We start from the raw sequence: 56130 nt of genomic DNA, 5'->3' as shown, positions 1-56130 counted from the left end.
TCGCTTCCCACCACTGGGCAAGGGCTGCCAGATGGTGCGGCGTCAGGGCTCCGGTCACGGTATAACTGCCGGCCCGAGCTTCGGAAACCTCGACGCCGGCGGGCAGCACCGCGGCCACGTCCAGGCCCGCGGGGGCTTCGAACACCAGCGTCCGGACATGCTCGGCGTCCTGGTCTTCCACCGGGCGGTGCTGCAGGAGCTCCTGGACCGTACCTTCGGCCACGTTGCGGCCGGCGTCGATGATGTAGACGTAATCGGCAAGGCGCTGGGCGTCGTCCATCAGGTGGGTCGTGAGGATGATGCCCATGCCGCTGTCGCGGAGTTCGGTAATCAGGTCGAACACCAACTGGCGGGACTGCGGGTCCAGGCCGGCGCTTGGCTCGTCCAGGAACAGTACTTCGGGCCGGCCGATCAGTGCGGCGGCGAGGGCCAGGCGCTGCTTTTGGCCGCCGGAGAGCCTCCGGACGCTGGTCCGGCTGAACGTATCGATGCCCAGCCTGCCCACCAGGTCCTCCAGCGGCCAGGGGTTGGCGTAGAGGCCGGCGATATGCCGCAGCAGCGGCAGGGGCCGTGCCGACGGCGGGAGCCCGCCGTCCTGGAGCATGACGCCAACGCGGGCACGGAGGCCGGCGCCGGCCTCCGCCGGGTCCTCGCCCAGCAGCGAGATGCTGCCGCCATTGCGCTTTTGCAGGCCCTGCGCGCATTCGAGGGTGGTTGTCTTGCCGGCACCGTTGGCGCCCAGCAACGCGGTCACTTCTCCCCGCTCGGCGATGAGTGAAACGCCGCTCACCACCCGGAGCATCTTTCCGTCCAGGCTGGACAGGGGGCCTACGTCCTTGATGAGCCCATTTATGGACAGGACAGGGGACTTGGGGGATCGCACCAAAGTATTCTACGGGATGTAGTATTCGGTGCCGTCCCGGCCGGAGGTCCGGTGGCGGGATGACACCGGGCGTGGACGGCCAGCGGTCACATTCCGCCGGGACCTCAGGTCAGCCTGCCCTTACTGGAGTCGCGGAGTAAATTACGACATGATTGTGTTGTGTATTCCATGACCAACGCTGCTGCTGCGCCCGTGGCCGGGCCGGGACCTGTGGCTGATGCCGACGAGCGTACCCGTGACCGGGTGCTCGCTGCCGTCCTGGAACACGGACCCGTGAGCGCGGCCGAACTCGGAGACATGCTGGGATTCACCCCGGCGGCTGTCCGGCGCCACCTGGACCACCTGGCGCGTGCAGGGGTCATCGAAGTCAAGCGGGTGGCCAAGCCCGGTGCTGGAGCAGGCCGCCCGGCCCGCCGGTACGTCCTGACTTCACAAGGCCAGTCGAGCCTGGGCAACGACTACCTGGACATTGCGGCCCTGGCTCTCCAGCAGCTCCAGAAGGTCGCCGGCCCGGACGCGGTGCGGGCCTTTGCGGAAGAGCGCTTCGCGGCCATGGAGCGGCGTTACGCACCCGAAATCGAAGAGGCCGGACCGGACATCCGGGACCGCGCCACGGCACTTTCGGCCGCATTGAGCCGCGACAACTTCGTGGCCTCCGCCGCCGCCATCGAAGCGAAGGCGCCGCTGCCCGCCGCGCTTTCCAGCGTGCAGCTCTGCCAGGGCCACTGTCCCATCCAGCAGCTTGCAGCCCGCTTTCCCGTTTTCTGCGACGTCGAAACCGAAGTTTTCTCGAGGCTGGTGGGAGTGGACGTCCGCCGCCTCTCCACCCTGGCCCGCGGCGGCCACGTCTGCACCACCCACATTCCTACAGGCAGGCTGCCTGCCGAACCGGCCACCGTGCCGGCCGCAGCCCCCGCCGGCCTGGACGAAGTAATCAACCATCAGCAAGAAAGGCCGTGATGACGGACCAACTATCAGAGAAAGCAGTAGCCGAAAACACTGTGATCTCGGAGATTCTGGAAAAGAATCCCGAGCTCCACGGCATCGGCAACTACGAGTACGGCTGGGCTGACAAGAACGATGTCGGCGCCAATGCACGCCGCGGGCTCAACGAAGAGGTTGTTCGGGACATTTCGGCAAAGAAGAGCGAGCCGGAATGGATGCTTGACCTTCGCCTCAAGGGCCTGAAGTACTTCGACCGCAAGCCCATGCCCACCTGGGGCGCGGACCTCTCCGGCATCGACTTCGACAACATCAAGTACTTCGTGCGGTCCACCGAGAAGCAGGCTGCCACCTGGGATGACCTGCCCGAGGACATCAAGAACACGTACGACAAGCTGGGCATCCCCGAAGCCGAAAAGCAGCGGCTTGTTTCCGGTGTCGCGGCCCAGTATGAGTCCGAGGTTGTCTACCACCAGCTGCGCGAGGACCTCGAGCGGCAGGGTGTCATCTTCCTGGACACCGACACCGCCCTGAAAGAGCACCCGGAGATCTTCCAGGAGTACTTCGGCACCGTCATTCCGGTGGGCGACAACAAGTTCGCTTCGCTGAACACCTCCGTTTGGTCCGGCGGCTCCTTCGTGTACGTGCCCAAGGGCGTCCACGTCGAGATCCCGCTGCAGGCCTACTTCCGCATCAACACGGAAAACATGGGCCAGTTCGAGCGCACGCTGATCATCGCCGACGAAGACTCCTACGTCCACTACATCGAAGGCTGCACCGCGCCGATCTACACCTCGGATTCGCTGCACTCCGCCGTCGTGGAGATCATCGTCAAGAAGGGCGCCCGCGTCCGCTACACCACCATCCAAAACTGGTCGAACAACGTCTACAACCTGGTGACCAAGCGCGCCATCTGCGAAGCGGGCGCCACCATGGAATGGATCGACGGCAACATCGGCTCCAAGGTCACCATGAAGTACCCGGCCGTCTACCTGGTGGGCGAGCACGCCAAGGGCGAGACCCTGTCCATCGCGTTCGCCGGCGAAGGCCAGCACCAGGACACCGGTTCGAAGATGGTCCACATCGCACCGAACACCAAGAGCTCCATCATCTCCAAGTCCGTTGCCCGTGGCGGCGGCCGTGCCGCTTACCGCGGCCTGGTCCAGGTCCGGGAAGGCGCCAAGCACTCGGCCAACACCGTACGCTGCGATGCCCTCCTGGTGGACACCATCTCCCGGTCTGACACCTACCCGTACATCGACATCCGCGAGGACGATGTCCAGCTGGGACACGAGGCAACTGTCTCCCGCGTCAGCGAGGAGCAGCTGTTCTACCTCATGTCCCGCGGTATGCCCGAGGACGAGGCCATGGCCATGATCGTGCGCGGCTTCATTGAGCCGATCGCCCGCGAACTGCCCATGGAATACGCCCTTGAGCTGAACCGCCTCATCGAACTCCAGATGGAAGGATCCGTCGGTTAATGACTGCCGAAGCTACTACTGAAAAGGCGCGCATCGGCGCACCGTCGATCGCCGGCTTCACCGAGGAGGGCGAACACCTCGTTGCCTCCAAGGTGGACCGCCACCACAGCCACGGCGTGCAGGTCATGGCCTCCCGCGCCGAACGCCTCACCAGCCACAAGGTGGCCGATTTCGCGCTGCCCAACGGCCGCGAAGAGGAATGGCGCTTCACCCCGGTGCGCGAACTGGCGAACCTGCTCTCCGACACTGCCGCGGAAGCCGGCGCCCTGGGCGTATCGGTCGAGGCACCTGAGGCTGTCCGCCAGGGAACCCTGCGCGCCGGTGAGGCCCCCCGCGGTGCCACCCTGGTCCCGGCCGACCGTGCCGCCGTCGTGGGCTCCGCCAACTCGGAGGAGGCCCGGCTCATCTCGATCCCGGCCAATGCCGAGCTGGATGCCCCCGTGCGGCTTGTGCTGACCGGCAACGGGGCAGGACGACGCACCAACTCCCACCTTGTGATCGAAGCCGGGGAGAACAGCCGCGGCGTCGTGATCATCGAACACGACGGATCCGCCGACCACAACGGCAACGTGGAGATCCTGGTCCGCGAAGGCGCCCACCTCACCGTCGTTTCGTTGCAGCTCTGGGGTGACGATGCCAGGCACCTGGCCCAGCACGACGCAGAGGTCGCCAAGGACGCCGTCTATAAGCACATCGCCGTCTCCCTCGGCGGCAAGATCGTGCGGATGAACTCCAACGTCCGGTTCGCCGGTGAGGGGGCCGAGGCCGAACTCCTGGGCCTCTACTTCGCCGACGCGGGCCAGCACCTTGAGCACCGCTCCTTCGTGGACCACAACGTGGCCAACTGCAAGTCCAACGTCCTGTACAAGGGCGCACTGCAGGGCAAGGGCGCGCACACGGTCTGGGTTGGCGACGTCCTGATCCAGAAGCAGGCCGAAGGCACCGACTCCTACGAGAAGAACCAGAACCTGGTGCTGACCGAGGGTTGCCGCGCGGACTCCGTGCCGAACCTCGAGATCGAAACCGGCCTGATCGAAGGCGCAGGACACGCGAGTGCCACCGGACGCTTCGACGACGAGCACCTGTTCTACCTGATGGCACGCGGCATTCCTGAGGATGTTGCCCGCCGACTGGTGGTGCGCGGCTTCCTGAACGAGATCATCCAGCAGATCAAGGTTCCGGCACTGGAAGAGCGCCTGACCGAGGCTGTGGAACGCGAACTCACCGCAATCGACTACTAGGACGGACGGGCACGAACGCATGAACGGGACACCCAAGGGAGAGCTGGTGTGCAGCGCCGGCGACATCCAGGTCAAGCAGGCGCTGCGCATCCTGGTGGACGGCTACCCTGTGGCCGTCGTCCGGGACTCGATGGGCGAGATCCACGCCATCGGCGATACCTGCTCGCACGCGGACATTTCCCTGTCTGAGGGGGACGTGGAAGGCTGCGCCATCGAGTGCTGGGGGCACGGTTCCCAGTTCGACCTGCGCAGCGGGCAGCCGCTCCAGCTCCCCGCCTACGATCCCGTGCCCGTTTTCGCCGTCGAGCTTGACGGCGACGACGTCTACGTGGACGTCACGAACGTTTTGAACGGCGCGTCAGTAAACAACTACTGAACGCCCGCAGCACCAGACTTACGAACGAAGAAGAAAGAAGAGCATGTCAACTCTTGAGATCAAGGACCTGCACGTCAGCATTGACACGGAGCAGGGCACCAAGGAGATCCTGAAGGGCGTCAGCCTAACCATCCGGACCGGCGAAACGCACGCCATCATGGGCCCCAACGGCTCGGGCAAGTCCACCCTGGCATCCACCATCGCGGGCCACCCCCGCTACACCGTTACCAGCGGTACCATCACCCTGGACGGCGAAGACGTCCTGGCCATGAGTGTCGACGAGCGTGCCCGCGCCGGCGTCTTCCTGGCCATGCAGTACCCGGTGGAGGTTCCCGGCGTCACCATGACCAACTTCCTGCGCACCGCCAAGACCGCCATCGACGGCGAAGCACCCAAGCTGCGTACCTGGACCAAGGACGTCAAGGATGCCATGGGGAAGCTGCGCATCGACGCCGACTTTGCCCAGCGCAACGTCAACGAGGGCTTCTCCGGCGGTGAGAAGAAGCGCGTGGAGATCCTGCAGCTGGAACTCTTCAAGCCCAAGTTCGCCGTGCTGGACGAGACCGACTCCGGCCTGGACGTTGACGCGCTGAAGATTGTCTCCGAGGGCGTCAACCGTGCCCACGCCGAGGGCAACATGGGCACGCTGCTCATCACCCACTACACGCGCATCCTGCGCTACATCAAGCCTGACTTCGTACACGTGTTCGTGGACGGCCAGGTTGTCGAGGAAGGCGGCCCCGAGCTGGCCGACCGCCTCGAGGACGAAGGCTACGACCGTTACGCCAAGGGCGCCGGCGCAGCCACCATCGCGGCTGCCGCCGCGGCACAGGCCTAGTAAGGACTATCTGTCATGACCGAAATCAAGCCGGGCCGTACGGCCCTGGAGGACGTCGAAGAGGCGCTCAAAGACGTCATCGACCCTGAGCTTGGCGTCAACGTGGTGGACCTTGGCCTCCTGTACGGCCTCAAGTACTCCGATGACGACGGCGCGCTCCTGATCGACATGACGCTCACCACCGCCGCCTGCCCGCTCACCGACGTGCTCGAGGAGCAGGTGGGCCAGGCCCTGGACGGTGTTGTGGACGACTGGCGCCTGAACTGGGTATGGATGCCGCCGTGGGGTCCCGAGCGGATCACCGACGACGGCAAGGACCAGATGCGGGCCCTCGGCTTCAACATCTGATCCCCACCGCTGTAGAACGACGACGGCGGGTCACCTTCTCCGTGAAGGTGGCCCGCCGTCGTCGTTAAAGGGTGGGGTTAGAGGGTTGCGGCGCTGAATGTGTCGCACTGTTTGATGTCGCCGGACTGGTAGCCGCGGGCAAACCAGCGCTGGCGTTCCGCGCTGGAACCGTGCGTCCATCCTTCGGGGGAGACCCGCCCCGTGGCAGCCTTCTGGATCCGGTCGTCACCCACGGACGCAGCGGCCGAGAGGGCGTCGTTGACATCCTGCTGGGTGAGCGGTTCCAGGTAAGGCTGGCCGGTGGCCGGATCCGGTGTACTGGAGGCGTATTTGGCCCACAATCCCGCGTAGCAGTCAGCCTGCAGCTCCGTGCGGACAGAGCCGGATTCGGGTCCCTGGGGATCCTGTTGGGCGCGTCCCAGGTCGCCGAGCAGGTTCTGGATGTGGTGGCCGAACTCGTGGGCCACCACATATTCCTGCGCCAGTGGGCCGCCCGAGGAGCCGAACCGGTCCACGAGTTCCTGGAAGAATCCGGGGTCGAAGTACGCGGTGGTGTCAGTGGGGCAGTAGAACGGACCCACGTCCGAGGTCGCAGCGCCGCAGGCGGTGTTGGTGGACCCCTTGAAGATCACTGCCTCGGGCCGGGGATACTGCACGTTGTATTTCTTGAGGTAGCCGGGCCAAAAAGCGTTGAGGCTGTTGACCGTACCCGTGATCCTGCAGTCCAGGCGGGCATCCGCGTCCGCTCCGGTAGTGCAGGCGGGCGCGGTTCCCTGGGATTGCCCGGAGGAACCGGCGTCGGTCAACCCGCCAAGGAGGTTGGGGTTGACGCCCAGCAGGAGGGCTATGAGCAGCACCAGTCCGCCGCCAATCCCGCCCCCGACTTTGACCCCGGTGCCCATGCCCCGGCGGTCCTGGACCTGGGACGGATCCAGCTGCGCGTTGTCGTTGAAACTCATATCGTCACAATACCCGCGGGCCGGAGGCTCAATCCGTGCGGGCCGGTAAAGTTGGTCCGTGCCATTCCTGAACAACATCCAGCGCTGGGCGGAGCAACGGCCGCACGATACCGCCGTGGTGATCGCCGGGCGGCGGCTGGACTGGGCGGAGCTGAGGGATGCTGCCGCGGCACTGGTGGCTGAGACAAACTCGGTGACCACCGTCTGCGAGGCCAATTCCGTGCATTTCGCCGTGAAATTCGCGGCCGCGGTTGCCGGCAGCCGGCAGTGCGCAGTCCTCGATCCTTCCTGGCCCTCCGCCCTGCAGGAGGACATTGTCGGACGGATTGAGGCGTGCGCTGTGCCGGCCCAGGTAGCTCAGGACGACGCCCTGGCCGACGGGCCGCCGGACACCGGATTCCTCATTGGCCTCACCTCGGGAACTACGTCGGTGCCCAAGGCCTTCACCCGTTCGCGGCAGTCCTGGCAGCAGTCCTTTGACGCATCCATTGAGTTCTTCGGCCTCCGCCAGGACGACGTGACCCTTGCCCCCGGTCCGCTGGCGGCCAGCCTGAACCTGTACGCCCTGGCCGAATGCCTTTATGCCGGTTCCGAGTTCCAAACGCTGGAGTCGTTCGACGTCGGCGACGTCCACGCAGCCATCACGCACGACCGCGTTACCCGGCTGGTGCTGGTACCCACCATGCTGCGGATGCTCAGTGAACGCGGCATGACAGGGTGCGTTGACGCGTCCGGTATCCGAACCATCGTTTGTGCCGGTTCCAAACTCGATGCCAGGACCCTGGAGGCTGCCCGGCGCTGGGCACCCAACGCGACGATCTACGAGTACTACGGCGCCTCCGAGCTGAGTTTCGTCTCCGGCCTAGGACTGCCGGCCGGGCAGGCTGCCACGCCTGGTGGCACCGGAATTGGGCGGCCTTTCCCCGGTGTTGACGTCAGGATCCTGGATGACTCCGGTGCCGGTGTGCCGGAAGGCAGCTACGGCAACATCTGTGTGCGCAGCGGCATGGTCAGCAACGGTTATCTGTGGGGAGACGACGGCGAGGCCCTGCGCTCGTTCGGGTCCTGGTACACGGTGGGGGACCAGGGTTATCTTGCTGACGGGGAGCTGCACATCCTGGGCCGGCGCTCGGACATGATCCTTACCGCCGGACGGAACGTCTACCCGCATGAGGTGGAACTGGCGTTGGCCGCTGTTCCGGGAGTGGCGGCCGCCGTGGCTGCCGGCATGCCGGACGACCTGCGCGGCCAGCGCGTGGTGGCTGGCGTGGTCCCGTCCCACGGCGGGATCACCGCCACCCAGCTGCGCACCGGACTGGAGGACATCCTGCCCAGGGACAAGCGGCCGCTGCAGTATTACCTCCTGCCCGAACTCCCCACCACGGACCGGGGCAAGGTCAGCCGCAGCATGCTGCTGGACTGGATCAACGCCAGGGACCCGAGGGTGCGCACCCTTGGTGGCTGAAGACCTCCCGGCGGAGCGGCAGCCGGTCATCATCGCCGCGCTCCGGACACCGGTCTGCCGCATCAACGGCCCGCTGCGCACCTTGCGCTCCCATGAACTCCTCGCGCCGGTCCTGCGGGAGCTGCTGACCGGCGTCGCCCTGGATCCGTCCTCTGTGGACGACGTGATGATCGGAAACGCCGTTGGCGGGGGCGGAAACGTAGCCCGCCTTGCCCTGCTCGAGGCAGGGCTGCCGGTTAACGTACCTGGGCTCACCGTGGACCGGCAGTGCGGTTCCGGGCTGGACGCCATCGTCCTCGCCGCACGGCTGGTGGCCGGCGGCGGCAACCAGGTTTACCTGGCCGGCGGAGTGGAGAGCACCAGCACCGCGCCGTTGCGGGCGTACCGGAACGACGACGGCGAACCGGAGTTCTACCGCCGCGCCCAGTTTGTGCCTTACAGCTTCGGTGATCCGGACATGGGCTTGGCCGCCGAGACGGTGGCGCAGGAATACGGCGTGGGCCGGGACCGGCAGGATGCCTTCGCGCTGGCCAGCCACCGGAAAGCCCTTGCAGCCATGCGGGACGGGCGTTTCAGCGCCGAAACCGTAGCGCTGCCCACCCCCGCGGGGACCGTCACTGCCGATGACGGGCCGCGGGCCGGACTCACCCCGGCGATCATGGCGCGGTTCCCTGCCGCCTTCGTCGCCGGAGGCAGTGTCACCGCCGGGAACTCATGCTTCGACGCGGACGCCGCATCCGCCGTCGTGGTGACATCACTGCGACGGGCACGCGACCTTGGTGTCCGTGATGCCTTGCTGGTGCGGGGGACCCACACCGCCGGGGTTGCTCCAACGGTGCTGGGGATCGGCGCCGCCACCGCGGCCCGCCGGGTGCTGGCGGGGGCGGGTGTCACGGCCGGGGAACTGGACCTGGTCGAATTCAACGAGGCGTTCGCGTCGCAGACGCTGGCATGCCTCGATGAGCTGGGGATCGATTCGAAGCGAGTGAACCTGGACGGCGGGGCCTTGGCCTTGGGACACGCCTACGGGGCATCCGGGGCGGTTTTGGTGACGAGGCTGTTCGCGCAAGCACGAAATTCGGGTGTCCCCGGCACCCTGGCCATGGCGATGATCAGCATGGCGGGCGGAATGGGAACCGCCGCGCTCCTCGAGTACCGGCGCCTGGGCTCCTGAACTGGTTTGCCGCGGGCCGCGTCAGTCCTCGGCGTCGCCCAGGCCGCGGGCGGCGAGCGCTTCCCCCGTTTGCCGGGCATATGCCACGGACGTGATGAAGACCGGCAGGACGAGCGCCCGCGGATTGCGTTCCAGGCCCCTGGCCCGCGCGGAGTCGCGCACGTCCGCGAAGGTTCCCGCGATGTAAGGGATGCTGCGGAGCATGATGCCGATGGTCAGGGCAAAACGCTCGGGATCGGCGCCGAACCTCTCGAACGGGCGTGCCAGCCGGACGACGCCGTCCAGCAGCTGCTGGACGGGCGTGGTGGCGGTGAGCAGGGACGCGGCAACGATGCACACCAGGATGTTCAGGACGATCCGGGCGCCGGTGGGGGCACCCAGCTGCCACCCTTGGAAGATCCCCACCACGAGCAGCACCGGAACCAGCGGCCGGACAGCACCCCACAGCCTCTTCGCGCCGGCGCCGGCCGCCAGGAAGAGTCCACAAAGCGCTGCCAGGACGGCAGCGGAGAGGCGCCAGTCCACGATGACGAAGGATGCCAGGCCGGAGGCAACTACGAGCAGGAATTTCACGGCCAGCGGTGCACGGTGGAGGAACGAGGTGCCCGGCACATAGTTGGCCAGGAGGAAACCGTGGCCCCTCATGGGGTGTCCGTCGCGGCGGGGTCGAGCCCGTTCAGGCACCAGGGCCGGTAGGCCGCCACGGCTTCGGCCGGGGCACCATCGAAGGACACCCGGCCTTGTTCGATGACCAGCACCCGGTCCATCTCGAGGGCCAGGTCCAGGTCGTGGGTGGACATGATGATCTGCTGGTCCAGTCCCGCAAGTGTCCTTCGGAGCAACTCGCGGTTGCGCAGGTCCAGGAGGGTTGAGGGCTCGTCCAGGACCAGGACCTTGGGATCGACGGCCAGGACGGCGGCGAGGGCCATGAGCTGCCGTTCGCCACCGGAGAGTTCGTAGATGCTTTGGTCTGCGAGCTTCAGGAGTCCGAACCGCGCCAGGGCGGCCTCGGCCTGACTCCGTCGCCCGGCAGCGTCCTTCACGGAGCGGCGCAGCGACAGTTCCACGTCTTCACGTCCGGTGGGCATGACCAGCTGGGAGAGCGGGTCGGTGAAGACAAAGCCGACGTTCCGCCTGACGTGCCGGACGGCACGTACCGTGTCGTCGCCGTCGACCGCTACCGTGCCCGAGGTGGGCTGGACAAGCCCGTTGACCAGGCGCAGGAGCGTGGACTTGCCCGAACCGTTGGCGCCAATGACGCCCACGCGTGATTGGTCCAGCCGGAGGGTGACTGCGTCAAGGAGGACCTTGGGGTGCGGGGAGTCGTCCTGTTCAACCGCAACGGTCACCTGGTCGAAAGTCACGGCAGGCATGGCGCGGGTCCTAGGCCTTTCCCGGGATGGCGGCCTGCCGCCGCACGCGGCGGACCAGGACGTCGGGGAAGGCGCGGTGCAGCGCGACGGCGATGGCCGCCGCAAGGACGTTCTTGATGAGGTCACCGGGGTAGAAGACAAGGTCGCCCACGAAGGCCTGCTCCAGGGTTGCCTTGGAGTTCAGTGCGATGCCCAGGATGCCCAGGCTGTGTACCACCACAACGCTGGTGGCCGTGGCGGCGAGGAAGAACCAGAGGGCGCGGGCCTTGGAGGTGCGTTTGATGATGACGGTGGCCAGCCAACCCACCACGCCCGCGGCGATGGGGAAGGCGATGATGTAACCGGCTGAGGGGCCCGCAAGAATGCCCAGGCCGCTGCGGCCCTGACTGAAGATGGGGAGGCCGGCGAGCCCCACAAGGGTGTACAGCCCGACGGCGGCGAGTCCGCGGGCGGGGCCAAGCACCAGTCCGGTAAGCATCACAGCCAGGGTCTGGAACGTGATGGGGACTCCGAAACCGTTCAGGGCCAGCCCCGGAACCAGAGCCGCGCCGGCAACGAGGGCGGCGAAGACGGCGATCAGACCAAGGTCGGTGCCGTTCCAGCGGCGGCGTCCTGTCCGTTGGCTGTTCGATGTGGTGGTACTGGTGTTGCTCATGGCGGTCCTGTCGGGGTTGTACAAGCGGAAATTAATGTACCGCCGACGTTACCGGGGTGGAACGGGGCCCATTTTGTAGGGGCTCCACTAAGCGCGGCGCCTGCTGCGTTGGGGTGGGCACAATGGGCCGGTTTCAGGAAACCTTCCGACGGCGGGCTGCGGCTGAGTCCGGCGGAGCGGTAACGGGAGGGCCCGTTCGCCCCTCGATCGTTCGTGGGCACCCTAAAGGGCGCCGCCGTTCGGGTGTTTACTGGGGAGGTGGGTTCCCCAATTGTGGTGCGTAGGCAAAGGCTCGTGCTTTGGATCGCTATTCTCGCGTCCTTTGTGTCATTTCTCGACAGCAGTGTCATCAACGTGGCGTTGCCGGCCATTACCCGTGAACTCGGCGGTGGCATTACTACGCAGCAATGGGTTGTCGATGCCTACCTGATTACCTTGGGCTCACTGATCCTCGTCGCGGGTTCGCTCTCTGATTTGCTCGGACGCGTTGTGGTCCTTCGCGCAGGCCTGGTGGGATTTGGCGCGACGTCAGTGATGTGTGCCCTGGCACCCACATCGGAGGTGCTGATTCTGGCGAGGGCGCTTCAAGGCGTCGCGGGGGCCCTGCTGGTGCCCAGTTCCCTTGCTTTGATCTCGTCAAACTTTGATGGTGCCGCCCGGGCAAAAGCAATCGGCCATTGGACGGCCGGCACAACCGTGGCATTTATCGCCGGCCCCCTGCTCGGCGGAGTGCTCGTGGATTCAGTGGGCTGGCGCTGGGTCTTCGGAATCAATGTTTTGCCCATCGCTGTGACCCTGTTCATGTTGGGCATTCTGCGGGCTGAGGAAGAGCGAAAGAAAGGCGTACGGATCGACTATCCGGGCGCTGTACTCTGTGTGCTCGGGTTGGCGGGACCTGTCTACGCACTGATAGAACAAGGTAACTATGGTTGGGGAAGCCTGCTTATTCAGATCCCCTTCGCTCTCGGCATCCTTTGCCTCGCCGGATTCATCTGGCGGCAAAAAACTGCGCGCCAGCCTCTCCTGCCCCTTAGCCTCTTCTCCGTCCGGAACTTTGCCGTCGGCAACCTGGCTACCGCCCTCATCTACGCTGCGCTGTCGATCGGGGGATTCATCATCGTGCTCTTCCTCCAGCAGGTTGCCGGGTTTCCGGCCACATTCGCCGCTCTCGCGTTGCTCCCCGTCAGCATCGTCAACATCCTCCTCGCGTCATGGTTCGGCTCATTGGCCGGAAAGTTCGGCCCGCGGTGGTTCATGGCGCTGGGCCCAGTTGTCGCCGGCATCGGCTACATCCTTATGCTCGCGTCCGAAACACCTGTCAACTACTGGACGCAGCTGATGCCAGGGATCTTGCTGTTCGCTGTCGGGCTCTCGGCGACCGTCGCACCGCTGACCGCCGCCATTCTCGGGTCGGTTTCCGAACAACAGGCCGGCATCGGCTCGGCATTGAATAATGCCGTCAGCCGGGTTGCGGGCTTGCTCGGCATCGCCCTGGTGGGCCTGGTGGTGGGCAACAAACTTGAACTCGATGGATTTCACCGGATGCTGGCAGTGACGGCGGTGTTGCTGGTCCTTGGCGGCGTTGTTTCCGCGGTCGGCATCCAGAACCACAACCCCCGCCGTGAGGCCCCGTAGAAGAGCGAGGCACCTCGACTTCTACAGTCTGACGTACATCCGCGGCCTTAGATAGATCATTGTGTTCGCCGAGGAACTGCAAAAGGGCTGAGAGGGAGGGCTGCAATATACTCCGAACATGCCCATCACGCACCCTCCCCTGAATACCCAACGTACCGGCCCCAAGCTGCGCGGGGTCCGGCTTTGAGCGGCGGCCTGGTCGCCCTGCTGGATGACGTGGCAGCCCTGGCCCGGATCGCCGCCGCCTCCGTGGACGACGTCGCCGCCGGAGCCGCAAAGGCCGGGGCAAAAGCCGCGGGCGTCGTCATCGATGACGCCGCCGTCACCCCGCAGTACGTCTCAGGAGCGGACCCGTCCCGGGAACTGCCCATGATCAAGAAGATCTTCTGGGGCTCCATCCGAAACAAACTCCTGATCATTCTCCCGGCCCTGCTGCTCATCAGCGCCTTCGTCCCCGGCATTATCCCGTTCATCCTCATGCTCGGCGGCTCCTACCTTTGCTACGAAGGCGCGGAGAAGGTCTGGCACAAGCTCCGCGGCGGCCACCACGAGGCCGGGCAAGCCCCCGCTGTGGAGCGCGGCCGCGACGCCGAGGCAAAGGTGGTCAAGGGGGCCATCACCACCGACTTCATCCTCTCCTGCGAGATCATGGTCATTTCGATGAACGAGGTGGCAACGGAGTCCATCTGGGTCCGCGCGTTCATCCTGGTCCTGGTCGCCTTCGCCATCACGGTTCTGGTGTACGGCGCAGTGGCCCTCATCGTGAAGATGGACGATATCGGCCTGCACCTGATGGCCAAGGACTCGGCGCGTTCCAAGCGCATCGGTGAACTGCTGGTGAAGGGAATGCCGGCTGTCCTCGCCGCGATCACCCTGGTGGGAACATTCGCCATGCTCTGGGTCGGCGGCCACATCATGCTCCAGGGTGCCCACGATCTCGGCTGGCATGCCCCCTACGACCTGGTCCACGTCCTGGAGCACCCGGTGGAAACCGTCCCCGTAGTCGGCGCTCTGCTCGCCTGGATCGTCAACACCCTGTGCTCTGCCGTGCTGGGACTCGCCTGGGGCTTGGTGGTCATGGCCGTCGTCGGCCCGGTGATAAAGGTGCTGCCCTTCGGCAGGTCCAAAGAAGGTCACGAAGAACACACCGAAACCAGCAGGGCCGCCGGCCAACTCCGGGGGACGCGCCAGGGCTGAGTACAGCGGGAAGTACGCAATTCGTCCCGAAAACCGCGCGGCCCGCCCATTGAAATTGCGGCGGGCCGCTGGACGGTAGACTGGACTGTGCCGTTCTCCGGCCGTTTACCGCCCCGCCCAACCACAGACGCTCCGGGCCGCGGCTTATCCCTGTTTGTGAAAGGCCTTACCTGCTGTGATTACTGTCCAGGATCTTGAACTGCGTGCCGGCGCCCGGCTCCTCATGGATCAGGTGAGCTTCCGCATCGACAAAGGCGACAAGATCGGCCTGGTGGGCCGGAACGGAGCCGGCAAGACCACACTGACACGCGTCCTGGCAGGGGAGGGCCTTCCGGCCGCCGGCAAAGTCACCCGCAGCGGTGAAATCGGCTACCTGCCGCAGGATCCGCGGACTCCCGACATGGAGCAGCTGGCCCGGGACCGCATCCTCTCCGCGCGCGGACTTGATGTCGTCGTCGGCAAACTCCGCAAGGCCCACGACGAGATGGCCAGCGAGGACGCGGACATCCAGCGGAAGGCCATGAACCGCTACGACCGGCTGGAATCGGAATTCCTGGCCGCCGGCGGTTACGCGGCCGAGGCTGAAGCGGCGTCCATCTGTTCCAACCTCGCGCTCCCGGACCGTCTGCTGAACCAGCCGCTGAAGACGCTTTCCGGCGGCCAGCGTCGCCGTGTGGAACTGGCCCGCATCCTGTACTCCGACGCAGAGACGATGCTCCTGGACGAACCCACCAACCACCTCGACGCCGACTCCATCGCCTGGCTGCGTGACTTCCTGAAGAACCACCAGGGCGGCCTGATCGTCATCAGCCACGACACTGACCTGCTCGAAGCCACCGTCAATAAGGTGTTCCTGCTGGACGCCAACCGCGCCCAGATCGACTTCTACAACATGGACTGGAAGCGTTACCTCCAGCAACGCGAAACGGATGAGCGCGCCCGCAAGCGTGAACGCGCCAACGCCGAAAAGAAAGCCCAGGTCCTCATGGACCAGGCCAACAAGATGCGGGCCAAAGCCACCAAGGCCGTTGCCGCGCAGAACATGGCCAAGCGCGCCGAACGCCTGCTCAGCGGCCTGGAAGCGGTCCGCGAGCAGGATCGCGTGGCAGCGCTGCGGTTCCCTGACCCGTCGCCGTGCGGCAAGACCCCGCTCACCGCGGACGGACTCAGCAAATCCTACGGTTCGCTGGAAATCTTCACCGACGTGGACCTGGCCATCGACCGCGGCTCCAAGGTGGTCATCCTGGGGCTCAACGGCGCCGGCAAGACCACGCTGCTGCGAATGCTCGCCGGCGTGGACGCCCCCGACACCGGTGAAGTCATCCCGGGCCACGGGCTCAAAGTGGGCTACTACGCCCAGGAACACGAAACACTGGACCACGACCGCACGGTGCTCGAGAACATGCGATCCTCCGCGCCGGACATGAAAGACGCGGAGGTCCGCGGCATCCTGGGCTCGTTCCTGTTCTCCGGAGACGACGTCGACAAGCCTGCCGGCGTGCTTTCCGGCGGTGAGAAGACCCGCCTGGCCCTGGCCACCATCGTGGCCTCCAGTGCCAACGTCCTCCTCCTCGACGAGCCCACCAACAACCTGGACCCCGCCAGCCGCGCCGAAATCCTCGGCGCGCTCCGGAACTACACCGGTGCGGTCGTCCTGGTCAGCCACGACGAGGGCGCTGTCGAAGCCCTCAACCCGGAACGCGTTGTCATGCTTCCGGACGGCGTGGAAGACCTCTGGAACGAGGACTACCTGGACCTGATTACGCTGGCCTAGCTGTCCTGAGCGTGAGGGCTGCGTTCGCACCCCCGGCCGCAGGGTTCGACTTTCGTTGCCTGGTTCGGCTCGTCGCGTCGGGGTGACTCCTCTGGCGTTCGCGCCGGCTTGCCGGGCACGAGCGCAGCAGCGTGGGTGATTTACGTAGCGTGCGTCAAAGGCGAGGAACGAGCCAGCACGCGGGAAATCACGCACGTTGCGAAGCGGACGGAAGACACGCAACTGGCCAAGGGACCGCCGTCGTGCTTCCCCATGTCCTAGAACCCCTGTGCGTCCAGGAGGGCGTCTTCCTCTTCCTCGGCCGTCGCCTTGGAGCGCTTCCGCGGCGTTACCGGCCGACGGCGGGCGGCCGGGACAGCGGAATGCACCGCTCCGTCAGCGAGCGGCTCCTCATCATCCTCGGCGTCAATTGCTGCGTTGCGTGCCTGCTGCCGGGCCGCGTAGCCGAAGCCGACAAACATGAGCACACCGAAAGCGAACCACTGAAGCGAGTAGGAAAGGTGCGTCCCCTCGTCGGTTGACGGTTTGGGAAATGCGACGGGCATGTCAGCAACAGCCGGCGTCTCCGAGGCCAGCTGGCCGTACGCACCGGTGAACAGCGGATAGCCGAGCTGCGCCGCATAGGTGGGCAGGTCGATGGAGGCCAACTGCCCCGTAGGTGCCCCCCGCTGAAGCTCCGGCTCGCCATGCTTCAAACGCACGACGGCGGTCACCTCACCGGCCGGGGGCGCCGGCACCGAATCCGGGCTGCCGGGATTCTTGTTTCCGATGGGCAGCCAGCCCCGGTCGATCACCACAGTTTCGCCGCTGTCCAACCGGAACGGAACAACAACCTCATACCCGGGTTGGCCGTTGAGGGGCCGGTTCCTCACGACCCGCTGTGCGGCAGCATCGTAGGTTCCCTTGAGCTCAACCTGGGTCCACTCCTTGGCCGGGTCCAGCTGGGCGAATTGGTCCTTCGCCTGGGAGAAAGGGATGGGCGTGGCCGAATAGTTGTTGACCACACGGTTGATTTCGGCCAGGGTCTCGGCGCGGCGGTCCATCTGCCAGCGGCCAAGGAAAACACAAGCCGTGGCAAAGATGGCGGCCAGCAGCAAATAGCCCAGCCATTTGCTGGAGAAGAGGAAACGGTACATTCAGATGTCCTGCTCCACTGGGGCGGCGTCCGCCGGCAGGGGAAGGGTTTCCTTCCAGAGGCCCCGTGTTTGCAGGTATTCCTCCAGCCAGTCCCGATGCTCGGCGCAGGCCAGCCAGGTCTTCCGCCGCTCGGGAGCATGGATCTTGGGGTTGTTCCACAGGAGCTGCCAGGACGCCTCTGCCCTGCAGGCTTTCCGTGAGCAGAGGGCTGCCGCCTCCGAGGCCACGTCCGATCCTGCTGCGAAATCGAAGATGCTCATGGCGCCTGCCGCCCCTCTCCCTGTTCCTCGTCCTCTGTTACCAGTTCACCCTGAAGCAGCGCACTGCCGGCTTCTTCGTCCTCGGCCGGCGGAGCCGGGCTTTCGAGTTCGGCCAGGGGCGCGGAATCGATCAGCAGGTCGCTGTGCCCCTCTGCTTTGTCGTTGCCGTTGGCTATGACCACCGCCACCCAAGGCAGGAAGACCGCACCGGCCACGGCAATGATCTTGAACCAGCCGTCCACCACGAAAATCAGCACCAGGCACACCATGCGGATGCCCATCGCCAGGGCGTACTTGATCATCCGCTGGCGCATATCCTCCGAATGAGATCCAGCAGCTTCGGTAATGCTGTGTACCTCGGTATCGCCGGAGAAACGGTCCGGTTCTCCGGGCGCGGAATGTCCCGCATGGTTTTCAAGGGTCACGGTGAATAATCACGCTCCAAAGGCTTCCCTCAATTCTCGCACCATCGGCAGTGCTGCCCAAACCCATACCGGGCCTGCCGCTAAGATCGGAGGCAGCCCAAAGCACTCACCGCAACCGCGGCCCAGCCTGCCGCAGAAAACCGGAGCCCTCTATGACTGAAGCAGTTTCCGCAGCCCGCAGCGTCCTGATCACCGGCGGAAACCGCGGTATCGGCCTGGCCATCGCACAGGCATTCCTGGCCAACGGCGACAAAGTGGCCGTGACCTACCGCAGTGAATCGCAGCTGCCGGAAGGGATCCTTGGCGTCAAGGCCGACGTGACGGATGAGGCATCCGTGGACGCCGCGTTCCAGGAAGTGGAAGCCGCCCACGGTCCGGTGGAAGTTCTGGTGGCCAACGCCGGCATCACCAAGGACACCTTGCTGCTGCGCATGAGCGAGAACGACTTCACCTCCGTCATCGATACCAACCTCACCGGTGCGTTCCGCGTCATCAAGCGCGCGTCCAAGGGCATGATCCGGCTCCGCAAGGGCCGCGTGGTCCTGATCTCCTCGGTGTCCGGCCTGTACGGCGCTCCGGGCCAGATCAACTACTCCGCGTCCAAAGCCGGCCTGGTGGGCATCGCCCGGTCGCTCACCCGTGAGCTGGGTTCACGCGGCATCACCGCCAACGTGGTGGCCCCCGGTTTCATCAACACGGATATGACCGCCGAACTCCCCGAAGCTACCCAGAAGGACTACCTGGCCAGCATTCCGGCCGGCCGCTTCGCCGAAGCGTCCGAGGTTGCCAATGTGGTCCGTTGGATCGCCAGCGACGAAGCCGCCTACATCTCAGGGGCTGTCATCCCGGTGGACGGCGGCCTGGGCATGGGGCACTGACCGGCCCGGCTGACGGTCCTGCATGCACTAGCCCGGTGGCCCTTATTTGTCGACGTTGGACAAAGGCATTGGGGACAGCCGCTGGCATGATGGACTGCAGGCCACAACGATTTGGATGTTTCGAACAAAGGAAGCTCGTATGGGACTGCTGGACAACAAGACGGCCATCGTCACCGGATCATCGCGGGGCATCGGCGCCGATGTAGCCAAGATCCTCGCCTCGGAAGGCGCCGCCGTCGTCGTAAATTACCGCCAGAAGGCGCCCCGCGCCAACAAAGTGGTGCAGGGAATCGAGGCGGAGGGCGGCCGTGCCGTAGCCATCGGTGCCGACCTCACCACACAGGAGGGCGTGCAGGCACTGGCCAGCGCAGCCATGGAAAACTTCGGGTCCCTGGACATCCTGGTCCTGAACGCCTCCGGAGGCATGGAAACCGGGATGGGGGAGGACTACGCCCTCAAGCTGAACCGCGACGCGCAGGTAAACATGCTCAACGCCGCGGTTCCCCTCATGAGGGAAGGCTCCCGCGTGGTGTTCGTCACCAGCCACCAGGCCCACTTCATCAACAGCGTTCCCACCATGGAAGCGTACGAGCCCGTTGCGCGCAGCAAGCGCGCCGGTGAGGACGCCCTCCGGGAGCTGATCCCCAACCTCGCGGAGAAAGGCATCTCCCTGGTGGTGGTCTCCGGAGACATGATCGAAGGCACCGTCACAGCCACGCTTCTGGACCGCTCCACGCCAGGTGCCATCGAGGCACGCCGCGCCGAAGCCGGGAAGCTGTACTCCGTGGAGGAATTCGCCCAGGTTGTGGCCGGTATGGCAACGGCCGACGTCGAGTCCGGCCACACCGAGTACGCGGGCGGCGCAGACTACTTCGGCAAGGGCGTCCAGTAACCGCCCGCTGTTTCACCCCTTAAACCCCTGATGGGCTCCGCCAAGCGGGGCCCATCAGGGGTTTAACGGGGGCTCACACGCCGGCGATGTAGCGGACCGCGTCCAGGTACGGCAGGTTTACTGCGGCATCCGCTACCGCCCTCACGGCCGGCTTGGCGTTGAATGCCACCCCAATGCCGGCCGCGCCGAGCATGTCCAGGTCGTTGGCGCCGTCACCCACGGCAACGGTGTTTTCGAGGGCGATGCCCTCCGCCGCGGCCCACTCGCGCAGGTACTTCTCCTTCGCGGCCCGGTCCACCACCGCGCCGAGCACCTTGCCGGTCAGCGCACCTTCCACGATTTCGAGTTCGTTGGCCTGCCAGTAGTCCAGGCCAAGGTCCGCGGCGATCGGCGCGAGGATCTGGTTGAAACCACCGGAGACCACAGCAACCACGTGGCCTGCGGCCTTGAACGCCGCCACCAGTTCGGCGGCGCCTTCGCTGAGTTTCACTTCGTGGCGGACGGAATTGACGACGTCGGCCGGCAGCCCCGCGAGGACCGCCACCCGGGCGTGGAGGGACTGCGCGAAATCCAGTTCCCCGCGCATGGCGGCTTCGGTCACAGCGGCCACTTCTTCTCGCTTGCCGGCATAGGCAGCCAGCAATTCGATGACCTCCTGCTGGATCAGGGTGGAATCGACGTCCATGATCAGCAGCTTCCGTTCAGCGGCGCGCAGGGCCGCCGGCACCAGGGCGGTGTCAAACCCCCCGATCGCGGCCTCCGCCACGGCCCGCCGGAGGGCCGCGAGTCCGGCCGCCGTCGCGTCCGGAAGTGCGAGGTCAGCCACGGACACCTGGTAGCGGCCGTCACCCATTTGACTCTCGGACAGCACCTGGGCGCCCTGTGCGGCAAGGACGGAACGCAGCTGCTCCAGCCCGTTGGGGGTCATATTCTGGCCGTAGCTGACCGCAGTCACGTTCGAAGTCATGCCTGCAATCTTATCGAGCGGCAAGGGTGTCCCTTGAAATCATTGCGCGGCCGCCTTAGTGGGCTTCTGGAGACCTTCACACCGGTTATCAGTCATCATCTTTTTTGTCCTAGTGTCTATTCCTATGAGTGATGTTCTGGAACTGGACTCCGTCAGCGTTGTCCGAGGTAAGAAGACCCTGCTGGACAAGGTCGACTGGCAGGTCAACGAGGGCGAACGGTGGGTCATCCTGGGCCCCAACGGCGCAGGCAAAACCACCCTCCTCCAGATTGCGGCAGCCCGGCTCCACCCCAGCAGCGGCACCGCAGGCATCCTTGACGAGATCCTTGGCCGGGTGGACGTTTTTGAGCTCCGCCCACGCATTGGCCTGTCCTCGGCAGCCCTTGCCACCCAGATCCCCGAGCATGAAAACGTCCTCAACGTGGTGGTCACCGCCGCGTACGGGGTGACCGGCCGCTGGCGGGAAGGGTACGAACGCGACGACGAACGGCGCGCCTTCCGGCTCCTGAACGACTGGGGCATGGGCCCGCTGCTCAACCGGACCTTCGCCACCCTGTCCGAAGGGGAGCGGAAGCGCGTCCAGATCGCCCGCGCCCTGATGACCGATCCCGAGCTGCTGCTGCTGGATGAGCCGGGCGCCGGCCTGGACCTCGGCGGCCGCGAGGAACTGGTGCACAAGCTGGGCGAGCTTGCCCGCGACGAGGCAGCTCCGGCCATGGTCCTGGTCACCCACCACCTTGAAGAAGTTCCCCCTGGATTCACCCATGCCATGCTGCTGCGCGACGGCGGTGTGGTGGCAGCCGGCCCCATCACCGAGGTCCTCACCGAAGAGCACCTGAGCACCACCTTCGGCCTTCCCCTGGACGTGTCCGAAAACGCGGGCCGTTACACCGCAACAGCGCGCCGCTAAACCACGCCTGCCGCACCGTTGTGGAATTCTTCAGCAGCATCATTGTGTTCATCGCCGGCCTGTGGGCCGGCACCATCAACGCAGTAGTTGGCTCCGGCACCCTGGTCACCTTTCCGGTGCTCATAGCCCTGGGCGTGGCACCCGTAACCGCCTCGATGAGCAACGCCATGGGGCTGGTCTTCGGGACGGGCGCAGGAGCTTTCGGCTACCGCCGGGAGCTCGCAGGACGTGGCCGCCAAGTGCTCCGCCTCCTGCCGGCGTCGGTCCTCGGCGGAATCACGGGGGCCTGGCTGCTGCTGCACCTGCCCGAACAGGTCTTCCACTACGTCGCCCCCGTCCTCCTTGTCCTCGCATTGTTGATGGTTATCTTCCAGCCGCGGCTCCAGGACTGGGTGCGCAACCGCGAGACCAATCCCGAACACGCAGTCCGGGACAAGCGCCACGGGTTCCTCCTGGTGCTCCTGGTCTACCTGGCCGGCGTCTACGGCGGCTACTTCGTTGCCGCGCAGGGAATCCTGCTGGTCGGCATTCTGGGCGTGTTCCTTACCGGAACTATCCAGAATGCCAACGCCATGAAGAACATCCTGGTGCTGGGCGTGAACATGGTGGCCGCCATCTCGTACCTCCTGTTCGCCTTCGACCGGATAAACTGGCTGGTAGTGCTGCTCATCGCAGTCAGTTCCACCATTGGCGGACTCATGGGGTCCAAAGTAGGGCGAAAGCTCTCCCCGCGGGTCCTGCGCGCCGTGATCTTCAGCCTGGGCATCGTGGCCCTCGGCGTCATGATCGCCAACCTGCTGAAATAATCACCCGGTGACCTTCCACTACCTCGAATCCGCCGATGACCCGCGCGTCAGTGACTACACCACACTGACCGATGTCCACCTGCGCAAGCTTCGCGAGCCCGCTGAGGGGATGTATATCGCCGAATCGTCGCGGGTCCTCCGCCGGGCCTTGGCGGCGGGCCACACGCCGCGGTCGTTCTTCCTGGCCGAGAAATGGATGGCCGGCCTTGACGACGTCTTCCAGGCCTACCCCGATGTTCCAGCCTTTATTGGTTCGGCGGCCTTGCTGGAGCAAATCACAGGCTTCCACCTTCACCGCGGGGCAATGGCGGCGATGCAACGCCCTGCCCCGGCGCCGCTGCCGGAGCTCCTGGCCGCTGCGCGCCGCGTTGCAGCCCTCGAGGACATCGTGGACCACGCCAATCTCAGTGATCGCAAAACACAAGAGCCTGATCGAGCTCGTATGCCGGGTCGATCAAGGATCGCGGTCCTGGAGAACCTCACCGACCATACAAACGTAGGGGCGATCTTCCGCAGCGCCGCAGCCATTGGCGTCGACGCTGTCCTGGTTTCTCCACAGTGCGCCGACCCGCTCTACCGACGCTCCATCCGGGTGTCGATGGGGACAGTGTTCCAAGTGCCATGGACCAGAATCGAGTCGTGGCCTGGGGACCTTGAGGTACTCAAGGAAGCAGGCTACTTCGTGGCCGGCATGTCGCTCGGCGAAGGCGCCATCACACTCGATGAGCTGGTCGCCCAGGACCACCCGAACCTGGCGCTGGTCTTCGGCACGGAGGGAGAGGGGCTGAGGCCTGAGACCGACCAGGTGCTCGACGCGCGCGTGACAATTCCGATGATGAACGGCGTCGACTCCCTCAACGTGGCTGCCTCGTCGGCAGTCGCCTTCTACGCGACCAGGTGATGGCTGGGCCTGACGCACCCGCCCGGCCACGGTGTCAGGACCAATTGAAGAGCTGGCGATGCGCCGGTGGGATGTACCGCATCAATGCCAGCGGCGACTCCCCAGGAACGTCACAGCGGCGGTGATGGCGGTGCCGAGGACGATCGGGACGCTGAAATGGATCTGGAGCAGGAGTACTCCGCTGGCGGCCCCGGCGAACATGGCAAGGACAGCGCCCAGCCGTCGGTTGAGTAACCGGGGCCGTTGCTTGCCCACAAGTGACTCTCCGGCGAGGGAAGTCATTGTGGAAGTAATGACCACTGTGGTCATGTCTCGTACGCCCAAATGCCGCGCAATCAGGGCCTGGGAGCCCATGTGCATGGCGATCACTGCGGCAATAATGACATGAATGGACTGCCGGCCGACGTCGTCCACGATGAGGGAGACGGCGGCGGTTCCCGTCAACGCGATACAACCCGCTGTGAGAAGGAGCGTCACCCTGCGGTTCCAGCCTTTCGGGCCTGACTGGAGCGTAGATCCGGCAACCGCCGCGCCGAGGAGAAAGGCGCCCAGTGCTACCAGCGGGCCCAAAGTTGGCAGGTTCGCCGCCCCGGCCAACGACATCGCAAGAATCACCACGTTGCCGGTCATGTTTCCGGTGAAGACGTGATCAAGTCCAAGGTAGCCGACCGCGTCAACCACACCTGTAACGAGCGTGAGGGCCATCATGAGCATCAGTCGGAATTTCTCCGGAGACGACGCATTTTCGTGTGGGGCAGAGGCGGTTTTGGTACCTGAGCCGGCTACAGCTGATGCCATGGTTTAAGGGATCCTTCATCGTGAGGGTTGGCCTCTGCGACCACCCCTCGGACATGCTTGTCGCCCAGCTGGGCAAGGGGGTCATCGTCAATCAGGCGTCAAGCTTGGAGTGCTCGCCCAGACGGTGCCATGAACGGTTGTGGTAGACCAGAGCGTCGCCGGGTTCGCCCGCTTGGACGTCACGCATCACGCGGGACTCCAGGGCGTGAACGGCGATGATCGTGGAGGTCCCCACCTCCATGCGATCGATGACGGCGCAGCGCACCCAGGCGCGGACGTCCTCATACACCGCTTCGCCGGTTGCAAGGGTCGACCAGCGGTGCGTCTGGTCAAAGCGGTCGGCGCCGGGGGTCGCTCCAAACTTCGCCAGGTCGACGTCGTGTGCGTCCAGCAGGTGCACGACGACGGTTTCGGCGCGGGAAAGTACGTCGGACGCAGAGGACAGTGCCGAGACCGAGAAGATCATCAAGGGAGGTTCGGCACTCACTGACACGACCGAAGATACCGTCAGTGCCACCGGTCCTTCGCCGGCATCGGCCGTGATGACGGCGACACCTCCCGGATGGCCACGGAACAGTGACTTGAATTCGTTGGCCGAGAGGGAGGACGGGAAGCTTTGCTTGGGAGCCTCGAGCCATGTGTCCGTGGGGTAAGCATGGAACATCGTTATGACACCTTGGGGGCGGAGCAGGCGAGTTCCTCGCGAATGATGTTCGTTCCTGCGCTGAGGGCACTCAGCTTGGCCAGTGCGACGTCCCGGGGGAACGGTGCCATGCCGCAGTTGGAGCTGGGGATGAGCTTGTCCGCATCGACGAACTGCAGAGCCTTGCGGAGGGTGTTGGCGACCTCCTCCGGGGTCTCGATGGTCTCGCTTGCGACGTCGATTGCCCCGAGCATGACTTTCTTGCCGCGGAGGAGCTCGATGAGGTCCATGGGCACGTGGGAGTTCTGCGATTCCAGCGAGATGATGTCGATGCTGGAGCTTTGCAGCAGCGGGAACGTTTCCTCGTACTGCCGCCACTGTGAGCCGAGCGTCGCCTTCCAGTCGTTGTTCGCCTTGATCCCGTAGCCGTAGCAGATGTGCACGGCGGTCTCAGCGCGCAGTCCTTCTGCGGCTCTCTCAAGCGCAGCCACGCCCCAGTCCTTGACCTCGTCGAGGAAGACATTGAATGCGGGCTCGTCGAACTGGATGATGTCCACGCCGGCCGCCTCGAGTTCTTTCGCCTCCTGGTTCAGGATCGTGGCGAACTCCCAGGCCAGCTTCTCGCGGCTCTTGTAGTGGTCATCGTAGAGCGTATCCACCATCGTCATTGGACCGGGAAGAGTCCATTTGATCGGCCGGTCAGTGGTTGCGCGGAGGAACTTTGCGTCGTCGACGAATACCGGCCGCTCGCGGCGCACCGGTCCGACGACGGTCGGTACGCTCGCGTCGTAGCGGTCGCGGATGCGCACGGTCTTGCGTCGTTCAAAGTCGACCCCGCTGAGATTCTCGATGAAGGTCGTGACGAAGTGCTGGCGGGTTTGCTCGCCGTCGCTGACGATGTCGATGCCGCGCAGGCTCTGCTCGTGGATGGCGATGCGCAGCGCATCCTGTTTGCCCTCGAGCAGCGCATCTCCCTCCAGCTTCCACGGGGACCAAAGAGTCTCCGGCTGTGCGAGCCACGATGGTTTCGGCAGGCTGCCGACGACGGTGGTGGGCAAAAGTGTGTTCATGATTGACGATTCTCCGTGGGTCAGTTGACGAGGGCGGGGTAGTTGGCGGTCCACTGGTCCAACAGATCCTTGTGGGGCTTGATGAAGTGCTCCTCCGTGTACTTCGCCTGCGTGATCGCGAGCTGACCGCGCTCGACGCGGTCGTAAGCGATCTGGGTCCGCGAGTAATCCTGCTCGCCCAGGCTCGGCTGGTAGACGTGGGCGGCGGCGGAGTTCGCGTTGTAGACCTCCGGGCGGTAGATCTTCTGGAACGTCTCCATGGTGCTGATGGTGCCGATGAGCTGCAGGTTGGAGTAGTCGTTGAGCAGGTCGCCGCGGAAATAGAAGGCGAGCGGCGCAACGCTGCCGCGTGGCATGAAGTAGCGCACCCGCAGCCCCATCTTTGCGAAGTACGCGTCCGTCAGCGAGAACTCGTCCTGCTGGTACTCGACGCCCAGGACCGGGTGGCGGTTCTCCGTTCGCCGGTACGCCTTGCTCGTGGAGACGCTGATGCACACCACTGGCGGCTGCGGGAAGCGTTCACGGCAGACCGGGGAATCGAGGAAGTGCTGGAACAGCTTGCCGTGAAGATCGCCGAAGTCCTCAGGCACCGTGGGCTTGCCTGAGTCCCCGGCTGCCGCTGGCAGTACGACGCTGAAGTCGAAGTCCCGGACGTAGGAGGAGAAGTTGTTGCCGACGATCCCTTGGTGGCGGACCCCGTTGAGCAGGTCGACGATCTGGATATCGAGAACCTCGAACAGCGGGAACTGCTGATCCGTGCCTTCCGCTGTGAACTGAATCTGCACGGAAACGATCTCAAGCTCGAGCGCGTAGCGGTCCCGGTCCGGGTTGTCCCAGTCTGCAAGATCGTTGAAACGGCGCCGAATCATGGTCAAGGCGTTGCGGAGGTTCTCCTGACGGTGCTCGCCCCGTGCCAGGTTGGCGAAGTTCGTCGTGATCCGGGAGCCTTCCGACGGGGAGTAGTCCTCGTCGAAGCGGGTGGTGGTAATGCTGAAGGTGAAGTCGTCGGCCATGCGCTGCCAATCTTGGAGATGGGCCGGAGACGGCCTTTCAAAGGGGACGTGTCCATGGTGCAGCTTTTCAGGGGGTATCAAGTAACTAGGCGTTACTATGCATTCATATAGAATTTTCCTATGGCCCAGATTTCGAGCGGACTAACCCTGCAGCAGCTCCGCTATTTCATAGAAGTTGCAGCTGAGGGGTCGATCTCCGCCGCGGCCGATCTTCTCTACGTCGCGCAGCCGACCATGTCCGCAGCGATGAAAGACCTGGAGGCACGGGTGGGCCGTGCACTCCTGGTTCGCTCCGCCCGCGGGGTCACCCTCACAGCCGACGGGGCAGAGTTCCTCGGCTACGCGAGGCAGGTGGTCGAGCAGTTCGCCCTCCTCGAGCAACGCTACCTTGGCAGGCCACCGACGCGACGTCTGCTCGGGGTCTCCACGCAGCACTACTCGTTCGCGGTGGACGCCTTCGTCCGGATGGTTAAGGCCACAGGGGTGGCCGAATACGAGTTCTCGCTCCGCGAATCCCGCACCTGGGACATCATCGAGGATGTCCGGACACTCCGCAGCGAGATAGGCATCCTCTACCGGAACGATTTCAACCGGAAGGTCATCGACAAACTGCTCCGCGAATCCGGGCTTGCGTTCTCTCCGCTGTTCCTCGCCGATCCGCATATCTTCATTTCACGGAAACACCCTCTCGCCTCAAAAGAGCGAGCGACTCTGGAAGATCTCGCCGGCCTGCCGCGGCTGACCTTCGATCAAGGTGCGAACAACTCCTTTTACTTCGCCGAGGAGATTCTCTCCACCTTGTCCAGTAAGCAGGAGATCCGGGTCTCTGACCGTGCGACGATCTTCAACCTCATGATCGGGCTCCACGGATACACGATTTCGACAGGAATCATCAGTGGGCAGCTCGACCCGGAGATCGTCGCCATCCCGCTCGACGTTGACGAACGCATCGAAATCGGCTGGATTGGCCACGCCGCGATTCCGCTCACCGACCAGGCGCAGCGGTACCTCAGGGAATTGCGGGCCGTCGTCGCTGAATTCGGCGTAGCGCTACTCGGTTGACGGAAGTTGCGCGCACGCGGGTGACCTGCGTCTTCGCGGGGCCGCTGGTTCGTCAGCCCCGTCCGCTTGGTCTATGATGGATAGCTGGTTGTCCTGCTTTTTCAGCTACGGCTGATCCGACAGATCCCAGCCATCCCATTCATACCTGGCAACTGGCAAAATCCAGTTGCGCGAACAAAGGTCCAATTATGAAGTCTGATACCCACCCCAAGTACGAAGCTGTTGTCTTCAACGACCTGGCCTCCGGCACCAAGTTCCTGACCCGCTCCACCGTGTCTTCCTCCAAGACCATCGAGTGGGAAGACGGCAACACCTACCCGGTCATCGACGTCGAAATCTCTTCCGAGTCCCACCCGTTCTACACGGGCAAGCAGCGCATCATGGACTCTGCAGGCCGCGTCGAGCGCTTCAACGCTCGTTTCAAGGGCTTCGGCGGCAAGAAGTAATTCCTTCGCCCAAGCTTGTTGCAGAAGGCCCGCACCGTTTCCGGTGCGGGCCTTCCGTGTTAACCGGACACCTGCTTTCTGCGGCAGGATGGGAACCATGAACCAGCCTTTTCCTGCCACCAACGCCGCCCGCAACCAGCGCCTCCACGGCGAGTACAAAGTTCCCGGCGGCAAACTGGTGGTGGTGGACCTCGACGTCGTGGACGGCGCCCTGGCGGAGGTTTCCCTCAGCGGGGACTTCTTCCTCGAACCCGACGAAGCACTGGAAGACATCAACCGGGCACTGACCGGATTGCCGGAGACGACGACGGCCGCGGACCTCGCCGCTGCAGTCACCGCAGCGCTGCCCGCCGGGGCCGTCCTGTTCGGCTTTTCCGCGGACGCCGTAGCCGTGACAGTCCGCCGCGCGCTTGCCAAGGCCACGTCGTGGACGGACCACCAATGGAACGTCATCGCGCCCACGGTGCTCCCGACGGAGATCAACGTTGCCCTGGACGAGGTTCTCACCGAGGCCGTCGGCGCGGGGGAGCGGACGCCCACCCTGCGGTTCTGGGACTGGCAGGAACCCTCCGTGGTGATCGGCAGCTTCCAGTCCGTGCAGAACGAAGTGGACCCGGACGGCGTGGCAAAGCATGGCATCAACGTGGTCCGGCGGATCAGCGGTGGCGGCGCGATGTTCATGGAGGCCGGTAACTGCATCACGTACTCGCTCTACCTGCCGCAGACCTTGGTGGACGGGCTGAGCTTCGCCGACTCCTACCCGTTCCTGGACGCCTGGGTCATGGCGGCGCTGGAGAAGCTCGGCATCAACGCCTTCTACGTCCCCCTCAATGACATCGCGACGGACCAAGGCAAGATCGGCGGGGCCGCGCAGAAGCGCCTGGCCAACGGCGGGATGCTGCACCACGTGACCATGAGCTACGACATCGACGCCGACAAGATGGTCGAGGTCCTGCGGATCGGCAAGGAAAAACTCTCGGACAAGGGCACACGGAGCGCCAAGAAACGCGTCGATCCACTCCGCCGGCAGACCGGACTCGCCCGGATGGCGATCATCGAAGCGATGATCGAGGTGTTTAGTGAGCGCTACGGGGCCGCCCCGTCACAGCTTGCCGGCCACGAGCTCGCCGCAGCCGAGGACCGCGTTGCCGCGAAATTCGGCACCGAGGAATGGCTCTACCGGGTCCCGTAGCCCCATCGAGTGCTGCGTAATTGTCCTTTTGGCGCCCCAAAACGACGTTTACCCAGCAATCGATGAGTGGGCCCACGCCGGCAAGGTACCCTAGCCGAGCGCAGCGAGGTTAGGGTACCGGTGGGGGAACCGCGGCGGCCTGCGCCGTGAGTGCGCGCAGCAGGTGGCTTCGCTGTTCGATGATGATCCGGCGCAAGGCGCGCGGTGCATCCGGGTTGGCCGCCAGCCAGTCATCCGTCCGCCGGATCACTGGATGCTCGTCGGGCACCGAGCCCTCTGCGAGGTCTTGGGCCACAGGGTAGAGGCCCCGGACAATCCGGGTAGCGATTTCGATGCTCCGCCCATCCCAGACGGTCCGCAGGCAATCGAAGTACGGATCGATGTACGGGGCCAGCAACTCTGCCGGTGCCGTGGTGAACCCGTTGATGGTGGCTGTCAGCAGCTGGTTGGAAAGCTCGTTGCCGTGCACGGCGGCGTTCCATGCCGCGGACTTCACGCCAGGGTCGGGGCGGGATGCCAGGGCCGTGGCATGCCCGGCACGGCCGGAGGCTGTGGTGTCCCGGGCAAGTTCGGCATCGAGTTCGGCCGCGGTGGCCTGTCCATGGGCGGCCAGCGCGTGCCACAGTTGCCACCGCAGGTCAGCGTCAACCGCCAGGCCCGCCACGGGAGCAGAGCCGTCCAGCAGGCCGCGGAGCCGGGGCAGCATGGCGGCATCGTGACGGCTGAGGCCCGCCAGGGTCCGTGCCCAGGCCAGTTGCTGGTCCGAGCCCGGCACGGCCCGGTCCAGTTCGGCTGCCGCGGTGGTGAGGAAGGACGCCCGGACCGAAGCCCTGTCTGCCGGCGGGATGTAGTGTTCGACGGCGGTGGCCGCGTTGTCGAGGACGTTCAGCAGGACGCCGATCCCGGTTTCAGCCGGCGCGAAGGCGGCTACGGCGTCAACGTAGAGGGCGGCAGGGGTCTGCGCGTCGCGGGCCGAGTTCCACAGGGCCGTCCAGCAGAGGGCGCGGGCCATGGGGTCGACGATTCTGTCCAGGGAGGTGCGGACGGTTGCCAGGGAACCCCGGTCCAGCCGTACCTTGGCATACGTCAGATCGTCATCGTTGACCAGGATGAGGGCCGGCCGTGGCTGTCCGTCCAGCCCGGGCACTTCTGTCCTGGCGCCGGCCACGTCGGTTTCGATGCTGCCGGTGCGGACCAAGGCCCCGTCGCCGTCGAAGTCGTAGGAGCCGATGCGAAGGCGGTGCGGCCGCAGCTCTTCGCGTCCGGTGACCGGGTCCACTGCCTCCTGGACGATGGACACACCAGCCAGCTGGCCGCCGTCGGGCCCTCCGGTGCCCGCGTGCAGGGACAAAGTGGAGATCCCGGACGTCTTCAGCCACTGGTGGGCCCAGCCGGACAAGTCCCGGCCGGAAGCCGCCTGGAGGGCCTCAAGGAGGTCCGCCAGCGTGGTGTTTCCGTAGGCGTGGTTGCGGAAGTACTCCCGCGATCCGGCAATGAAGGCGTCAAAGCCGACGTAGGCCACCAGTTGCTTCAGGACCGAGGCGCCCTTGGCGTACGTGATGCCGTCGAAGTTCTGCTTGGCCGCTTCGAGGTCGGGTATGTCCGCCACGATCGGGTGCGTGGTGGGGAGCTGGTCCTGGACATACGCCCACGCCTTGCGTTTGTTGGCGAAGTTGACCCAGGCGGTGTCCCAGTCAGTGGCCTGGTCAACGCCCAGGGTGCCCATATAGTCGGCGAACGATTCCTTCAGCCAGAGATCATCCCACCACTGCATGGTCACCAGGTCGCCGAACCACATGTGCGCCATCTCGTGCATCAGGGTGTTGGCCCGGCCCTGGTACTGCGCATCCGTGGCGCGGGACGTGAAGACATAACTTTCCGTGAAGGTGACCAGGCCCGGATTTTCCATGGCGCCCAGGTTGTACTCGGGCACGAAGGCCTGGTCGTACTTTCCCCACGGATAGGGGAAGTCGAAGAGGCGGTTGAAGAAATCCAGCCCGGCCTTGGTCAGCCCGAACAGCGCCTCCGTGTCGAAGGAATCCCCCATCGATGCCCGGCAGTAAAGGCCCAGGGGAACGTCCAGCCGGGTCCCGTCGTCGAGCGTTGCCTCCCAGCGGTCCTCTGCCTTGAAGTAGGGGCCGGCCAGGATCGTCGTGATGTAGGTGGACATGGGCAGCGTGGTGGCAAAGTCCCACCTGGCGGTGGCCGGATCGCTGGCCAGCAGGGTGCGGTTCACCTCGGCGCCGTTGGAGGCCACCTGCCAGTGGGCCGGTGCCATCACATGGAAGGTGTAGGTGGCCTTGAGGTCCGGCTGCTCGAAGTTCGCGAAGACCCGGCGGGCGTCGGCCGGCTCGTACTGGGTGTACAGGTAGCACTGGCCGTCGGCCGGGTCCACGAACCGGTGCATGCCTTCCCCTGAGCGGCTGTACAACGCCGTGCCGGTAACGGTCACCTGGTTCTCTGCCTGCAGGTTGTCCAGCCGGATCCGGGCACCATCCACCACCTCCACCACCGGCAGCCCCTTGCCGTTGAGGAACACGCTGTGGACATCGCTGCCAATGAAATCCAGGAACGTGCTGGTGCCTGGCTCGGAGGCCGTGAAATTGATAACGCTGCGACTCGCATACCCTGCGACCGCGGGATCCGCCGCTTGCCGCACGTCCAGCGAGATGTCGTAACTGGTGGTGTTGATCAGGACTGAACGTTCAGCGGCTTCGCGGCGCTGCAGATTCTCATGTGACACCCGGCTATCTAATCACGGTGCCCTTAGGTTGGCTCAGCCCGCTATCACGAAGGCGGCGGCGAGGCCCAGCACCGCAATCAGGAGCCAGGAGGCGAGGGCCGCGAGGAGTGCCTGGCCGCCGGTGTGGAGCAGGGTGCGGATCCGCACCGCGGAGCCCAGTCCGAACAAAGCCGCGCCCAGGAGGATGTCCTGCAGGGTGGCTCCGGTTTCGAGCCAGCCGGCGGACAGCCAGCCCGTTGACCGCAGGGCCACCATGGCTACGAATCCGAGGACAAACAGCGGCACCAGCGGCGGCCTTTTGGACGTGGCACCGTCCGGTTCCGTCTGGGGGCGGGCCCCGCGGCGGTGGTGCGCGCCCGCCAGCGCGGCGACGGGGGCCAGCAGCAGGACCCGGGTGAGCTTGACGACGACGGCGATCGCCAGTGCCGCCGTGCCGGCGGTTTGCGCCGTGGCCACCACCTGGCCGACGTCGTGCACCGAGGCGCCCGTCCATGCGCCGAAGACGGCTGCCGAAAGCCCCAGCGGATGGGAAAGCAGGGGGAGGACCCCGATGGCCAGGGTTCCGCAGAGCGTCACCAGGGCAACCGGCAGGACGGTATCTGCGTGCCGGATGCGGCGGACGGCGGCCATGGCGCCGATTGCCGAGGCGCCGCAGATGGAGAATCCGGTGGCCACCAGGAGCGATGTCACCGGGGGCAGGCGGAACAGTCGGGAGATCGCGTAGGTTCCGCCGAAGCTTGCAGCCACGACGCCCACTATCAGGACCAACGCCAGCCACCCCAGGCCCAGGACGTCCATGACGCTGACTTTCAGGCCCAGGAGCACGATCCCGCCGCGCATCAGGTGCTTGCCGGCGAAGTCCAGCCCAGGCCGGGCGCGTCCCGCCGTCCAGGCTCCTGTTCCGGGCAGGTTGGCGGCGAGGACACCCAGGACCACAGCCACGGTCATGGCCGGCAGCGCAGGAACAAGTCCGTGCACCAGGAATGCCGCCGCAACGGCGGCCGCCGCGGTCAGGAAGCCTGCGATGAGCCGGACGAGCGGGCGTCGGGAACCGCCGTGGCCCGGCGCTGGGAGGCTTCTGCTGTCTGGCACTCACCTACTGTGCCCGAAGAGGCCCGTAAAGTACGAACCGGGCCATCGGTGCCAACACGCCAGAATGGATGGCAGTAATGAATTCGAAACAAAAAGATGGTTGGCTATTGGACATGTCAGACCTATTCCAGGATTACTCCGAGGCCGCAGGCCGCACCGGGGCATACGACGAGATGTTCGCCCCCGGCCAGCAGGCCAGGGACTCGTACGGGCAGGTGGCGGACGCCCTCCGGAAGCTCTCGCTGGCGGACGTGAGTGCGCGCGCGGACTCGATGGCCCGCACCTTCCTGGACCGCGGCGTCACGTTCGACTACGCGGGCGAGGAACGGCCGTTCCCGCTGGACATCGTGCCCCGCGTCATCCCCGCAGCGGAGTGGAGCGTCCTGGAACGCGGCGTCGCCCAGCGCGTACGCGCCCTTGAGGCGTTCCTGAACGACGTCTACGACAAGATGACCGTCGTCTCCGACGGCGTCATCCCGCGCCAGCTGGTGACCACCAGTGCACACTTCCACCGCCAGGTGCACGGCTTTGAACCGGCCGGCGGGGTCCGTGTCCATATCTCTGGCATCGACGTGGTCCGCGACGCCGCCGGCACTTTCCGCGTCCTGGAAGACAACGTCCGTGTCCCGTCCGGCGTGAGCTACGTGCTGGAGAACCGGCGTGCGATGGCCAAGGGCCTGCCCGAAGCCTTCGGCCAGCAGCTCATCCGGCCGGTGGAAGAGTACCCCCGCCGGCTGCTCTCGGCCCTGCGCAAGACCGCGCCTGCGGGCGTTGACGATCCCACCGTCGTCGTCCTCACCCCGGGCGTCTTCAACAGCGCCTACTTCGAGCACACCCTCCTGGCCGGCCTGATGGGCGTGGAACTGGTCGAAGGCCGCGACCTCATCTGCCGCGGCAACCGCGTCTACATGCGCACCACCGCCGGTGAGCAGCGCGTGGACGTGATCTACAAGCGGATCGACGACGACTTCCTGGACCCGCTGCAGTTCCGGTCCGACTCCATGCTGGGCTGCCCGGGACTGGTCAACGCCGCCCGGGCGGGCGGCGTCACCATCGCCAACGCCGTGGGCAATGGCGTAGCGGATGACAAACTGGTTTACAGTTACGTCCCTGACCTGATCCGCTACTACCTCAGCGAGGAGCCCATCATCGCCAACGTGGACACCTACCGGCTTGAGGAGAAGGAAGCCCGGGAGTACACCTTGGACAACCTCGCGGAACTGGTGGTCAAACCCGTGGACGGCTCCGGCGGCAAGGGCCTGGTGATCGGCCCGGACGCCTCCAAGGATGAACTTGACGCCCTCCGCCAGCGGATCATCGCCGATCCGCGCGGCTGGATCGCGCAGCCGGTCTTGCAGCTTTCCACCGTTCCCACCCTTGGCGGGGACAAGTTCGGCCCGCGGCACGTGGACCTGAGGCCTTTTGCCGTGAACGACGGCGAGAACGTCTGGGTGCTTCCCGGCGGCCTGACCCGCGTGGCGCTGAAGGAAGGATCCCTAATCGTCAATTCAAGCCAGGGCGGCGGATCCAAGGACACTTGGGTCTTGGCCGATTCACCCCAGATGCCGGTGGAAACTGTTCCCCGCCAGTCGGTCACCGTCCGGGAACGGGTCTCCGTCTGGCCGGTGGAAAGCAACTGGCGGGACCGCCAGTCGGAGCAGCAGCAGTGAGCCGCACCGCCGTCGGGCATTTTTCTTTCAACGTTCCGGACGCGCAGGAGGTAGCCGCGAATGCTTAGCCGTATTGCCGAGTCCTTGTTTTGGATTGGCCGCTATGTGGAGCGGGCGGACGGCACCGCCCGCATCCTCGACGTGCACCTGGAGCGCCTGAACCACCTTCCCATGGAGGAACGCCGGAGCGTTGCCCAGGAACTCCTGGCCGTGATGGGAGCCCGGCCGCAGAGTGAGGACTTTGGGCTGCCTGAGCTGCTGCACGCCCTGGCCTACGACAAGACGAGTGCCACGTCCATCGCCGGGTCCCTGGGCGCTGCGAGGGAGAACGCCCGCCGCGCCCGGGAGACCGTCTCGTCCGGTTTGTGGGAGAGCCTGAACACCACGTACTACGGGCTGAGCCAACACCGCAAGGATGTGGTGGGCACCTACCGCTTCTGCAACTGGACCCTGGAACGCACGGCCATGGTCAGCGGCCTGGCCGACACCACGGTGAGCCACGACGAAAGCTGGCTCTTCCTGGTGCTGGGCCGCTCCCTGGAACGCGCCGACATGACGGCCCGGATGTTGTCCACCCGCGACGTGCTCTCCGCGGGTATGTCGTGGGTCAACATGCTCCGCTGCGCCGGTGCCTACGAATCCTTCCTGCGCACCCGGCGGGCGGCGTTCGGGGACCAGCACGCGGCCGAATTCCTGCTCCTGGACCGGCTGTTCCCGCGGTCGATCGTCTACGCGTTGCGCGATGCCGACGAGTGCCTGGCCAAGCTGGATCCGTCAGCGCAGCGGGTGGGGTTCATCAACGACGCCCGCCGCATTGTCGGCCAGGCCCGGACCTTCCTCGAGTTCCACCGGACGGACGATCTCATGTCCGAGCTCCCGGAGCACATGGAGCGGGTGCAGAAGGCCGTGTCCCAGGCCTCGGATGCCATTTCCCGTAAGTACTTCAATCAGGCCGATGAACTTGCCTGGGTGGGAGAAGTGTCATGACCCGGTTGAGTATCGTCCACAGGACGGCCTACAAATACAACAAGCGCGTGACGCTGTCCTACAACGAAGCCCGGATGACGCCGCTGACGGACTCCCAGCAGGTGGTGCTGGAGTCCGTGGTCAAAGTGTCGCCGTCGCAGGCAGCCGTCAGCACCTACCGTGACTACTGGGGGACCAGGGTGACGGCCTTTGACATGCAGATGCCGCACGATCACCTCGAGGTGGTTTCGAACATCACGGTCGAAGTGCACCGGGCGGAAAAGATCCCCACGGAGGCGGATATCGTGGGCTGGGACGTGCTGGCGTCGCCGGATACGCTGAACACCTTCAGCGACTGGCTGCCGCAGTCCCGGCTGAGCGGCCCCGGCGAGGAAGTGCTGGGGATCGTTCCCGGCGTGGTGGCCGGCAAAAACCCGCATGAGGCTGCCATGGCGGTGTTTGCCTGGATGCGGGGCGAGATGACGTACATGTCCGGCTCCACCGCCGTCACCACCAACGCGGAGGAGGCCTGGGGCCAGCGCCAGGGCGTCTGCCAGGACCTGGCCCACCTTGCCATCGGTGCACTGCGGAGTTGCGGGATTCCCGCCCGGTATGTCTCCGGCTACCTGCACCCTCGGTCCAGCGCCGGGATCGGAGAGACCGTGGCCGGGCAGTCACACGCCTGGCTCGAATTTTGGGACGGCGACTGGCGCAGCTGGGATCCCACCAACCACAAACCTGCCGGGGACTTCCACGTCACGGTGGCGCGGGGCCGGGACTACCGCGACGTGCCGCCGCTGAAGGGCATCCTGTCCGGCGGCGGCGGGTCTGCCCTCAACGTGAGCGTCGAGATCACCCAGCTCGCCTGACCACGGCACCCCCGGCCGCAGCGGCCTGGGGTGCCGGCGCGGTCCTATTCCGGCGCTGTCCTGGCGGAACTGCTGATCTGCGTCCACCAGGTCATCGGATCGGTGACTTTGAACCGCCGGCCGGTGATGGAGTCCGGGGTGATGCGCACGAACGCATCCTTGCGTCCTGACTGCCAGGGGAAGAGGTAAAGGCGGGAGGTGTCGAGGACCTCTTCGGTGCTTTTGACCAGGGCGGCGGTCCCCTTGATCACCACGCTCCATGCCAGGCCCGTGTTTGGGTCCACTCCGTCTGCCTCCACGGCGACGGCGGCATCCTCACCGGTTGCTGCGGAGAGCTTGGTGCCCTGGCCCGTGCGGAACACCAGTGTGCCGCCGTCCACTGTGTAGTTGACCGGAAAGATGTCCGGCCGCCCGTCCGCGAGCACGGCGAGCCTGCCCACGGAGACGGTCCGCAGCAAAGCCCAGCAATCGTGGTGTTCCAGGTTCTCCACTTGGGTTGATGACTCGTTGCTCATGCCGTGAGCATACGCCCTTCACCAGGGGCTGGGCTTGTAATCCTTGAGGAAGACACCGTACTGGTCCTCACCGTTTTCGCCCATGACGATCGGATCGTAGACGCGGGCGGCTCCGTCCACCAGGTCCAGGGGAGCGTGGAAGCCTTCTTCCATGAGCCGGACCTTGGTGAAGTGGGGACGCTCGTCGGTGATCCACCCGGTGTCCACGGCGGTCATCAGGATGCCGTCGGTGTCCAGCATTTCCTGGGCGCTGGTGCGGGTCATCATGTTCAGCGCTGCCTTGGCCATGTTGGTGTGCGGGTGTCCCGGCCCTTTGTACGCCCGGGAGAACTGGCCTTCCATGGCGGAGACATTGACGATGTACTTGCGGTGCGCCGTGGACCGCTTCATGGCCCCGCGAAGGCGGCTCACCAGCAGGAACGGGGCCGTCACGTTGCAGAGCTGGACTTCGAGCATTTCCAGCGGGTCCACCTCGTCCACCACCTGGGTCCAACTGTTGATCGTGGCCAGGTCCGGAACCAGGCCGCCGGCGTCGATGGCTGTCCCGGACGCGATCCGTTCCAGTGACGCCGAGCCGGTGGAGAGGGCCAGCGACGTAATCGCATCGCCGGCCAAGACGGGGTGCTCGGTGACGCTGCCGGCGAGGGCCAGAGGGTGCTTGTCATGGGCGTGGCCGAAGGTCAGCAGCTCCGGACCACCGTTGGCGTATTCCAAGGCCGGGGGCAGCGGCTCGTCCTCTGCATCCACCAGCGGCTTATAGGCGTTTCCTGACCGCCGGACGGTCTGGGCCGCGTTGTTGATGATGATGTCCAGCGGACCGGCCGCGTCCAGTGAGTCGGTCAACGCCATGACTTGGGCCGGATCGCGGAGGTCGATGCCCACGATCCGCAGCCGGTGCAGCCAGTCGGCGCTGTCTTCCATGGCGGCGAAGCGGCGTGCGGCGTCCTTGGGGAAACGGGTGGTGATGGTGGTGTGGGCGCCGTCGCGGAGCAGCCGGAGGGCGATGTACATTCCGATCTTGGCGCGTCCGCCGGTGAGCAGGGCACGGCGGCCGGTGAGGTCGGTTCGTGCGTCGCGCTTGCTGTGGCTGAAGGCCGCGCACTCGGGGCAGAGCTGGTGGTAGAAGGCGTCCACCTGGGTGTAGTGCTGCTTGCAGATGTAGCACGGGCGGGAGCGAATGAGGTGGCCTGCGATGTTTCCGGTGGCCGACGGAGCCAGTTTGTTGCCGCGGGTTTCGTCGTCGATCCGGTCCGGGGCAGCGGTGGCGGTCTGGGCGATGACTGCCTTGTCAGCCTCGGCAATGGAGTCGCGCTTGGTGACCCGGCGGTGCCGCTTGACGGCCTTGAACATCTTCCCGGTGGCGCGGCGGACCGAAACGTAGTCGGGGTGCTCCTCGTCGTACGCGTGGATCGTATTCAGGACCTTGAGGCAGGCCTGGATTTCCTCAGGGGTCAGATCGGGGGAGCTCATTAGAAGAATTTTACAGCGTACGGCGCGGGCTGGAGCACCGTCCTGGTGCTCCGGCCCGCGCCGTACGTTCTTCCAGTCGGGACCCGGTCAGGACACCCGGGCGTCGTCCGGCGATGCGTTCGCCGCGGCCACCGCGTGCGTCTCCGCAACCTTGTCCACAGTCTCGCGTACTTCGGGGTACTGGTCTGCCGCGGCTTTGACGGCCTTCGGCACCAGGCCGAGGTGTCGAGCCGCAAGCTGCCGTTCGTCGTCGCCGGGTTCCGGTACTTCCTGGCCCTTGGCCAGGACGGTGATGCCGGATTCGGTGACTTTGAAGCCGCGCGCCCGGTCCAGGTCCGGGTCCAGGCCGATTGCGGCGCCTGCCGGTACCTTGACGTTCTTGTCGAGGATGGCGCGGTTGATTACTGCGCCCGCTCCAACCTGCACCTTGTCCATCAGGACCGAGTCCGTGACCCTGGCGCTTGTGGCTACGTAGACGTCGTTGGAGAGGACCGAGCCTTCAACAATGCCGCCTGAGATGACCACGCCGCTGGCCACGATGGAGTCCAGGGCCGTTCCGACCGTGTTGTTGTCGCCCCTGACGAACTTCGCGGGCGGTGAGATGCTCTGCCGGGTGTAGATGGGCCACTCGGAGTTGTAGAGGTTGAACACCGGCATCGGGGAGATGAGGTCCATGTGGGCGTCATAGAAGGAATCGATGGTGCCTACGTCGCGCCAGTAGGTGCGGTCCCGTTCGGTGGAACCGGGAATGTCGTTGAGCGTGAAGTCGTAGACACCGGCTTCGCCGCGGTTGACGAAGTAGGGGATGATGTCGCCGCCCATGTCGTGCTTGGTGTCCAGCCGCTCGGCATCCACGTGCAGGGCTGCCACCAAAGCGTCGGCGTCGAACACGTAGTTGCCCATGGAGGCCAGGAACTGGGATGGATCCGCGGCCAGCCCCGGCGTGCTGGACGGCTTTTCGACGAACGCGGCGATTTTCCGGGAATCGTCCTGGTCCACTTCGATGACCCCGAATTGATCGGCCATGTGCAGCGGCTGCCGCACTGCCGCGACCGTGGCCTTGGCACCGCTGTTCACGTGCTGGGCCACCATCTGGGCGAAGTCCATGCGGTAGACGTGGTCCGCCCCGACCACGACGACGATGTCGGGGTTGGCGTCATGGATGAGGTTCAGGGACTGGTAAATAGCGTTGGCGCTGCCAAGGAACCAGCTTTTGCCCACGCGCTGCTGCGCGGGAACGGAAGCGATGTAGTTGCCCAACTGGGTGGACATACGCCAGGTCTCGGAGATGTGGCGGTCAAGGCTGTGCGACTTGTACTGGGTCAGGACGACGATCTGCAGGTAGCGGGAATTCACAAGGTTGGATAACGCGAAATCGATAAGGCGGTAGCTGCCGGCAAAGGGCACGGCGGGTTTGGCCCGGTCTGCCGTCAGTGGCATCAGCCTGTTTCCCTCGCCGCCTGCGAGGACAATGGCCAGGACTTTCTTATTTAACGGCATGGTGGTCGCTCCTGTACGCCTTCGTAACTCCCAAGACAGTCCGGTCCACCCGGACTCCTTCACACTAGAACAGTTATGCGTGAACGACTACCTTGGGTCTTGTGCGTATAGACATTGTGACTAAAGAGTTTCCGCCGGAGATCTATGGTGGCGCCGGGGTGCACGTCGCCGAATTGAGCAGGGTGCTTAGTAAGCATGTTGACCTGCAGGTTCGTGCTTTCGGGGCGCCCCGCGACGCCGACTACCATGGCGCGACGGTGACGTCCTACCAGGTGCCGGAGGACCTGGGCGAGGCCAACGCCGCGGTCCAGACCCTGGGTGTGGACCTCCGCATCGTGCCGGATGTCCAAGGCGCCGACGTGGTCCATTCGCATACCTGGTACGCCAACATGGCGGGGCATTTGGCGTCGCTGCTCCACGGAATCCCGCACGTTCTCAGTGCGCATAGCCTTGAACCGCTGCGTCCGTGGAAAGCCGAGCAGCTCGGCGGCGGCTACGCCCTCTCATCTTGGGTGGAGAAGACGGCGTACGAAGCTGCGGCCGCGATCATTGCGGTTTCGGAGGGCATGCGCCAGGACATCCTGCGCAGCTACCCCAACGTGGACCCCGGTAAGGTCCGGGTGGTCCACAACGGCATCGATGTTGAGCTGTGGCAGCGTGACGAGAACGACGACGCCGTCCGCGCCCTGGGCATCGATCCAGCCAAACCGAGTGTTGTCTTTGTGGGAAGAAACACGCGGCAAAAGGGCGTCCCCTACCTCCTGAGGGCCGCCGCGAAGCTCCCCGCCGACGTTCAGCTCGTCCTGTGCCTCGGCGCGGCTGACACCCCCGAGCTGGCAGCGGAAACAGCCGCCCTGATCGAGGACCTGCAAAAGCAGCGCACAGGCGTGGTCCTTATCGAGCGGATGCTGCCGCGGCATGAGCTGATCCAGGTGCTCAGCCACGCCACCGCCTTCGCGTGCCCGTCCATCTACGAACCCCTCGGCATCGTGAACCTTGAGGCGATGGCTTGCGGAGCAGCCGTGGTGGCCAGCGCCACCGGCGGTATCCCCGAGGTGGTGGAGCACGGCAGGACCGGGCTCCTGGTGGACCTGGAGCAGGTGACGGACGGAACCGGAACGCCGCTGGATCCGGAGAAATTCGTCAAGGAGTTCGCAGCAGCCCTTACTGAGGTGGTGTCCGATCCTGAGCGCGCCCGGGCCATGGGACAGGCCGGCCGGGAACGTGCCGAGAAGCATTTCTCCTGGGAATCCATAACCGAGACCACCCTTGAGGTCTACCGCTCCGTTCTGCCCGCCACCAGCTGAGCGTCCCCGCAGCAGAAACGACGACGGCGCCGCTCCCCGTGGAAGGGAAGCGGCGCCGTCGTCGTCATATCCGCCTCAACGTGGCGGCGCCTGCGGCTCAGCCCTTGCGGCCGGCCGCGGTCTTCGCGATCAGGACTTTCTCGTCCACCGGAGCATGGCCGCTGGCACGCTCGTTCCGGAAATGCGTACGGGCCTCGTCCTGGCGTGCCTTCTCGGCCCCCGTGGCGATGGCGGCCCGGACATGGTCCTCGCCGTATCCGAATGCGTCCACCAGGTCCACGGCGTGGGGCCGGATCTTCTCCAGCAGCCTGTTGATGTACGCGCCCACAGTCCGGGCGCGCTGCATGGAGAGGCGGCCGTTCATGAGGTACCAGGACAGGTTCTTCTCGATCAGGGACAGGCCAAAGAGGTCGCGCAGCCAGGTAAGGACAGTCCGGGTGCCCGGGTCTGCCACTTGCTGGAGTGCTTCGGTGAAGGCCTCCCACTGCAGCAGCTCGGCGTGTGCCTGGGCGGCGTCGATGAGCTCGTTCTGGTGCCTGTTGAAGAGGGCTGCGCCCTTGTCCTGCGGGAGCCGCTTGCTGCCCTTGAGTGCGGCGCCGGCCTCGGCCACCATGGTCTGTACCCTGTCGGTCAGGAGTGCGCGCTGGCTTTCCTCGTCCCGGAGGGCGATCGCAGCCTTCTGCACCGACCCGGTGTCCGCGACGAACTGTGCCACCTGGCGCAGCCCGGTGCGGTGGACCGCTGCGCCGGCCGCCTGGTTCACCACGTAGCGGGCCAGCACCCCGAAGTCCACGTTCCGGAACTCCTTGGCGTAGTCAGCGAGCAGGCGCTTGGCCACGAGCTGCAGCAGCACGGTGTTGTCGCCTTCAAACGTGGCATAGACGTCGAGGTCGGCCCGGAGCGAGGCGAACCGGTTCTCGATCAGGAACCCGGCGCCACCGCATGCCTCCCGGCACTCCTGCAGGGTGTCCAGGGCGTGCCAGGTACTGAGCGGCTTCAGTGCCGCCGCCAGGGTTTCGAGATCCTGGCGGTCCGCGTCGGTGTCGTGCGCGCCGGAGAAGACGTCGTCGAACTTTTGCAGCAGCTGTTCGTGGGCAAAACCGGCGGCATAGGTGGTGGCGAGCCGGGTGAAGAGCCTTCGCTGGTGCCGCTGGTAGTCGAGCAGGACTTCCTCGTCGGTGTGGGAGGAAGCGTTGAACTGGCGGCGTTCGGTGGCGTACTGGATGGCCGCCTTCAGCGCCACCTTGGATGCGGCAACGGCGGCGCCATCCAGCGACACACGGCCTTGGACCAGCGTTCCCAGCATGGTGAAGAAGCGGCGGCCGGGACTGGCGATGGGGGAGGTGTACGTGCCGTCGGGGTCCACGTTGCCGTACCGGTTCAGGAGGTTGGTGCGCGGGACGCGGACGTTGGTGAAGTGCAGGCGGCCGTTGTCGATTCCGTTCAGGCCGCCCTTGATGCCGTCATCCTCGCCGCCGATGCCGGGCAGGAAATCCTTGGTGTCCGGGTCGCGCAGGTCGACGTAGAGTGCGTGGACGCCGTGGTTGACTCCCCGGGTGACCAGTTGCGCGAACACCACTGCTCCCAGCCCGTCCGTGGCAGCGTTGCCGATGTAGTCCTTCCATGCCGCCCGGAACGGGGTGTGGATGACGAATTCCTCGGTATCGGGATCATAGGTGGCGGTGGTGGCGATGCTCGCAACATCCGAGCCGTGGCCCGTCTCCGTCATGGCGAAACAGCCGGGGATTTCCAGGTTCATGATGCCCGGCAGCCACTTGGCGTGGTGTTCAGCCGTGCCCAGGTGCATGACTGCCGACCCGAAGAGCCCCCATTGGACCCCCGCCTTGATCTGCAGCGAAGGATCCGCCACCACCAGTTCCTCGAAGCCGGCGATGTTCCCGCCGTGGTCGTCAGAGCCGCCCAGTTCGGCCGGGAACGCCCGGTGGACGGCGTTGTTGTCCACCAGGTACTTCAACTGGCCGAATACCCGCTCGCGGTGGTCGGTATGAGTCAGGCCTTCGACTTTGTGCAGTTCCGGACGTGCAGCCAGGTCCCTGGCCTGGAGCCGTACGTCGGCCCACTTTCCCAGGAGTTGACGGCCCAGGCCCGCGACGTCGACGGCGGGTGCCGGGGCGTCGGCTACGGGGTTGGCTGCCGGGGTTGCCGGGGAGCGGAGCCCTTTTCGGGCAGTTCGGTCCACTACGTCAGTCATGTCACAGTCCTTCTTTGGCGGATAACTTGGTGGTCGGTGGGGCGGGGGTGAGTTCCGGGGCTATGCCAACGCACAGCCACGCCGTGATGTGGCGGGCCATGGCTTCCTGGCTTGGTTTGGCGGGGGAGTCCGGCGTGCTGAGCCACTGCTCGCCGGCGTTGCGTACCAGTCCGATGGCCGCGCGGGGCCAGAAACCGATGAGGGTTTCTCCGACGTCACCGAGGTGGGAGCGCATCGGCTCAGCGATCATGTCGGCAATGGCATCGAAGAAGTGGCCCAGGGCGCCGGCCCCCGTCGCCGGAGACGTCGGTCCGGTGGCCTCGCCCGGGGTGTAGCTGGTGACGAACGCATAGACGCTGGGACTGGTGTCTGCCATTTGCAGGTAGGCCGAGACCATTGCCAGCAACCCTTCGCGCGGCGTAACCGCACTTTGGGCGGCTTCTTGGATGCGGTTCTGCATCTGGCTCAGGACTACTTCCCCCACTGCCTGCTGCAGGCCGGCTTTGTCTCCGAAGTAGCGGTAGAACACTGACTTCGAGGTTCCGGCCGCCGTGGCGATCTCTTCCATGGACGCATCGCTGCCGAGGGCATGCACTGCCCTGCGGGCCTGCTTGATCAGCTCCCGGCGGCGTTCCTCGCGGTGGCTCTGCCAGCGTGCGGAACGGCCGTCTGAACTGGCGGCAGATGGCGGCGCAACGGTGAGCGGGAGGCCGGGGTTGTGGAAGTTCACGATACCCAGCGTATCAGGTACGCTGGGTATCGGTAACCGCATGTGAGCAGAGGAGCCACCCATGTCCATCGACGGACAGTCCACGCCAGCACCTGATGAATCAGTTCGAGCAGCAGTTCCCGCGCCGCGCAGGGCGGTGATTGTTGGCGGCAACAGAATCCCCTTTGCCCGGGCCGGCGGCGCCTACGCAAAGTCCTCCAACCAGGACATGCTGACCGCAGCCCTGGATGGCCTGATCGCACGGTTCGGACTCCAGGACGAACGAATCGGACAGGTTGCCGCAGGAGCCGTCCTCAAGCACAGCCGGGACTTCAACCTCACGCGGGAAGCAGTCCTTGGGTCCGCCCTCTCCGCCGAAACACCGGTCTACGACCTCCAGCAGGCCTGCGCCACGGGATTGGAAACTGTGGTGGGGCTGGCCAACAAGATCAAGCTGGGACAGATTGATTCGGCCATAGCCGGCGGCGTGGATTCAGCCTCTGATGCTCCCGTGGTGGTCAGCGAGGGACTCCGCGACATCATCCTGGACCTCAACCGCGCCAAGACGCTTCCGCAGCGGCTGCAGATCCTGAGCCGGCTCCGGCCGAAGGACCTGGCCCCGCTGGCGCCCGGTACGGCAGAACCGCGCACCGGCCTGTCCATGGGAGAGCACCAGGCACTGACCACCGCGCAGTGGCAGATATCCCGCGAAGCACAGGACGAACTGGCGCTGAACAGTCACCGTAAACTCGCAGCCGCCTACGATTCAGGTTTCTTTGACGACCTGTTGACTCCCTACCGGGGACTGACGCGGGACGCCAACTTGCGCGCTGATACCTCAATGGAAAAACTGGCGTCGCTGAAGCCTGTGTTCGGCAGGAACCTGGGCGCCGGCGCCACCATGACGGCCGGTAACTCCACCCCGTTGACAGACGGCGCCTCCACGGTGCTCCTTGCCTCCGACGACTGGGCTGATGCCCGCGACCTGCCCAAACTGGCTGCCGTGGTGGATGCCGAAGCGGCAGCAGTGGACTTTGTGCACGGCAAGGACGGCCTGCTCATGGCCCCGGTCTTCGCGGTGCCCCGGCTCCTGGCCCGGCAGAACCTGACACTGGCAGACTTCGACTTCTTCGAAATCCACGAAGCCTTCGCTGCCACCGTCCTGAGCACGCTTGCCGCCTGGGAGGACGAAGAATTCTGCCGCAACCGGCTCGGACTGGACGGCGCGCTGGGCAGCGTCGACCGTTCACGCCTCAACGTCAACGGATCATCGCTCGCAGCGGGGCATCCTTTCGCCGCCACCGGCGGGCGGATCGTGGGTTCGCTGGCCAAGATGCTGCATGCAAAGGCGGACTCCCAGGGGCGTCCGGCCCGCGGCCTGGTGTCTGTGTGTGCGGCCGGCGGCCAGGGCGTCGTCGCAATCCTGGAATCTGTGTAGGGGGCAGTCATGACGGATACATACACCCAGTTCGTGAACAGCGGCCCGGGCCGCAGCGTGGCGAGGAAGCTCGGCCTCCCGCAGCCCGCAGTGCTCCGCCGCTACCAGCCAGGCCAACCCCTGGTCGTTGGCCCGGTGGTCGTCGTCGGCAACAGTGCCGGGGCGGACAGCCTGGCCAGCGAGCTCTTGTCCTGGGACCTCGATGTCCGCAGGCATGCCGTTCCGGCTGAAAAGCTGGGCGCCATCATCCTGGTCCTGGACGAGCTGGAGCACCCGGCTGACCTGGAGCAGCCGGTGCTGTCAGCGGCAGGTTCGTTACGGGACCTACGCGCCGGCGGGCGGATCATTACGGTCTCCCGGCCTGCAGCGGGCGTTACTTCCCCCGCGGCCGCGGCTGCCCGCCAGGGCGTTGACGGTTTCCTTCGGTCTCTGGCCAAGGAGCTGCGGGCGGGCGCCACGGCCAACGGTGTGCTCCTTTCGGATGGCATCACCAGCACGAGCCCCAGCGCACTGGGCGCCATCAGGTTCTTCCTTTCCGGCCGGTCGGCATTCGTTGACGGACAGTTCCTGCACATCTCGTCGCAGGACGGTGCGCTTCCCGCCAACCCGGACAGGCCCCTGGAAGGCAAGGTGGCTGTGGTGACAGGCGCCGCCAGGGGAATCGGCGCCGAGATCGCCCGGACGCTCCACCGCGACGGCGCCACACTGGTCCTGGTCGACATTCCGGCGGCGGGTGACCACCTGGCAGCTGTGGCCTACGAGGTGCGGGCCACGGCGCTGCAACTGGACATCAGCGGCGCCGACGCCGGTGCGCGGATCATCGAGCATGCTGCGCAGCGGTATGGCCGTCTGGATATCGTGGTGCACAATGCCGGGATCACCCGGGACAAACTGCTTGCGAATATGGACCACGGCCGCTGGAACTCCGTGATCAACATCAATATCGAGGCCCAGCTCAGGATCAACGAAGCCCTCCTCGCCTCTAACCACTTCCGCTCGTCACCGCGGATCGTTTCAGTTGCTTCCACCAGCGGCATCGCCGGTAACAGGGGACAAACCAACTACGCCGCCTCCAAAGGCGGCGTGATGGGAATGGTACGGGCCACCGCGCCGCTGCTCGCCGCCAATGGGGGCACCATCAACGCGGTCGCTCCCGGATTCATTGAAACCGAAATGACCGCCCGGATCCCGTTTGCGGTCCGTGAAGTGGCGCGCCGGCTCAACTCGCTGCAACAGGGCGGACTCCCCACGGACGTGGCGGAAACGATTGCCTTCCTGGCCAGCGACGCCGCGGGTGGAATCAACGGGGAGGTGCTGCGGGTGTGCGGGCAGAACCTGGTGGGGGCATGACGCTCCAGCAGCCAGTGATCCTGGGTGAGATGCCGTCGCTTTCCAAGCTGTACGTCAACGCCGCCGCCCAGGCGGCACGTCGAAGGCTCCTTGGAACGCATGACTCGGCCGACCTTCCGGCCGAGAGCCACGAAGTCAGGGGCGTCACGGTGGACGTTGGAAACCTCACGGCCTACCAGCACCTGATCGGTGAGACCGCCAGCGACGTCCTTCCGGCCGGCTTCATCCATGCCCTGGCTTTCCCCCTGGCCATGAGCGTCATGAACCGGGATGACTTCCCGCTGCCGCTCCTGGGGATGATCCACCTGCGCAACAGTGTTGAGCAGAGGGCGCCACTGGTCTTCACGGACGCCCTGGACGTAATCGCCAGGGTAGAGAACCTTCGGGGCCACCGGGCAGGCACACAGGTGGACGTGGTGGCTGAGGTGAGACGCGCGGGCTCAGCAGAGATCCACTGGCGCGGGGTGTCCACTTACTTGGCCAAGGGGTTGTTCCTTCCCGGCATCGACAAACCTTCCGCGGCCGCACAGAAACCCGAGTTCATTCCGCTGGCACCGACGGCCCTGTGGCACCTGGGGGTGGATACAGGCCGGGCGTACGCCGCGGTATCGGGTGACTTCAATCCAATCCACCTGAGCGTGCTCTCCGCCAAGGCGCTGGGGATGCGCCGGTCGATAGCCCACGGAATGTACCTCGCCTCGCGTGCGCTCGCTGACGTCGGTCCGGCCCGCGGTGACTCCTTCAGCTGGAACGTGGACTTTGACGCGCCGGTCTTCCTGCCGTGCCGGGTAGCCCTCGAGATCAGCACCGATCAGGCTGCCTCCGGTGCGTGGAGGCATTCGCGGTTCGTTGCGTGGAATCCGCGGTCAGGGAGGCGCCACTTCAGTGGCACCGTTTCAGCACTTTAGGCGTTGGAGCGCCCGGTGGTTCGGTCCTTTGGCCTGAGGGCCCGCAGGATGCGGTGCAGGCTCAGGAGAACGGATTCGGAGGCGGGGACTGTGCCCTCTTCCGCCTGCCTGGCGGTGGTGGCGGCCATGCAGGCTTCCACCGCCGCCTTGGCGGCGGCATAGCGGCCCTTGCGCCCGTCGTCTTCGCCCTCGTCATCGATGGACAACAGTTCTCCGGTCGCCGTGATAGCTGCGGCCAGCGGTTCGGTGTCCTCCGGGGGGATGTCGTATGGCAGGTCGCTGTTCCAAATTACGTCGGAAAGAACGTCAGTCATGTCCTGGATATGGAAGGTGACCTGCTCCAGGTTTTGAAGGTCGCGGTAGTCCTGATCGATGTCCCTTGGGTGCAGCTTTCGCCGCGGGTTGGCACGCCGGCTGGCGTCAGCTTCCTTGACGAGGTGACGCACGGACCTTGCGGCGTCGGACAGCTCTTCTGACCTGCGCGACCACTCCTGGTGTTCCGGCGGCCATTTCTCCGTGAGGGCCGCACCCATGTCGGTCAGTTGCCTGCCGAGGGCGCGCCTAAGTTCCAGCAGGCTGGTGGCGGCCGCGTTCAGGTGAAGTGGTGGAAAAATCAGGAAGTTCACGGCGATTCCCACCACGACCCCCGCGGCCATTTGCAGGAGGTATCCGTAGGAGAAGTCCTCGGCGTTCCTGCCGCCGACCAGCAAGACCAGCAGCGCCGCCGTCGGGATCCAGTCACTGCCGGAACCGATGCCGGGCAAGCCGCCCAAAAGCACCCCGACGCCCATGAAGAGAGCCACCGTCAGGGGTGAGGGATCGGAAATGCTGACCAGGATGAACGCCAGGCCTATCCCCACCGCCAAACCCGCAATGGCCTGGAGCCCGTTCCGTACCGAGCCGGCGACGTTGTGGTACATGGCAACAAGGGCGCCCAATGGCGCGTAGTACGTGTAGTGCGACGCTGCCCCCGGCATCAGCGGAGCGATCGTGAACGCCAAGCCTGCCGCGAGCGCCGCTTTGGCCGCCAGTTGCAGCCGTTGTGCTGCGAAAGCAGCGGAAATCCCCTCCACCGCTTGTTTGAGAAGTTGGGTCCCCCGAGCCCACCGTGCATCCGGTCGTGCTTGAGTATTGCCCATCCGGACACAGTAGGGCCGGGATCCCCTCAGGACAAGCCGGCCGCGGAACGCCGCACCTCGGCGGCCAGCCGGTGGGCCCTTCCCGGGGTCCGGCCCTCCTCCTGGCGGCGGGGGATGTAACCGAAGCCAAGGCCGTAGGAGGGGTCCGCAAAGCCAAGGGCAGCGTTGGCTCCCTCGTGGCCGAAGGCGCGGTGGCTGCCGAAGTTCCTGGACGGGTGCGGTTTCATGAAGACGACGGCAAAAGCGTTGTCGAGCCCCGAGGACCGGTCAAGGCCCCACACCTGCTCCCGGGACATAGCCTCGATGGTCTTAGCCGCGAGGAAGGGCCGGCCGCCGTCGACGCCGGTTGTTGCCGCGGCATAGAGGCGGGCCAGCCCGTCAGCGGACCCCACTCCTCCTGCGGCTGACATGCCTGCTGCGCGGACTGCCCGGATGTTCGGCAGTTCCATGACGGTGCTGACGGGTGCGTTGCCGTTAATGCCCTCCAGGCTAAGCGGGTCCACCCAACCTTCGTCCGGGGCGTCCTGGTAGAGGACATCCCGGTACCGCGGTTCCTGCTCTTCCGGAAGGCCGAGGAAGAAGTCCACGCTGTGGGGCGTCCGGATCCGGCTGTCGTAGATATCCTGCAACGTTTCGCCCGCGGTGCGACGGCACAGCTCCTCCATGAGAATTCCTATGGTGAGGGCGTGGTACCCGAACTGCCGCCCCGGCTCCCAGAGGGGAGGTGCGGCGGCGAGCCGCGCCGCCGCTTCAGGCGTGGTGAATTCAGTGAGGCCGAAACCGCCGTCGATTCCCATCAGTCCGGCCTGGTGCGAAAGTGCTTCCCTGACCAGCAGCCTGTCTTTGCCGCAGGCGCCGAATTCCGGCCAGTAGTGGGCCACGGTACGGTCCAGTTCAAGAAGGCCGTCCTGGACCAGCAGTGCGATGACCATGGCGCCGACGCCCTTTGAGCACGAGTAGGCCCCCGTTACCGTCTCCGGCTCCATGTCCGGGCCTCCGGTCAGCCTGACCACCTGCCGGGAGCCCTGGTACGCGGCCAGCTGCGCACTGTACCGGGGATCCTCGGCGAGCAGCGACTCGAACAGTGCCAGCACGTTCCCGTATCCGGGGGCCACATACCCTAGGGAAGTCTGCATGCCTCCAGCATAAGGGAAAGCGATTTCCTAGTTCGGGTTTCTGCCTAGCCCTCGGCTCCGTGTCCGGCCGCGACCTCTTCGCCCGGCCGCACCGGTCCCGGGGGAGTGCCGTCTCCAAAGGGCCGGCCACCCAACGACTCACGGTCGTGGTCCTCAAGCCATCCCCGCAGGTCAGGGCCGGACGGAACGATGCCCGTGGGGTTGATGTCCTCGTGCACGACGTAGTAGTGCCGCTTGATCTGGACGAAGTCAATGGTGTCCCCGAAGCCGGGAGTCTGGAAGAGATCCCTCGCGTACCCCCACAGGTTCGGCATCTCGCTCAGTTTCTGTCGGTTGCACTTGAAGTGGCCGTGATAGACGGGATCAAACCTGGCCAATGTGGTGAACAGCCGCACGTCCGCTTCGGTGATGGAGTCGCCCACGAGGTACCGCTGGCTTGAGAGCCGCTCTTCGAGCCAGTCCAACGCAGTCCACAGGCGCTCGTAGGCCTTATCGTAGGCCTCCTGCGAGCCGGCGAAGCCGCAGCGGTAGACACCGTTGTTGACTTCCGTGAAGACGCGCTTGTTGACCTGGTCGATCTCCCCGCGCAGATGCTCCGGGTACAGCTTCGGTGCGCCCGGCCGGTGGAAATCGACCCATTCGCTCGAAAAGTCGAGGGTAATCTGCGGAAAATTGTTGGTGACGACCTCGCCGGTTGGAATGTCCACCATGGCCGGGACGGTGATACCACGCGGGTAGCCGGGGAAGCGCTTGAAGTAGGCATCCTGGATGCGTTCGATGCCCAGGACCGGGTCCACGCCGCCCGGGTCCAGGTCAAAGGTCCAGGACCGGGCATCGTGGGTGGGCCCGGGCTGGCCCAGGGAGATGGCGTCTTCAAGGCCAAGGAGCCTGCGGACTATGACGGTCCGGTTGGCCCACGGGCAAGCCCGGGCGGCGATGAGCCGGTACCGTCCCGCTTCCACGGGCCAGCCGGGTTCGCCGTTGCTGCCGGGAGCGGCATCGCGTGTAATGCGGTCCTCGATGTAGTTGGTGTCACGGGTGAACTCGGCGCCGCCGGTCACATAAGCCCCGCGGGTGCTGTGCTCCGTGCTGTCATCCGTCGCTGTGGGAGTGCTCTCGGTTTCCTGGCTCATGGCTCTAGCGTATGCGCCGGCCCCACCATCTATGTGCCGCCAAGGAGGATCCGGGAGACTGGCAGCCAGGCGGCGAGCCAAGAGCCGGCCACGATGACGCTGAAGATCGCGATCCAGACAACGGACGGCACGGAGGTTGCGCGGTACAGCAGGTAGGCGTCGGAACTTCCCAGGCGGTCACGACGCCGGAGGTGGACGTGGGTCAGTTTGGCCAGGTCCCGGACCGCGGCTACGAGTAAGGCAACGCCGAAGATGACGGCCGCATGCGCGGCAACCGAGGCCGTTGCCAGGAACGTGAGTCCTCCGGCGCCGGCCATGGCGGCGATCGTGATGAGGAATCCCGCAAGGTTGCGGAGGAAAAGCAGTGAGACCGCAAGCAGCACCATGCTTACCGCCGTGGCCGCGGCACCCCACCCGGTAACTCCGCACCACACGAAAGCGGCGCCAACGAGGGCGGGAACCGGATAGCCCCAGAAACACGACCAGGCAGCGGCCAGGCGGCTCCGGCTGTAGGTGGTGGTTGTTCCCGAGTGGTCCAGCCGGAGCCGGATCCCGGACAGCCGTTGGCCTGAGGTCACAGCGGCAAAGGCGTGGCCCAGTTCGTGGACGGCCGTGGCAAGGAGTCCAAAGTAGCGCCAGGAACGGCGTGGAACGGACAACGCGGTTGCTGCTGCCAGGGACAGCAGCAACTCTAACCAGGTGACATTGGGCACGGCGGCCTGGGAGAAGGCGGCCGTAAAGGTGTTCCATACGCCCAAGGGGCTGTCCAACGCTGCCTCCTGGCTGCCGGGTCGTCGTCGTAAGTTCTTGACCGCACGTTACGCACTTTGTCTGGGCGAATGCTTAAAACCGGAAGGCACGCCTTTAGAGGCGTGCCTTCCGGATGGTGTTCGAGAGGTTCCGTGCGTTTCCGCCGGAACGTTGGCTTCTTAGCCTTCGCACTCGGTGCAGTAGCTGTGGCCGTCTTTCTGGCGCGCAATCTGGGAGCGGTGCCGCACCAGGAAGCAGGAGTAGCAGGTGAATTCGTCCTCTGCCTGCGGAATCACCTGGACTACGAGCTCCTCAGCGACGAATTCGCCGCCAGGGACGCCGGCGCCATCCAGCCCGTCAGCCTCGTCCAACTCCTGCACAACGCTGCGGGCGTCGGGAGCATTTGCTGACTGGAGCTGCTCAAGTGAGTTGTCCTGCGATTCCTTGACGTCGGAACGCAGTTCATCGTAATCGGTTGCCACTTTAGGTGCTTCTCTTTTCTTTGATTGGCTGTCGGGTATGAAACGTACAGCATCAGGCCCGTATTCCCCAACAGGAAGCGCCGCGGTCCTTGTGGGTTTAGGCGGCTTTGATGTGGATCTGCGCGGGGTCAGCTTCCGCGACAAGTCCTAAAATTGTGACTATGAGCACTGAGCTGGAAATCGCCTTGGTGTTGGGGTCCGCCCTCTTATGGATGGCGGTCACTCTGACCATCCTGTCCGCCATCGACCGTCCGGAACGCAAAGCCCGGCGGCAGGAGCGGCGCGAGATCCGGACAGCGAAACGTCGCGTCCACTACCGTCCGGCCGTGGCGGGTTCGCGTGTCCACCGTCATTCCCACCCCCGCAGGCTGCATCCGCACTAACTGCGACGGGCGACGACCGCCACCCGGTGACCAGCCCGGCGGCGAGCCTGCCCGGCGTGGGGGGGGCGCCGCCGTCGTCCGCCCTTTCTCGCCCGTGGGCCGTCGCTGGTCGTGGCAAAGTTGCCCGGATAGTCAAGTCTTGACGAGGTTCACCCGGACCGCCGACACTTTGCCGATGGGAGTTAGCGAAGAGTTGCGGGCCCTCAGCGAAGTGGTGGACCGGTTGGCGGTAAGGTTTCCCACCCTGCCCAGGGAGCAGATCGAGGACGTCGTGCAGCAGGAGCACAGCATGCTTGACACCGGAAGGGTGCGCGCCTTCATACCGGTCCTTGTCGAGCATGCGGCGAGGGACCGGCTTTCGCAGTAGTTCCCGGACAGGCATCGCCGCCGCCTGTCCCCGCAGGTCACGGCGCGACGTCGATAAGCACCTTTCCGATGACGCCCTGCTCAACGGCGTCATGGGCCGCCGCGGTCTCCTCGAGGGGGAAGCGGGACAGCGGGAGCCCGAAGTCTTCGCCGACCCGAAGCGCACCGGCTTCGAGCGCTTCGGAGACAGCAGCCACCGCGTTTTCCTTCTGCTCGTCGGTCACGGTGTAGGTGAGGATGAATTGCAGCCGGACGTTCTTGGTCATGCTTTCGCGGATGGGCACGGTCAGTGACTCGCCGGGGTTTGCCGCATAGACGGCCACCGTCCCGCCCGGCTTGAGCACCTCAAGGTCCACCTCGATGTTCGCCGGGGCGTTGACGTCCACGATGGTGTCCACACCGTCCGGGGAGGCCTCGCGAACAGCACTGACCACGTCATCCGTCCGGTAGTTGATGATTGTGCCGGCTCCCGCCCGCCGGGCCAGTTCCGCTTTATGATCCCCGCTGACGGTGGTGATGACGGTTGCCCCGGCCCATCGTGCCAGCTGGATGGCTGCGTGTCCCACGGCTCCCGCACCGCCGGTGACAAGGACGGACCGGCCGGCAAGGGCCCCGGGGGCGAGCCGGGACGGGCCGCCTTCCATCGAGGTAAGGGCGCGGTGGGCCGTCAGTGCGGGGATGCCGAGCGAGGCGCCGGCGTCGTAGGACTCTCCGACAGGGAGGGCCACGGCCTTCGCGGCCGGCACGGTGACGTACTCCTGTGCGGTTCCTTCGTTGCCACCCCATGCGACGTCCCAGAGCCATACCCGGTCCCCGACGCCCAACCCGTCCACTCCGGAACCCACGGCATCAATCACCCCTGCCCCGTCCTGGTTGGGAACCTTGGGCGCGTCAAGCCTCCTGCTCCCGCTGCCGGAGCGGGACTTCCAGTCTGTCGGGTTTACTCCGGACACCAGCAACCGGACCCGGACCTCGCCCTGGCCGGGGTCTGCCATTGGTTTGTCGCGGAGCTTCAGCACCGACGATGGGCCAGTCTCTTCGTACACGATGGCTTTCATGTCTTCTCCCAATCCGCCCTTGGCTGCAGTTACCGCTCCAACTTACCGCGGCCGCACAGTGCCCCGCGCAGCCGTCTCCAGCCAACGGTTGGCGGTTCCTGTGGAGCAAAACCCGGACCGGTCCGGCAGTTAGAACCGGCGTGTGCCGCGGAGGGGGCGTGGCCGGCCGTCCGGGTCCACCACAAGCCGGTACAGGGGATCCGCCCAGAGCCGGTGGAGCGGCGGCAGGGGCTCTATGGTGTGGCGCTGCACTTGTCCGGGAGGCCGGGGCGCGCGGCGCCCGTCGCGGTACCACTGTGCCAGCGCATCGGCAGTGCTGTTCCACAGGTCCAGGCCGGCCATTCCGGCAAGGAGCCGTAAGTTTTCGGGGTCCAGCCCCAGGTGCTCGGCCCACAGCTGGATTCGGAGGTCCCTTGCCAGCGGCCCGGGAGCGGCAGGTTGGTTGGCTTCTTCTGCGCGGCTGCCGCTTCCGGAGGTATCGACGACGGCGCACGTGAGCTCGCTGTCAGTGGTCCAGGACCGCCGGTTGAAGTTGTCCGATCCGCAGGTGAACCAGGTGTCGTCGATGATGCAGATCTTGGCGTGGACATAAATGGGGATGCCGTCGCTGTTCTCCAAGTCGAACACGCCGACCCGGTCCGGCGCGGCCCGCCGGAGCATGGTGATGGCACGCAGTTGGCCCAGCCGCCTGGGTGGCCCGCCCAGGCGGCCATCAGAGTCCGGGTAGCGGGGGACGACGATGATCACCTGCAGCCCGGGATTGCGCTCCAACGCCGATGCGATGCCGGCCGCTACCTCCCTGGACCACAGGTACTGGTCCTCGATGTAGATGAGGGAACGGGCCAGGGAGAAGGCCTTCGCGTAGGCCCGGGCTATGCTGCGCTCACCGTCGGGAGCAAACGGGAAGGGCGGGTGTTTCCGGCCATAGGTACGCAGCAGCTGTACCGCATGCGGGCCCGCCGGCGGCGGGGGAGGGGCGGCGGCCGGGAGTGGCTTGGGATGCCGGGGCATCCGTGCCAGGCGCTGCAGCAGCATACGGTATGGGGTGTGTCGGTCGAGCGGGTGGGGATCGTTCCAGCGTTCAGCGAAGACCGCCAGGACATCAGCCACCACTGGGCCGCGCAGCTCCAAAGCTGCATCGTGCCAAGGGGGACGCCCACCGTATGCGGGATCCATTTTTACCGCTTGGGGGT

At 65.5% G+C, this 56130-nt stretch carries 55 protein-coding genes (2 of these 55 running past the window's edge); 28 read left to right on the top strand and 27 right to left on the bottom strand.

All coding sequences use genetic code 11. The annotated features are described in order from the left end of the window. Positions 1 to 883 carry the 5' portion of an ABC transporter ATP-binding protein gene (locus QRN53_RS05960; RefSeq protein WP_285243089.1) on the bottom strand. Its footprint begins 86 nt before the window's first position, so 883 of the gene's 969 nt are visible here — the first part of the coding sequence; its start codon is at positions 881 to 883; its stop codon lies off the left edge, out of view. A gap of 168 nt (positions 884 to 1051) precedes the next feature. On the opposite strand from QRN53_RS05960, the gene QRN53_RS05955 reads away from it, so the two are divergent. From QRN53_RS05955 to QRN53_RS05930, 6 genes are read left to right on the top strand one after another with little or no spacing between them, the layout of a single operon-like run. Continuing rightward, positions 1052 to 1843 (top strand): helix-turn-helix transcriptional regulator, encoded by a 792-nt coding sequence (locus tag QRN53_RS05955; RefSeq protein WP_285243088.1) that lies wholly within the window; start codon positions 1052 to 1054, stop codon positions 1841 to 1843. Continuing rightward, positions 1843 to 3306: a Fe-S cluster assembly protein SufB gene (gene sufB, locus QRN53_RS05950; RefSeq protein WP_285243087.1), complete on the top strand. Its 1464-nt coding sequence runs from the start codon at positions 1843 to 1845 to the stop codon at positions 3304 to 3306. Before QRN53_RS05955 ends, sufB begins: the two co-directional genes overlap by 1 nt. Continuing rightward, the gene (gene sufD, locus QRN53_RS05945; protein WP_285243086.1) at positions 3306 to 4547 is read left to right on the top strand and encodes a Fe-S cluster assembly protein SufD; all 1242 of its coding nucleotides are present in this window, start codon (positions 3306 to 3308) and stop codon (positions 4545 to 4547) included. Before sufB ends, sufD begins: the two co-directional genes overlap by 1 nt. Positions 4548 to 4566: 19 nt before the next feature. Then, the gene (locus QRN53_RS05940; RefSeq protein WP_285243085.1) at positions 4567 to 4923 is read left to right on the top strand and encodes a non-heme iron oxygenase ferredoxin subunit; all 357 of its coding nucleotides are present in this window, start codon (positions 4567 to 4569) and stop codon (positions 4921 to 4923) included. 43 nt (positions 4924 to 4966) lie between these two features. After that, positions 4967 to 5761, top strand: coding sequence for a Fe-S cluster assembly ATPase SufC (gene sufC / locus QRN53_RS05935; protein WP_285243084.1), 795 nt, complete (start codon positions 4967 to 4969; stop codon positions 5759 to 5761). Positions 5762 to 5776: 15 nt separating this feature from the next. Continuing rightward, entirely contained in the window at positions 5777 to 6109 is a 333-nt protein-coding gene (locus QRN53_RS05930) for a metal-sulfur cluster assembly factor (protein ID WP_018761278.1), read from the top strand. Between the two features lie 77 nt (positions 6110 to 6186). Here QRN53_RS05930 and ypfJ read toward each other — a convergent pair whose 3' ends face one another. After that, a complete protein-coding gene (gene ypfJ, locus QRN53_RS05925; protein ID WP_285243083.1) occupies positions 6187 to 7068 on the bottom strand; it encodes a KPN_02809 family neutral zinc metallopeptidase in 882 nt (293 codons plus the stop codon). A gap of 58 nt (positions 7069 to 7126) precedes the next feature. Here ypfJ and QRN53_RS05920 point away from each other — a divergent pair, with 58 nt between their 5' ends. Together QRN53_RS05920 and QRN53_RS05915 are read left to right on the top strand one after the other, a co-directional pair. Then, entirely contained in the window at positions 7127 to 8533 is a 1407-nt protein-coding gene (locus tag QRN53_RS05920) for a class I adenylate-forming enzyme family protein (protein WP_285243082.1), read from the top strand. Further along, on the top strand, positions 8523 to 9707 hold the full coding sequence (locus QRN53_RS05915; RefSeq protein ID WP_285243081.1) for a thiolase family protein: 1185 nt from the start codon (positions 8523 to 8525) through the stop codon (positions 9705 to 9707). Before QRN53_RS05920 ends, QRN53_RS05915 begins: the two co-directional genes overlap by 11 nt. A 21-nt stretch (positions 9708 to 9728) precedes the next feature. Here QRN53_RS05915 and QRN53_RS05910 read toward each other — a convergent pair whose 3' ends face one another. From QRN53_RS05910 to QRN53_RS05900, 3 genes are read right to left on the bottom strand one after another with little or no spacing between them, the layout of a single operon-like run. Beyond that, the gene (locus tag QRN53_RS05910) at positions 9729 to 10352 is read right to left on the bottom strand and encodes an energy-coupling factor transporter transmembrane component T family protein (RefSeq protein ID WP_285243080.1); all 624 of its coding nucleotides are present in this window, start codon (positions 10350 to 10352) and stop codon (positions 9729 to 9731) included. Continuing rightward, positions 10349 to 11080, bottom strand: coding sequence for an energy-coupling factor ABC transporter ATP-binding protein (locus tag QRN53_RS05905; protein WP_285243079.1), 732 nt, complete (start codon positions 11078 to 11080; stop codon positions 10349 to 10351). The genes QRN53_RS05910 and QRN53_RS05905 overlap by 4 nt, the downstream gene beginning before the upstream one ends. 10 nt (positions 11081 to 11090) lie before the next feature. Then, positions 11091 to 11735: a biotin transporter BioY gene (locus QRN53_RS05900; protein WP_285243078.1), complete on the bottom strand. Its 645-nt coding sequence runs from the start codon at positions 11733 to 11735 to the stop codon at positions 11091 to 11093. Positions 11736 to 11948: 213 nt separating this feature from the next. Here QRN53_RS05900 and QRN53_RS05895 point away from each other — a divergent pair, with 213 nt between their 5' ends. The 3 genes from QRN53_RS05895 to QRN53_RS05885 all read left to right on the top strand — a co-directional run bounded on the left by QRN53_RS05895 (position 11949) and on the right by QRN53_RS05885 (position 16341). After that, positions 11949 to 13370: an MFS transporter gene (locus QRN53_RS05895; RefSeq protein ID WP_350224159.1), complete on the top strand. Its 1422-nt coding sequence runs from the start codon at positions 11949 to 11951 to the stop codon at positions 13368 to 13370. 183 nt (positions 13371 to 13553) lie between these two features. Next, entirely contained in the window at positions 13554 to 14567 is a 1014-nt protein-coding gene (locus QRN53_RS05890; protein ID WP_285243076.1) for a DUF808 domain-containing protein, read from the top strand. A gap of 175 nt (positions 14568 to 14742) precedes the next feature. Beyond that, positions 14743 to 16341: an ABC-F family ATP-binding cassette domain-containing protein gene (locus QRN53_RS05885; RefSeq protein ID WP_285243075.1), complete on the top strand. Its 1599-nt coding sequence runs from the start codon at positions 14743 to 14745 to the stop codon at positions 16339 to 16341. A 257-nt stretch (positions 16342 to 16598) separates the two neighbouring features. Here the strand turns inward: QRN53_RS05885 and QRN53_RS05880 are convergent, their stop codons facing one another. From QRN53_RS05880 to QRN53_RS05870, 3 genes are read right to left on the bottom strand one after another with little or no spacing between them, the layout of a single operon-like run. Beyond that, positions 16599 to 17477 (bottom strand): SURF1 family cytochrome oxidase biogenesis protein, encoded by an 879-nt coding sequence (locus QRN53_RS05880; RefSeq protein ID WP_285243074.1) that lies wholly within the window; start codon positions 17475 to 17477, stop codon positions 16599 to 16601. Next, positions 17478 to 17738, bottom strand: a complete 261-nt coding sequence (locus tag QRN53_RS05875; RefSeq protein ID WP_285243073.1) for a hypothetical protein — start codon at positions 17736 to 17738, stop codon at positions 17478 to 17480. Next, entirely contained in the window at positions 17735 to 18163 is a 429-nt protein-coding gene (locus tag QRN53_RS05870; protein WP_285243072.1) for a DUF3099 domain-containing protein, read from the bottom strand. The genes QRN53_RS05875 and QRN53_RS05870 overlap by 4 nt, the downstream gene beginning before the upstream one ends. A 152-nt stretch (positions 18164 to 18315) precedes the next feature. Here QRN53_RS05870 and QRN53_RS05865 point away from each other — a divergent pair, with 152 nt between their 5' ends. Both QRN53_RS05865 and QRN53_RS05860 read left to right on the top strand, forming a co-directional pair. Beyond that, positions 18316 to 19041 (top strand): beta-ketoacyl-ACP reductase, encoded by a 726-nt coding sequence (locus QRN53_RS05865; protein WP_285243071.1) that lies wholly within the window; start codon positions 18316 to 18318, stop codon positions 19039 to 19041. Positions 19042 to 19180: 139 nt separating this feature from the next. Continuing rightward, the gene (locus tag QRN53_RS05860) at positions 19181 to 19933 is read left to right on the top strand and encodes an SDR family oxidoreductase (RefSeq protein WP_285243070.1); all 753 of its coding nucleotides are present in this window, start codon (positions 19181 to 19183) and stop codon (positions 19931 to 19933) included. 73 nt (positions 19934 to 20006) lie between these two features. Here the strand turns inward: QRN53_RS05860 and serB are convergent, their stop codons facing one another. Further along, on the bottom strand, positions 20007 to 20900 hold the full coding sequence (gene serB, locus QRN53_RS05855) for a phosphoserine phosphatase SerB (protein ID WP_285243069.1): 894 nt from the start codon (positions 20898 to 20900) through the stop codon (positions 20007 to 20009). A gap of 124 nt (positions 20901 to 21024) precedes the next feature. Here serB and QRN53_RS05850 point away from each other — a divergent pair, with 124 nt between their 5' ends. Genes QRN53_RS05850 through QRN53_RS05840 form a run of 3 tightly spaced genes read left to right on the top strand, consistent with a single transcriptional unit; the run spans position 21025 to position 23517 of the window. Next, positions 21025 to 21810: an ABC transporter ATP-binding protein gene (locus QRN53_RS05850; RefSeq protein WP_285243068.1), complete on the top strand. Its 786-nt coding sequence runs from the start codon at positions 21025 to 21027 to the stop codon at positions 21808 to 21810. 20 nt (positions 21811 to 21830) lie between these two features. Beyond that, positions 21831 to 22616 carry a sulfite exporter TauE/SafE family protein gene (locus QRN53_RS05845; RefSeq protein ID WP_285243067.1) on the top strand — a complete coding sequence of 262 codons (786 nt, stop codon included), beginning with the start codon at positions 21831 to 21833 and terminating at the stop codon, positions 22614 to 22616. Positions 22617 to 22623: 7 nt separating this feature from the next. After that, entirely contained in the window at positions 22624 to 23517 is an 894-nt protein-coding gene (locus QRN53_RS05840) for a TrmH family RNA methyltransferase (RefSeq protein WP_285243066.1), read from the top strand. Between the two features lie 81 nt (positions 23518 to 23598). Here QRN53_RS05840 and QRN53_RS05835 read toward each other — a convergent pair whose 3' ends face one another. The 4 genes from QRN53_RS05835 to QRN53_RS05820 all read right to left on the bottom strand — a co-directional run bounded on the left by QRN53_RS05835 (position 23599) and on the right by QRN53_RS05820 (position 27041). Continuing rightward, the gene (locus QRN53_RS05835; RefSeq protein ID WP_285243065.1) at positions 23599 to 24315 is read right to left on the bottom strand and encodes a YoaK family protein; all 717 of its coding nucleotides are present in this window, start codon (positions 24313 to 24315) and stop codon (positions 23599 to 23601) included. A gap of 91 nt (positions 24316 to 24406) precedes the next feature. After that, entirely contained in the window at positions 24407 to 24979 is a 573-nt protein-coding gene (locus QRN53_RS05830) for a flavin reductase family protein (RefSeq protein WP_285243064.1), read from the bottom strand. A 2-nt stretch (positions 24980 to 24981) separates the two neighbouring features. Beyond that, positions 24982 to 26028, bottom strand: a complete 1047-nt coding sequence (locus QRN53_RS05825; protein ID WP_285243063.1) for a methionine synthase — start codon at positions 26026 to 26028, stop codon at positions 24982 to 24984. Between the two features lie 20 nt (positions 26029 to 26048). Continuing rightward, the gene (locus QRN53_RS05820; protein ID WP_285243062.1) at positions 26049 to 27041 is read right to left on the bottom strand and encodes a DUF1852 domain-containing protein; all 993 of its coding nucleotides are present in this window, start codon (positions 27039 to 27041) and stop codon (positions 26049 to 26051) included. A 120-nt stretch (positions 27042 to 27161) separates the two neighbouring features. Here QRN53_RS05820 and QRN53_RS05815 point away from each other — a divergent pair, with 120 nt between their 5' ends. From QRN53_RS05815 to lplAB, 3 genes are all read left to right on the top strand, one after another. Beyond that, positions 27162 to 28103: a LysR family transcriptional regulator gene (locus QRN53_RS05815; RefSeq protein WP_285243061.1), complete on the top strand. Its 942-nt coding sequence runs from the start codon at positions 27162 to 27164 to the stop codon at positions 28101 to 28103. A 188-nt stretch (positions 28104 to 28291) separates the two neighbouring features. After that, on the top strand, positions 28292 to 28549 hold the full coding sequence (locus QRN53_RS05810; protein ID WP_018761303.1) for a type B 50S ribosomal protein L31: 258 nt from the start codon (positions 28292 to 28294) through the stop codon (positions 28547 to 28549). Between the two features lie 97 nt (positions 28550 to 28646). Beyond that, on the top strand, positions 28647 to 29741 hold the full coding sequence (lplAB, locus tag QRN53_RS05805; protein ID WP_285243060.1) for a lipoate-protein ligase LplAB: 1095 nt from the start codon (positions 28647 to 28649) through the stop codon (positions 29739 to 29741). A gap of 109 nt (positions 29742 to 29850) precedes the next feature. Here the strand turns inward: lplAB and pepN are convergent, their stop codons facing one another. Beyond that, complete coding sequence (gene pepN, locus QRN53_RS05800) at positions 29851 to 32484, bottom strand: aminopeptidase N (protein ID WP_285243059.1); 2634 nt, start codon at positions 32482 to 32484, stop codon at positions 29851 to 29853. 33 nt (positions 32485 to 32517) lie between these two features. Continuing rightward, entirely contained in the window at positions 32518 to 33576 is a 1059-nt protein-coding gene (locus QRN53_RS05795) for a YeiH family protein (protein ID WP_502934820.1), read from the bottom strand. Between the two features lie 113 nt (positions 33577 to 33689). Here QRN53_RS05795 and QRN53_RS05790 point away from each other — a divergent pair, with 113 nt between their 5' ends. Genes QRN53_RS05790 through QRN53_RS05780 form a run of 3 tightly spaced genes read left to right on the top strand, consistent with a single transcriptional unit; the run spans position 33690 to position 37081 of the window. Continuing rightward, positions 33690 to 35246, top strand: coding sequence for a circularly permuted type 2 ATP-grasp protein (locus QRN53_RS05790; RefSeq protein ID WP_285243058.1), 1557 nt, complete (start codon positions 33690 to 33692; stop codon positions 35244 to 35246). 60 nt (positions 35247 to 35306) lie between these two features. Further along, on the top strand, positions 35307 to 36233 hold the full coding sequence (locus QRN53_RS05785) for an alpha-E domain-containing protein (RefSeq protein WP_018761308.1): 927 nt from the start codon (positions 35307 to 35309) through the stop codon (positions 36231 to 36233). Next, complete coding sequence (locus QRN53_RS05780) at positions 36230 to 37081, top strand: transglutaminase family protein (RefSeq protein ID WP_285243057.1); 852 nt, start codon at positions 36230 to 36232, stop codon at positions 37079 to 37081. The genes QRN53_RS05785 and QRN53_RS05780 overlap by 4 nt, the downstream gene beginning before the upstream one ends. Positions 37082 to 37125: 44 nt before the next feature. Here QRN53_RS05780 and QRN53_RS05775 read toward each other — a convergent pair whose 3' ends face one another. The 3 genes from QRN53_RS05775 to glgC all read right to left on the bottom strand — a co-directional run bounded on the left by QRN53_RS05775 (position 37126) and on the right by glgC (position 40566). Next, positions 37126 to 37596 (bottom strand): pyridoxamine 5'-phosphate oxidase family protein, encoded by a 471-nt coding sequence (locus tag QRN53_RS05775; protein WP_285243056.1) that lies wholly within the window; start codon positions 37594 to 37596, stop codon positions 37126 to 37128. 18 nt (positions 37597 to 37614) lie between these two features. Continuing rightward, on the bottom strand, positions 37615 to 39066 hold the full coding sequence (locus QRN53_RS05770; RefSeq protein ID WP_285243055.1) for an SDR family NAD(P)-dependent oxidoreductase: 1452 nt from the start codon (positions 39064 to 39066) through the stop codon (positions 37615 to 37617). Between the two features lie 87 nt (positions 39067 to 39153). Beyond that, positions 39154 to 40566, bottom strand: coding sequence for a glucose-1-phosphate adenylyltransferase (glgC, locus tag QRN53_RS05765; protein ID WP_285243054.1), 1413 nt, complete (start codon positions 40564 to 40566; stop codon positions 39154 to 39156). A gap of 101 nt (positions 40567 to 40667) precedes the next feature. Between glgC and glgA the strand changes: the two genes are divergently transcribed. After that, a complete protein-coding gene (gene glgA / locus QRN53_RS05760; RefSeq protein WP_285243053.1) occupies positions 40668 to 41873 on the top strand; it encodes a glycogen synthase in 1206 nt (401 codons plus the stop codon). Positions 41874 to 41970: 97 nt separating this feature from the next. On the opposite strand, the gene QRN53_RS05755 is transcribed toward glgA, so the two are convergent. Together QRN53_RS05755 and QRN53_RS05750 are read right to left on the bottom strand one after the other, a co-directional pair. Then, positions 41971 to 44085, bottom strand: a complete 2115-nt coding sequence (locus QRN53_RS05755; RefSeq protein WP_285243052.1) for an acyl-CoA dehydrogenase family protein — start codon at positions 44083 to 44085, stop codon at positions 41971 to 41973. 1 nt (position 44086) lies between these two features. Next, entirely contained in the window at positions 44087 to 44815 is a 729-nt protein-coding gene (locus tag QRN53_RS05750) for a TetR/AcrR family transcriptional regulator (RefSeq protein ID WP_285243051.1), read from the bottom strand. A 61-nt stretch (positions 44816 to 44876) separates the two neighbouring features. On the opposite strand from QRN53_RS05750, the gene QRN53_RS05745 reads away from it, so the two are divergent. The 3 genes from QRN53_RS05745 to QRN53_RS05735 are packed head-to-tail and all read left to right on the top strand — an operon-like array spanning position 44877 to position 48490. Beyond that, positions 44877 to 46232 carry an acetyl-CoA C-acetyltransferase gene (locus tag QRN53_RS05745; protein WP_285243050.1) on the top strand — a complete coding sequence of 452 codons (1356 nt, stop codon included), beginning with the start codon at positions 44877 to 44879 and terminating at the stop codon, positions 46230 to 46232. Between the two features lie 9 nt (positions 46233 to 46241). After that, positions 46242 to 47582 (top strand): 3-oxoacyl-ACP reductase, encoded by a 1341-nt coding sequence (locus QRN53_RS05740; protein WP_285243049.1) that lies wholly within the window; start codon positions 46242 to 46244, stop codon positions 47580 to 47582. Beyond that, the gene (locus QRN53_RS05735; RefSeq protein WP_285243048.1) at positions 47579 to 48490 is read left to right on the top strand and encodes a MaoC/PaaZ C-terminal domain-containing protein; all 912 of its coding nucleotides are present in this window, start codon (positions 47579 to 47581) and stop codon (positions 48488 to 48490) included. The genes QRN53_RS05740 and QRN53_RS05735 overlap by 4 nt, the downstream gene beginning before the upstream one ends. On the opposite strand, the gene QRN53_RS05730 is transcribed toward QRN53_RS05735, so the two are convergent. From QRN53_RS05730 to QRN53_RS05710, 5 genes are all read right to left on the bottom strand, one after another. Next, a complete protein-coding gene (locus QRN53_RS05730) occupies positions 48487 to 49563 on the bottom strand; it encodes an FUSC family protein (protein WP_285243047.1) in 1077 nt (358 codons plus the stop codon). The genes QRN53_RS05735 and QRN53_RS05730 overlap by 4 nt on opposite strands. A 92-nt stretch (positions 49564 to 49655) precedes the next feature. Then, on the bottom strand, positions 49656 to 50765 hold the full coding sequence (locus tag QRN53_RS05725; RefSeq protein WP_285243046.1) for a serine hydrolase domain-containing protein: 1110 nt from the start codon (positions 50763 to 50765) through the stop codon (positions 49656 to 49658). Positions 50766 to 50809: 44 nt separating this feature from the next. After that, a complete protein-coding gene (locus tag QRN53_RS05720; protein WP_285243045.1) occupies positions 50810 to 51898 on the bottom strand; it encodes a glutathione S-transferase family protein in 1089 nt (362 codons plus the stop codon). 29 nt (positions 51899 to 51927) lie between these two features. Continuing rightward, positions 51928 to 52668, bottom strand: coding sequence for a M50 family metallopeptidase (locus tag QRN53_RS05715; RefSeq protein ID WP_285243044.1), 741 nt, complete (start codon positions 52666 to 52668; stop codon positions 51928 to 51930). Between the two features lie 159 nt (positions 52669 to 52827). Next, positions 52828 to 53130, bottom strand: coding sequence for a DUF4193 domain-containing protein (locus tag QRN53_RS05710; protein ID WP_018761323.1), 303 nt, complete (start codon positions 53128 to 53130; stop codon positions 52828 to 52830). A 161-nt stretch (positions 53131 to 53291) separates the two neighbouring features. Here QRN53_RS05710 and QRN53_RS05705 point away from each other — a divergent pair, with 161 nt between their 5' ends. Further along, on the top strand, positions 53292 to 53513 hold the full coding sequence (locus tag QRN53_RS05705; protein ID WP_285243043.1) for a hypothetical protein: 222 nt from the start codon (positions 53292 to 53294) through the stop codon (positions 53511 to 53513). A 175-nt stretch (positions 53514 to 53688) separates the two neighbouring features. Then, a complete protein-coding gene (locus QRN53_RS05700) occupies positions 53689 to 53880 on the top strand; it encodes a three-helix bundle dimerization domain-containing protein (RefSeq protein WP_285243042.1) in 192 nt (63 codons plus the stop codon). Between the two features lie 37 nt (positions 53881 to 53917). Here QRN53_RS05700 and QRN53_RS05695 read toward each other — a convergent pair whose 3' ends face one another. Together QRN53_RS05695 and QRN53_RS05690 are read right to left on the bottom strand one after the other, a co-directional pair. Further along, a complete protein-coding gene (locus QRN53_RS05695) occupies positions 53918 to 54937 on the bottom strand; it encodes an NADPH:quinone reductase (protein WP_285243041.1) in 1020 nt (339 codons plus the stop codon). A 129-nt stretch (positions 54938 to 55066) separates the two neighbouring features. Continuing rightward, positions 55067 to 56130, bottom strand: partial view of a phospholipase D family protein gene (locus QRN53_RS05690; protein WP_285243040.1) — the 3' portion only. The gene runs 436 nt beyond the window's last position; 1064 of the gene's 1500 nt are visible here — the last part of the coding sequence; its start codon lies off the right edge, out of view — the gene reads right to left on this strand; the stop codon is at positions 55067 to 55069.

It is taken from the genome of Pseudarthrobacter sp. fls2-241-R2A-127, assembly GCF_030209355.1.
Classification (GTDB): domain Bacteria; phylum Actinomycetota; class Actinomycetes; order Actinomycetales; family Micrococcaceae; genus Arthrobacter.
Note: the sequence above shows the minus strand (reverse complement) of the source record. Positions and strands in the feature narration are given on the sequence as shown.

Coding starts and splice junctions, on each gene's coding strand:
- QRN53_RS05955 (WP_285243088.1), top strand. CDS start 1,052: ATGACCAACGCTGCTGCTGCGCCCGTGGCCGGGCCGGGACCTGTGGCT.
- sufB (WP_285243087.1), top strand. CDS start 1,843: ATGACGGACCAACTATCAGAGAAAGCAGTAGCCGAAAACACTGTGATC.
- sufD (WP_285243086.1), top strand. CDS start 3,306: ATGACTGCCGAAGCTACTACTGAAAAGGCGCGCATCGGCGCACCGTCG.
- QRN53_RS05940 (WP_285243085.1), top strand. CDS start 4,567: ATGAACGGGACACCCAAGGGAGAGCTGGTGTGCAGCGCCGGCGACATC.
- sufC (WP_285243084.1), top strand. CDS start 4,967: ATGTCAACTCTTGAGATCAAGGACCTGCACGTCAGCATTGACACGGAG.
- QRN53_RS05930 (WP_018761278.1), top strand. CDS start 5,777: ATGACCGAAATCAAGCCGGGCCGTACGGCCCTGGAGGACGTCGAAGAG.
- ypfJ (WP_285243083.1), bottom strand. CDS start 7,068: ATGAGTTTCAACGACAACGCGCAGCTGGATCCGTCCCAGGTCCAGGAC.
- QRN53_RS05910 (WP_285243080.1), bottom strand. CDS start 10,352: ATGAGGGGCCACGGTTTCCTCCTGGCCAACTATGTGCCGGGCACCTCG.
- QRN53_RS05905 (WP_285243079.1), bottom strand. CDS start 11,080: ATGCCTGCCGTGACTTTCGACCAGGTGACCGTTGCGGTTGAACAGGAC.
- QRN53_RS05900 (WP_285243078.1), bottom strand. CDS start 11,735: ATGAGCAACACCAGTACCACCACATCGAACAGCCAACGGACAGGACGC.
- QRN53_RS05880 (WP_285243074.1), bottom strand. CDS start 17,477: ATGTACCGTTTCCTCTTCTCCAGCAAATGGCTGGGCTATTTGCTGCTG.
- QRN53_RS05875 (WP_285243073.1), bottom strand. CDS start 17,738: ATGAGCATCTTCGATTTCGCAGCAGGATCGGACGTGGCCTCGGAGGCG.
- QRN53_RS05865 (WP_285243071.1), top strand. CDS start 18,316: ATGACTGAAGCAGTTTCCGCAGCCCGCAGCGTCCTGATCACCGGCGGA.
- QRN53_RS05860 (WP_285243070.1), top strand. CDS start 19,181: ATGGGACTGCTGGACAACAAGACGGCCATCGTCACCGGATCATCGCGG.
- serB (WP_285243069.1), bottom strand. CDS start 20,900: ATGACTTCGAACGTGACTGCGGTCAGCTACGGCCAGAATATGACCCCC.
- QRN53_RS05850 (WP_285243068.1), top strand. CDS start 21,025: ATGAGTGATGTTCTGGAACTGGACTCCGTCAGCGTTGTCCGAGGTAAG.
- QRN53_RS05835 (WP_285243065.1), bottom strand. CDS start 24,315: ATGGCATCAGCTGTAGCCGGCTCAGGTACCAAAACCGCCTCTGCCCCA.
- QRN53_RS05830 (WP_285243064.1), bottom strand. CDS start 24,979: ATGTTCCATGCTTACCCCACGGACACATGGCTCGAGGCTCCCAAGCAA.
- QRN53_RS05825 (WP_285243063.1), bottom strand. CDS start 26,028: ATGAACACACTTTTGCCCACCACCGTCGTCGGCAGCCTGCCGAAACCA.
- QRN53_RS05820 (WP_285243062.1), bottom strand. CDS start 27,041: ATGGCCGACGACTTCACCTTCAGCATTACCACCACCCGCTTCGACGAG.
- QRN53_RS05815 (WP_285243061.1), top strand. CDS start 27,162: ATGGCCCAGATTTCGAGCGGACTAACCCTGCAGCAGCTCCGCTATTTC.
- QRN53_RS05810 (WP_018761303.1), top strand. CDS start 28,292: ATGAAGTCTGATACCCACCCCAAGTACGAAGCTGTTGTCTTCAACGAC.
- lplAB (WP_285243060.1), top strand. CDS start 28,647: ATGAACCAGCCTTTTCCTGCCACCAACGCCGCCCGCAACCAGCGCCTC.
- QRN53_RS05790 (WP_285243058.1), top strand. CDS start 33,690: ATGTCAGACCTATTCCAGGATTACTCCGAGGCCGCAGGCCGCACCGGG.
- QRN53_RS05785 (WP_018761308.1), top strand. CDS start 35,307: ATGCTTAGCCGTATTGCCGAGTCCTTGTTTTGGATTGGCCGCTATGTG.
- QRN53_RS05780 (WP_285243057.1), top strand. CDS start 36,230: ATGACCCGGTTGAGTATCGTCCACAGGACGGCCTACAAATACAACAAG.
- QRN53_RS05775 (WP_285243056.1), bottom strand. CDS start 37,596: ATGAGCAACGAGTCATCAACCCAAGTGGAGAACCTGGAACACCACGAT.
- QRN53_RS05770 (WP_285243055.1), bottom strand. CDS start 39,066: ATGAGCTCCCCCGATCTGACCCCTGAGGAAATCCAGGCCTGCCTCAAG.
- glgC (WP_285243054.1), bottom strand. CDS start 40,566: ATGCCGTTAAATAAGAAAGTCCTGGCCATTGTCCTCGCAGGCGGCGAG.
- QRN53_RS05755 (WP_285243052.1), bottom strand. CDS start 44,085: ATGACTGACGTAGTGGACCGAACTGCCCGAAAAGGGCTCCGCTCCCCG.
- QRN53_RS05745 (WP_285243050.1), top strand. CDS start 44,877: ATGTCCATCGACGGACAGTCCACGCCAGCACCTGATGAATCAGTTCGA.
- QRN53_RS05740 (WP_285243049.1), top strand. CDS start 46,242: ATGACGGATACATACACCCAGTTCGTGAACAGCGGCCCGGGCCGCAGC.
- QRN53_RS05735 (WP_285243048.1), top strand. CDS start 47,579: ATGACGCTCCAGCAGCCAGTGATCCTGGGTGAGATGCCGTCGCTTTCC.
- QRN53_RS05725 (WP_285243046.1), bottom strand. CDS start 50,765: ATGCAGACTTCCCTAGGGTATGTGGCCCCCGGATACGGGAACGTGCTG.
- QRN53_RS05720 (WP_285243045.1), bottom strand. CDS start 51,898: ATGAGCCAGGAAACCGAGAGCACTCCCACAGCGACGGATGACAGCACG.
- QRN53_RS05705 (WP_285243043.1), top strand. CDS start 53,292: ATGAGCACTGAGCTGGAAATCGCCTTGGTGTTGGGGTCCGCCCTCTTA.
- QRN53_RS05700 (WP_285243042.1), top strand. CDS start 53,689: ATGGGAGTTAGCGAAGAGTTGCGGGCCCTCAGCGAAGTGGTGGACCGG.
- QRN53_RS05695 (WP_285243041.1), bottom strand. CDS start 54,937: ATGAAAGCCATCGTGTACGAAGAGACTGGCCCATCGTCGGTGCTGAAG.